The following is a 57,671-nucleotide window of genomic DNA, read 5'->3' as shown; positions in this document are numbered from 1 at the left end:
ACGCGGCGTCCGCGTACAAGCACTTCTGCTTTACCTGTCAGCATTCTGGAGAATCCGTCTGCATATCCGATCGGCAGGGTCGCTATTCGTTCGTAACCTTGCGTAAAATAACGGGTTCCGTAACTGATCCCCCAATGGGGTGGCAGTGTTTTGACCAGAACCGCTTTTGTCTTCAGCGTCAATACCGGGGACAGCTTCACCACCTGATGATTCACCTCAGCCGAAGGATACAGTCCGTACAGGCTTATTCCCACACGTACCATGTCATAGGACAATTCCGGTGTATCAATGGCAGCGGCGCTGTTCGCCGTATGTATAATCGGGATGGAACATCCCTGATCCCTGAGCGCATGAACTACGCTTTGGAACCGTCTATACTGCTCCAGTGTATAGGTTTTGTCTTCTTCATCTGCTCTGGCAAAATGGGTAAACATGCCTTCCAGCATCACCTGATTGAGCGAAGCTACTTCCTGAATGAAAGCCAATGCCTCATCGCCAGGCAACAGACCTAATCGGCCCATGCCGCTGTCGATTTTAATATGAACCTTCAGTTGGTTAGCGAATGTGCTCGCATCCAGATGTCGAATGGCGTCAAGCACTTCCCTGCTGAACAGTGTGACGGTCACATCATGTTGCCATGCAACAGCGATCCCTTCAGGCGGCGTATAACCCAGTACCAGGATTGGAATCGTAATCCCATGTTGTCGCAGTTCTAGAGCTTCGTCAAGAAAAGCCACACTTAAGTAATCCACACCCACTCGTTCCAGTTCCCTAGCCGTCTCCACCGCTCCGTGTCCATAGGCATTGGCCTTCACACAGGCGAGGAATTTCATGCCCTGTGGCAATGCCTCGCGGAAAGCTTCTACGTTAGTACACAAATGATCCAAATTGATCTCCGCTTGGGTCGGCCGATATTGTCCTTGCACGTTAAGTCACCTTCTCTAATCATCTTAATCCGGCTCACGTCAGACTCCATCGTAATGCTCCAGCATGTGACTGTCAAATGAACCGAAGTTTCGCATCCAAAAACAGATGTAAGGTGCGCCTTTTGAAGAACAAATGCGAACACAGAAGAAGACCGATAAGCGAGATTAGCAGGGCAAAATCCCACTTTTCACCCAAGCAAAATCTGCTTATATCGATTATTTACCCGGTTCCCTCTGCGTAGAAGCGCATTTTGCTTTATTGAGTGTATCGGGTAAGAAAAACAGCGCTAAATAAATACCTTTCTTACATCAAAGCAAAGCACCGGAGAACAGGTCTCCGATGCTTCTTAGCATTCCTTATGTTTATGCTACTATTCGTTCATTTGTTCAAAAATCATTTGCCTGACTCTTCCTGCATCGATGTTGCAATGCGTGCCATTTCGTTCTGAGGCAGGTCGGCACTGGTAATCCGATATTCTATGCCATCTGTCATCCATGTCAGAGTCTGCAGTGCATCTCCGCTGACCATGCCCAGTGTGAATCCCAGATCCAGTACACGGGATGGAGCAAGTGATACAGCTCGATCCTGTGGTCTGGCTTCGAATATCGTGTAATTATATGTTCCTTCATAACGAAGCATAACCGAATAGTCTCCCGCTTCTTCCAGAATCTGATCGTCCTTGAGCTGCACGCCTTCCGGCGCATAGGTCGGCTGAATCACGCCGAAGCTGTCTGCCCCTTCCGGTTCTGCAAGTGTCGGCTCTTCGCCTTCCTGACCTGTTGCAGCACCTTCTGTACCTTGCTGCTCTGTGTCACCACCTACACCCGACTGTCCATCAGTAACGGCTCCATCAGGTTCAGGCGCAGTCTGAGGATTGGCAGGTTCTTTACCGCCCTCACCTGTTTGCTCCGCAGGAGTTACACCAGAATCCGTTCCTGTTTGGCCGCCCTCTTTTGTAGCTGCTGTCATGTTACGTTGCATGTCAAAGGCGTCTTTCTCAAATGCAGCACCAAATTTGAAGGAATCAAACTTCACATCCACGACCACATTGGCATTGGAGTCGGATACCTCCACCTGTTTCGGTGCGTAATCGCTTTTGTTCAGCCAGATCTTCTGTCTGACGAGTGCGTGTGTATTATAATTGGCAGCTACATCAAAAACATAGCTCTCCTTCTCGTCGGCAAACTGACGGGTTGTATCCCCCGTAATGCTCCGAATCAATGTTTCATAGAGATATACCTGTCCTTGATTATCTGGCCAATTGCTCTGAAAACGGAAGCTTTTGTTCTGGCTCGGTGTCAAAACAAACACGCCTTCATCGTTACGCAGCACAATCTGTGTTACATCCTTTTTGGCATTCGTTAACGCAATACGATAATAGGAAGGCTTCTGATGCCATACCTCGACCTTGTACTGCTGCGGCGTATCTCCGGTATGCAGCGTCATCACGCCTGCCCCCTGGTAACTTTCCATCTCTCCTACGACTTCGTTCAGATCTTTGACCACAGCTGCCGCATCCTTCTTCCCGCAGGCGGCAAGCAAGACCGATAAGACCAATACCATGGCAAGCATCCATGATATTCGGCGCATGACATCATCCCCTTTAGCACATGTTTTCACTTCAGGATTGTGCTTGCAGCAGAACCCCTACTTGATTAGTACATGTTATGAGGGACTTGTTCGATATATGCGGACTAGTTTGACAAGCAATCGGTGAAGTCCGTTAATACGGCATTGCTACGCAAAATCAGTCTCAGGGAGGATGTTAACTTTATCCAGAAAAGGCATAGTGAATTGTAGGAGATTATTCGTTTTATTGAATATTAGGAGGAAAAGGTATGACGACAACAAAGCTTAGCACATCACTGGAAGGAATGGATGAATTCATCGACGAGCAGCTTCAATTATGGAATGGTGTCGGCACAGCGGTGGCTGTGATCCATAAGGATGAAGTCATCTGGCAAAAGGGCTACGGTTATCGTGACATGGAGTCCAAACTTGAAGTTACCCCTAATACGTTGTTTGCCATAGGTTCAAGTACCAAAGCCTTTACCGCAGCAACTGCTGCTCTGCTTGTGGATCAGGGAATACTGGACTGGGATACCCCTGTGAAGTCGTATATGAAAGACTTCAAGATGTTTGATCCGATCGCAACAGAACGTATAACTATTCGCGACATGCTGTGTCATCGTTCCGGTCTTCCAAGGCATGAGTTGGTATGGTACAACTCCCCACGTACAAGAGAAGAACTTGTTCGAACATTACAGTATCTGGAGCCGAATCAGGATTTCCGAAACAAATGGCAGTATCAGAACCTGATGTACATGACGGCAGGTTATCTGGTTGGACAGCTCAATGAAACTTCGTGGGAGCAGATGGTTCAGAAGAATCTATTTAATCCGCTGGGTATGAACTCAAGTCTGTTCTCTGTTGAAAAAATGCAACTTCAGCCTGACTATGCTTACCCTTATATGGAGAAAGATGGTCAGAATACGAGAATACCTATTCGAGCCATTGATGCCATAGGACCTGCTGGTTCCATTAACAGCAATCTAATCGATATGATTGCATGGCTTCAATTCCAGTTGCATCAAGGTCAATGGGAAGGAACGTCATTGATATCTAAGGAACAGATGAAGATTATGCATAGTCCTCAGATGCCTAGTGATTCGCCATTCATGAGCCAAGAACTGCCTATGAGTACATATGGTCTGGGTTGGATGATTGAGCCTTATCGTGGACATGCCATGATTCATCATGGTGGGGCTATTGATGGCTTTGCATCACAAGTTGCCTTTTTGCCAGAGGAACAGATTGGAATCGTGGTTCTGAGCAATACCAACGGAAGTATAATTCCGTATACGGTTGCTTTTCATATCATGGACCAACTGCTTGGATTAGAGCCCGTCAATTGGAGTTCCAAATTGAGAAAATTAATGGGGAAAGAATCAACAGAAACAGAGGCTAATCCGGAGAATCCTCTGGAAGTGCCTATTCAAGCAGACACTGCCGTTGAGGAAAATATTGAAGAACCTCACATCATACCTTGTGATCGCCCTTACACCGCTTATGCGGGTATTTACACGCATCCTGGTTATGGCGAGATGTCGATTCAAGAGACAACGGACGGGTTGCAAGCAACCTTTAACGCCATTGAAATGCCCATGGAATACACGGGGAAAGATACGTTTTCCGTCGAATTTGTGTTATTCGGTCTGAAGATCACGTATACGTTTACCCTCAATGAATCTTCAGAAGCTGCTCAATTCATCTCCATTCCTTTGTTGCTTGAACCGGGTTCAAAGCCTATTGAATTCATCAGGGTTTCGTAAATGATCTGAACCTATATAAATTGAACTAATGAATATATTTACACTGGTCACTCCGATGACAGAACAACCTTCTGATCGCTGTTATCCCCAGATTTTTTTGATTTCTTTTCATAAAGTGAAAATCCGGGGATAAAGGCGAACGCTCTGCTTCCTCAGGTTATTTCTGTCCTCTCCGTTTTGTATAAATGTTTAGTTCAATTTATATAGAAAACGCCTGATTCATTTCCGTTGTGGCAGCTAATCCTACCACAACGGAATATACACCGGATAACTCGTATCCTCTTCAGCGGCCCCAGGGCTTCTCTTCACCCACAATCTGCGCAGATCAGGCAGACCATACCCCGCAAGACGATAATCTCTCAGCGAATCATGATGGGTGTGTTCTTCCTTGAAGCTGTATGTGGGCAGAAGCAATGCCTCCTGAATCAGTCGATCTTCTAGCCGAATCAATCTATTCAACCGCTCCGCAGGTTCCTGGATCATGACCACTCGTCCACATTCCTGTTCCAGTTCATGTCTCCAGTAATCATTCATCGCAATCAGGAATAACGTGTTCTGGAAGGTGTACATCGTCACGAGACTCAGCACGACATGATCATTGAAGATTTCTCCTGTATAGATCAGATCACAATCCCCGAACCCATCTTGATAGACTGCGTGGACCGGATCTCCCGGCATAATGTTGATATGTAGGCCAATCTGTTTACATCTCTCTGCAAACCAGACCATATCCGTCTCCATCTTCTCTCCTTCTTCCACCCACAGACTTAAACTCTGCCCTTGATAAGAGCTATGACGCAATAATGCTGAGGCCCGCACCATTGAGGTCTCCACGGAAAGGTCAGGTACAGGTGTGACCGAACATTCTATTTGTTCCGATTGCTGTTTCCCTGGCTCCCCTTGATCTGAACCCACCTTTAAAGGTTGCTGTACTCGTCCTCGAATCAGACTATAGGCAGCCTGCGTGTTCGTGCTTCCGAGCGCTTGCGACAACTCCTGCGCATTCAATAGCTGTTGAACAGCCCGGCGAAAATTCACCTCATGCTGCGGCCCTTCCTTCTGCATATTAAACGTCATATACATGCCACCCTGCATCTCATGCTGCACGGCACGAGGCTCCGCATCCGGAAATATATTATGCTTGATGACGGACTCCACCCTCCCAGAATGGGGAAGTTGCCATATTTCAACGCGGTCAATATAGGCTCGGCCTCGGAAGTAGGAAGGGAATACTTCCAACACAAGCAGCTTGGAATCATGACGCGTCAACCGATAAGGTCCTGTTCCAATCGGATGGAGCGGATTCATCTCCACATCTCTCGGCAAGATCGATGCAGACATACTACTCATCAGATCCGGGAACATGAAGTTAGGCTTGTTTAACACAAAACGTACAGTCAATTCGTCCAACGTCTCTATGCGCTCAATAGATCCAAACAGAGGCCTGCACGGGTTACTATTGTCAGAGATAATACGATCAAAGGTAAACTTCACGTCCTCTGAATCCAATATTCTGCCATGATGAAAGGGTATACCTTTGTGCAGATAAAAGGTCCATTCGCTCCCCTCTGAATGACTCTCCCATGCCACAGCCAGACTCGGTTCACAGACCTGGTGTTCAGCATTATAACGAACCAAACGATCAAAAACCTCCGCAACAATAAAAACTTCTCCCCACATGGCCGTCTGCGTGGGATCCAATGTCTTAAAAGGGATATTCCGTGGAATCCGCAATGTATCCACTCGTCCTCTGTCCCCTCCATTCGAACGCAGACCAAATTGATGCTGCATTTGCTGCATCAGATGTTCTCTCATCGTAATTGGTAAGGTGGCGGCCAGTTCATAGGCGTCCTCCATCCTGTTCCCATCCAGGAGATGGTCAAATCGTTCACGCGCCACTTCAAGCAACGGGACACAAAATACCAGCATCGATTTTTTGCCTCTTCCGCGCTGCGGGTTCCACCTGACCCATCCGTTCTCCTTGAATTTGTTCATAATGAGGTTCATATTGCGCATGGTACAACATAAAAGATCGGCAAGTTCACCTACCGTTGTAAGTACTTCTTGTTCATCATGTACATGTGGAAAGTTTAATCGCAGTTGAATGTAATGTTCTGATACGTCCATATATACCCTACCTTCTGCTAAAATACGAAATCCATCCGGATGCTTCTACAGTTTTTCTTCAGGTTTTCCTCCATTATACTCAGTAACATCAACATGACCAGTGGGAAGGAAGAACAACGATTTATGAAATACGCCGATTTGCACCCGAACATCAGGATACGTATCATTACTGATTTTTTCACCGATCTGACCCAAAAGTCCATCATTCCATTCATGGCGATCTATCTGAGTATTCAGATTGGCGCAGGTTTGGCGGGGTTATTGCTGACGGTCAATATTGTGGCTTCCATGATTGTGGGATTGTGGGCAGGATATTGGTCTGACCGAATTGGACGAAAAAAATTAATGGTGATCGCACAAAGTCTCCAAGTCATGGCTCTACTCGGCTTGGCCATCGCCAATTCGCCGTGGATGGATTCGATCATCGTCACTTGCCTCATGTTTCTGCTCAGCAGTCTCAGTTCAGGGATCACCGTGCCGATTGCTAATGCCATGATTGTCGACGTGAGCAGTGAACATGAACGTCATTATGTATATGGGTTGCAATATTGGACAACAAATGTTGCTGTAACTTTTGGTGCACTGATGGGCGGGCTGTTTTTCGAATCATTTCGTTTCCTATTGTTCAGTCTGGTATGCCTTGAAAGCCTAGCTACCCTGTTTATTTTGATCTTTATGATTCGTGAAACAATGGATAAACGTGAATCAGGTTATGGCGATGCTCCCATCCAGAGGAACATATTGAAAACCTACTGGGCGGTCTTTCAGGACAAACGTTTCATGATATTTTTCACGGCTACTGTACTTGCAGTCTCCCTGGAATTTCAATTGGATAAATACATCGCTGTTCGTCTAAAAAATGAATTCACCGCCCAACTGCTCGGCTCAGATATCTCAGGTCTGCACATGTTCAGCCTGATCATGGTCATCAACACCGTAATGGTTGCCTTGGTTGCCATTCCATTCACCAGATGGATAGGTCGCTTCCAGTCCCGATCTATTATGACTGTTGGTATGCTCCTCTACACCGCAGGTTTCACCGTACTTGCTTTCAGCAACTGGGCCTGGTTACTCATCTCATCCGCTATATTGCTAACCATTGGAGAATTGATGTACGCCCCTGTTCGTCAGGTCATGCTCGCGGGCATGATTCCAGATTCGGACCGTGCTGCCTATATGGCTGCTGACGGGTTGAGTTACAACGCTGCTGCCCTTCTCGGCAGTCTCGGGTTAACCATTGGAGCCTTTCTGCCCTCCTATGCGATGGCTGGTCTGTATATCCTGATGGGGCTTGGAGCGCTCGTCTTTTTCCGAATGTTACTTCGGAGGGCAGAGGAACAGAATCAACATCTGCCGTGTGCAGATGCATCTTGATTTCACTTTTCTGGCAACTTTTCCGACAACAAAATAATCATCCTAGGGAGCCCAACTGGCTCTCTTTTTCATGTCCATGATCAACGTTTAGAAGTAAATTATCTTTAACATTTTGTATATTATAGTTTACATTTAGTCAAATATCATGTACATTAGGTTCATGGAGGTGAGCAAGTGGAAGAATTACACAATCACGTTCGGGAGTTACGAGCCAGAGACCGGCTATCCCAAGCAGAACTGGCCAAACTCATTGGTGCATCCCGTCAAACCATTGCCCTGATTGAGCGTGGAGATTACTCTCCGTCGGTCGTTCTGGCACTAAAAATAGCACATGTATTTCGTGAACCTGTCGAAAAAATCTTTGAACTGAAAGGTGGAGATTAAAATGAAAAATTCATCATCCTCGTCCATTAAAAAGCGGTTGCGTCTTCCCTTGTATGCAGCCGGTGGCGCTGTAGTTGGTTTTCTCGGCGCTAGCGGAGTCAGTAAACTCCCTTCTGACTTGAACTGGAAGCTGTCCGTGTATTATGACTATGATCTTTTATTCGCAATCCTGGCGGCTCTTGTGGTAGTTATGACGGTGTGGAACATCTTCAGTCTCTCCCGCACGCCATCTGTCCCTCCCATGGAAAATGATGCTTATGGAGATTCCGATTCACTCATCTCTCCCGCAGAGCGCTCCCTCGGAAAAGCGATGATCCTCAGCGGATTCAGCGTTATTCTTACGTTTACCTGGGCAGCACTTGCCTTGTCCTTGTATGCATCCAACCGAACCATGCCGAACTCTCCAGAACTGTTCAACCTCTTGAATTTTGTTGCTTCGTGTATCTCTATTATCATCGTTGTGGTCGTGCAAACTCTGACTGTGAAGCGATACAACCGTTATTATCCTGAGCGCACTCTGGATCTGAACTCGCGCAACATGAAGAAGGATCATTTTGAGAAGCTCGATGAAGGCGAGAAATGGATTGTCTATCGCGCAGCCTATCGTTCTTTTCAGATGATGAATGTACTTCTTGGTGTTGGAATGGTTTCTATGGTTCTATATTCGATGCTCTTTACCTTTGCTCCATTCCCGATTGTAATGCTCTCTGTGATCTGGATTGCCAACATTGGAATCTATTATCGTGAAACCTATCGTGCAAGTAATCAGTAATACATGAGTAGGTAACTATTTTGTAAATATTTTCATAAAGGAGTGTTTGCATGCATTTATCCAAACGAAAGACCCGTTTCAGGTTCACCTCCCTAACAGGAGCTTTTATGGCTGCGGTTCTGTCTCTCAGTCTGTGGGTACCCGCAGTCCAGGCGGAGACCGCGACTCCAGTAGCTGCTGAACAAGGAAAGACGAAAGCGCTGACAACCGAATCGGCTACAGCTTTTCTGGATTCTTTCTTCGATTCACCTGAGGCAAAACCCCATTATGTGGGAGCCTCCGTTGTTGTTGTGAAGGATGGCAAAGTTCTGGCGGAAAAAGGATATGGCTTCTCCGATGTGGAGAGTAAAACAGCGATCGATCCGAAAAATACGGCCTTCCGTGTAGCCTCTGTATCCAAAACGTTCACGTCAGCTGCTGTAATGCAGCTAGTGGAGCAAGGCAAGGTTGATCTGCAAGCTGATTTTCAGACCTATGTGAAAGGGCTCGAATTCGATAATCCTTTTGACAAACCTGTAACTGTGGAGAACCTGCTCACACACACGACCGGATTCGAGATCCGTGATCCCCAGCAGGAAGACATCCATACTGACTTCGACAAGTACATAGCGATGGAGGATTACGCAAAGCAACATATGCCTCCTGTCGTTCGAGAGCCTGGTAGCGCCTACATGTACGATAATTTCTCGTTTTTGCTGCTTGGCATGATTGTTGAAAATGTAAGCGGCGAACCCTTTGAATCCTACATGCAACAACATATCTTCAAACCGCTAGGAATGGATAACAGCAGTTTCATGCTGGACAAAAAGTTCCAAAAGCAGCTGGCTACTGGCTATGATGCGGCACACAATCCGCTTGATCTGTACACCATCGCTCCAACACCTATGCCTCAAGGCGGCATGTTGTCTACCGCAGAAGACATTGGGAAGTTCATGATCGCTTTCCTGAATGATGGCGTGAAGGACAACAAGCGAATTTTCAAGGAATCCACGGTGAAAAGCATGGAACAGTACCGTTCTTCCATTCATCCACTGTTACCAAACACCACGTATGGATTCGAAGCTGCATTTCAGCTTCCCGGAGCAGGAAGTAGTCCAAGTATCATTACAAAAGGAGGCGACCTGACCGGATTCAGCTCTTATCTCTTCCTTATTCCCGAGCAAAATACAGGCGTTTTCCTGACGTATAATCAGAATGGAGCACTTCGTAATCTGTTCTACCCTGCATTCATCCAGAGCTTCTTCCCGGAATATGCAGAGCCTGTACAGTTCAAGGATTACACGCCGCAATCCGCAGCTGAGCTGCAACGCTTCACCGGATTGTACGCAGATCTTCGACTTAGCACGATTGTAAGTTCCTTGAAAGGTGGCGGGGATAAGCCAGGACAACTGAGCATTAACGATGTATTCCTGGGTCAACGCAACCTGATTCAGGTGGAAGATAATCTCTTCAAAGATGAATTGACTGGTCAATTCACAGCATTCAAAGAATATGCAGATGGAACCACATACATGAAAGAACCTTACCTCAACCCTATGGGTTATGAGAAAAAAGGTCAAAAGCCTATGGGCTTCCGGGATGTTCGTGAGAACAGTCCTTATGCCGAAGCCATCTATGCCATACAATCTCTTGGATATTATGAGAATGATGGCAACAAGTCTTTCCAACCAAAAACAGGTGTGACACGAGCTGAATTTATTGAGAACACCCTTAAACTGAGTGGATTGAAGCCCAGCAAAACTACGCCTCCTGCTGGCACCGACTGGGCAGATCATGCAGCAGCCGGATATATTCAACTCGGATATGAGTTGGGTATGATTACTGGCACGGACGAACAGCAATTTAAGCCGGATCAAGTGATTATCCGACAGGAAGCAATGGTCATGATGTGGAGAATTATGCAACTACAATATCCTAGCGAACTGTTCAATGATGTGAAACTTGCGGGGCACACAGATGCATGGGCTGTACCAGCCATTCAGATGATGGCGAAGCTTGGTATCCATGGACCCGAGGTGAAGGTAATGGAGGATGGTTCTGTTGATTTCCTTTCCCGCAAACCTCTGATTCGTCAGGAAGAGGCTGCGATCATGTATGCGCTGCTTACCCAACCAACAGATCAAATCGTCGCTGAACTGATGGCAGCTCAACAACCACAAGCAGAACCTGCCGAAGGAGCTGAGCCTGCAGATGAGACATCTGAAACTGCACCGGTTCCTGTACCAGTAACGGTCCCTTCTGCAACATCAGCACAATAAAAATAAAATATCTTCATACCGATTAGATTGATCATGCTTATGATGCAAGAAAAAAACAGGCTTGTTCAGAAGGATACGATCCTTCTCGAACAAGCCTGTTTCGTTACTTTTCATAACTTATTATAGCGATCGGTTAATGAGTTATATCCGTCTCTATTCGATCAACGAAGATACATGGAGGTTCCCGTTGCGCTGATCAAACTTAGCTGCAGCGGTCTGAGCATGCTCCGCAAAGTAATCGGCCAGCTTGAGCAGGTCGCCCGGATCGCCTTCATACGGGAAGGATGCTGGCAGACGCAATCGGTATTCTGGAGATTCTTCCACCCAGCGGCGAAGCAACGATGCTGCTCTGGCATAAAACAACATTTTGGCGTAAGGATCTTCATGATCAGCAGCAAACACCAGTGTTTCCTCCAGCACATCAATGCCTTTTGCCGGGTTCGTACGTGTGAGATAATCCATCTGCTCCGCAAAACTCTGCACAAAATCGTTCTGGCCTTTAATCAGGCGATATCCCTTGGTCTGATGTTTATCTGCTTCCGCAGTCCGTCCCAACCGATATAACGGCATCAAAATTTCAGACAAAGTCAGATGCGGAATCTCTGCACAGCTCATACGCCCTTTCAGGATAGGCTGTGCCGCCTCCAACACCTTCTCATCGTCTCCTTTTAACAAGAAATATCGCATAATCTCATCCTGCTCACAGGCTTCGCAGTCACTCATAAAGTCACGATCCATCGTTCTGAATCGATCATAACTGCGTCCCGCTTCCTCCAGCTCCCCAAAATCCATAAAGATCCGGAACCGATAATACCAGTAGGAGCGTTCGCTGTAACCGTAGGACTTGAAACGCCGTCCGAAATCCTCCAACAGCTCCAGGATCTTCTCGCGTGATATTTCCGGAAAGTCGGGCATCTTGCCCAATATCCATTTGTACGACCACATTAACGTTTCTTCATCATATTCTTCGGGCTGTTGGTCGAACTTGCCCAGCTGCCAGGAAAAAGCAATCAGTGCTTTCATCGGATAACCACAGAATGTTGCTGTCTCCACAATCTCCGATCTTGCTTCATATGCCTCTTCCTCCATGCCGTTCACATCGGCAACTCTTGCCGCTTCCTCCAGCATACCGAGCTTCGCCGGACCATTGGGCAGGCCATAGGCCTCGTCCATCAGTTCTTCAAAATCCATCTCTGTCTTCATCAGGCATCTCCCTTACGATCTGTATTGGCACGCAAACCCCAATCAATAAAACGAACAATGCCCTGATTTAACACTTCAAGCTCCTGCTTGCTCATGGCATAATGCCCCATCATCAGTGCATTGACGTATAACATCTCGATGGCAATCGGTGTCATCTGGTCATCCGGTGATGTCAGTACCCGCTGAATGATCGGATTACCCACGTTCAAATACAAAGTTGAGTACCCTGCTGAACTCATGCCAGAAGACAATGAACCCAGAACAGACGAGAACAATTCCGTGCTCTCCTCGCTTGCTTTTTCAAGCGCACGAAGTGTTGAGGATTCCTGAGACAGCGTGAACAACACCGGCAGATCCGATGGCTTAAAACCTTTCACCTCAGCCCGACAACGGAAGCGCTGCAAGGCAGAATCGGCCAATCGCAACGCATCATAATACTGATTACGCTCAGCGGGTGGCACATCGGTGAAACTCATCGAGACCTGATCCGGCTGTAGCCGCTCCGTGTGTACGTTGTGCACGGTCATCGGCAGTGTTGCCATCAAATCGCTGTCATAGATATAACCACCGTTAATTACCAGCATCGATTGTGCGGAAGCTACATGATGAATCTGACGGTACTCATCAACAGAGGACGTGAAATACAATGTCTCTCCTTCATCAATTAACTCACCCAATTCACGGTGACCCCTCGTACTCTCAAATGGCAACCAGCGATGAATCATCGCGTAGAATGCTTGATCCTGCACAGCCAATGCCTTCATGGACAGAGCATGCAAGCGAATCAGCTTTTGAAGCCGTTCCGTCTGGCTCTCAGCCATGTCGGCCAGTCCCTTGCGAAGTGCGTCTCCGAGTTCGGAGCGAACTTCCTCCAGCTTTTCATTTTCATAAAAATGTTCTCGTGATGCCGTCGGTTGAAGCTCATCTGTCCAGATCAGGCATTTCACGAAGAAAGCCCACTCTGGCAAAATGTTCTCAGCCTTCTCCGAAATCAGCATTCGCTTCAGGTAAACCCGGTGAGAACGCTTGGCATTCAGATTAACCGCGTGTGGCAGTACAAAAGCAATACCCCCGGTACGGCCTGAAGCTGTCGTCAACGGAATGAAGTCCTGGAACTGCTCGCCAAGCAGACGTTCACCAAAAGCCAATACCTCCGCTCTGCGTGAACGTGCGAGTGCAGGATCCATCAGCCAGATCGGTGTCTCGCTATTCACCACATGTTGCGCGCCGTCATGATACAACGTGACCGGATACGGCAATAATGCTCCGTAATAGAACAGAGCTTCTTTCACATACTCTGGTTCAAAGTAGTGCGCCGCGTCCGGTGTGCAACGCAGATATACTTTGGTCCCCGGGGACAGCTGTGTGTCCAACTGTCGAATCGTATAGGTGCCATCCGGCTTGCCCCGCCACTCCATCGAAGGGCCGCCCTTCGCGGATTGCGTCAGCATGACAATTTCGTGACTCACCATGAAACAGGATAACAACCCGATCCCGAAACGCCCGATAAAGGACGTCTCTCCATCCAGCAGCGCTTGCTGCCCCCTCTTCGAGGATTGTCCAATCATCGCCAGGAATTCATGGATGTCAGCTTCAGTCAAGCCGATGCCGTTATCCTCCACCATCATGGTCAATTGCTCACCTGTTCCCGTCAGTTCAACACGAACTTCACCCTGATACCCTGGCTCCGCCTCCGTTCGTGCAGTAATCGCATCAGTCGCATTCTGCATCAGTTCTCGCAAGAACACTTTAGGACTGCTATATAGATGGTTGGATAAAATCTGGATCATCCCGCTCAGGTTCACTTGAAAACGATATTCATTGGATGCTGTCATGATTCACTCACCTTCCTCTACGTCCAAACACAATATGTACCCATACGATGTATTCATATGGATGTGTTAGACGAATTCATTATGTAATCGTTAGAAACAGACGTTCCCCGTGACAGGCACGCCAAAACATCGCGTCAAGCCGGCCCTGAATAACCAAGACCGGCGTTATATGCATATTTCAGGCATTCATGAGACGTAAGGCCTTATCTTCCATTACCACGTTATGAATAGCAATGAAACGGATGTTCTACCCTAAAATAAGGATACATGTTACAGGGCAGAGTGAAAACAAACCTGAGACCCGATTTCAGGCAGACTTCAGGGTAAATGTGCATCCTACATTCGGGACTATTGAAGGAGGAAAATATCTTTTTTGTCGTCCATTTGAACGATATCAGCCTACCGCACGTATAATCTCCAAACTCAGATCGGACGGTGAATATGCATGATCGAAGTACGTAACATATCCAAGCAATTCAAGGTGCATCAAGCACTGCATGATGTCAGTTTCACAGTTAAACAAGGCAGTGTCACCGGGTTGATTGGACCCAACGGTTCGGGCAAAACCACACTGATCCGTATCATGAATGGGGTCTTGGGCGCTTCCGGTGGACAGGTAACCATTAACGGATTGGATGCCGCTTGTGAGGCAGAGAAAGTACTGGCCATGTGTGGCACCCTTACCGAGCAAAGTGGATTATATGAAAATATGAGCGGGCGTGACAATCTGACTTTCTTCGCAGATGTTTTTGGCCTGAAGCATGCCAAGAAACGAATCGACGAGCTTGTAACTCTGTTCGAGTTTCAGGATTATCAGCATCGAAAAGTCGGCACCTATAGCACAGGCATGAAGAAACGCTTGGGCCTTGCACGAGTACTCTTGCATCGTCCTTCTATCCTGTTTCTGGATGAACCCACCAATGGCCTGGATCCGGATGGAATTCAGATGGTGCTACGCATTATCCGTCAGTTAAATAAGGAAGAAAAGATGACAATCCTGGTCTCATCCCATGTGCTGTCCCAGCTGTCAGCCGTCTGTGATCATTATATTTTCATGGAAAAGGGGCGCATCGTGGAGGAAGGCACGGAACAGGAGATTGTTAGCCGGTACCTGTCCACTCCGAAGCTCGAAGTAGAAGCATACATGCCCGATGGATGGCACACGGCAACCGACTTTACACCTGAAATAATCTCCGCACATCAAGCAGTATTTCAGCTTACATCGCGTGAAGACATTCCATTACTGCTAAGGCAATTAACGGAGCATGGTCAAGTCTATCAGGCCCGCATCACGGGCAGTGATCTGGAAAGTATCTATTTTGCCATAAGGGAGGCACATCACCATGAATAATCGCCAAGCCATACGTGCACTGGTACGTAAAGATATCCGGTCCGTCACAGCCAGCGTTCAGCTCTGGTTGCCCATGTTGATTGTTCCACTGATTATCGGAATCATTATGCCCTCTGCACTCCTGTGGGCGGCCTCCAGAATGGAACTTCGTTCTCTGGGCAACATCAGCTTTCTGCTCGAATCATTGGATGCGTTAACCCATGGTGGACAGATTCCTCAGCTTGCTTCCATGCCTACAGATAATCATCGTATTGTCTATTACTTGGCCATGTATATGTTCGCTCCCTTGTTTCTCATCATTCCGGTGATGGCCTCCAGTATTCTGACGGCCAATAGTTTCGCTGGAGAGAAGGAACGTAAGACGCTGGAAGGATTGTTGTTCACACCGATCAGCATGGACACTCTTTTTAAAGGCAAAGTGCTAGCTGCCCTGATCCCTTCCATTCTATTATCCTGGGTTACTTTCCTGGTCTACGGAATCATTGCCAATATTCTGATGCACCCCATGTTTGGAACGTTGATGTTTCCCAATCTGAACTGGATCATACTTGTGGTGTGGGTTGTTCCCGCTTGCAGTCTTATGGTCATTTTATTGAACGTCCTGATCTCGGCCAAGGTCCGTGGGTTCCAGGAAGCCTATCAGCTCGGCGGATTAATTGTCCTTCCCCTCATCGCCTTAGTCGCTGGACAAGCCAGTGGCATGCTGCTGATTGGTCCTTGGATGTTAGTCATGATTGGAGCAGTGCTCCTACTCATAAGTGTGGTTCTTCTTCGTCTGGTCACGTCGTGGAATAGTCGTCAGCAACTGGCGGAAAGTCAGATCTGAATGATGTGGAGTGTAGCGACGAAATTCAACAATCTACACTGTCGCTCCGCTATACAGATTGAGAAATAAATATACGCAGGTTATGATGTGGAGATATATGCTATGGGATGATTTTAGAGAGGAATGGAACAACTGTATGGAATCCAAACTACTTCAAAAATTAAAATATGCTTCACAATTAACGGCACAGGAGAAACATATTGTAGACTATATCCTGAGCAACCCCGAAGTTGTATTTGATTCTACAGCCCATGAACTGGCTCAGCAGACCTATACAAGCTCATCCACCATTGTTCGTCTATGCAAAAAGCTGGGTACCAAGGGGTACCCAGACTTTCAGTTAAAACTTGCTCTTGAATATCAACAGATACCTTCCGCGTTGCAGACGCAGGATCATGCAATTGCAGAACAAGGCAACGTGCTGGCTGCCATCGACTCCGTTCCTTACCTGTATCAGCAGGCGCTAGATGATACGCGCCGGATGTTAAATGCTCCTGTTTTGCTACGAATCGCGAACTGGGTCAAAGAATCCGGACGTATCGATATCTATGGCAGTGATATGAATTATTATCTGGCTCAGCAGGCTTGTGCCAAGTGGAATGAACTCGGCATATCTGCGATTGCTCATAATAGTCCCAACATGCATTACTTGAACACGATGAATCCCAACAGCCTGACGTTTTCTTTTGTTATCTCGCACACAGGTGAGAATCAATCCATGATTGAAGCTGCCAAAGTGCTGAGCAACAAACAGATGAAAGTCATCGCGGTCACGGGCAACAACCATTCAACCCTGTCCAGACACTGTGATGAAACGCTGCTGGCTTATGGATACAATGAACAATTAAGGCTATCCAAAATGTCTTCGATGGTCTCGGTACTCTACATTTTCGACATGTTATACATGGGGAGCATTAGCGATACGTATTAACGATTAACGCTGGTCCGCTGCAAATACAATTCCGGCATCCTTACGTGCACTCATGAGTACACTCATTACAGACTGGCTGTGTTCGAGCAGTTCGTAACACCGTTTGTGATCCCCATTTGCATGGATGTCCCTGAACGCTTCCCACTCATAATACAGCCAATTGGATTTGGTCTGCGCATTATACGCCTCAGCAGGCTCATTCCCGATCTGAAGCTTGATCTCCCGGCAACCGTTTGCTCCTCCCACAACCTGAAGATAACCTTTCTCCCCCTGAATGAGCACAAAGTTCATGCTGTTTGTGTCTTTGGCACCTACACATTCCGCAATAAACTCCGGATACTTAAGAACCACTACTCCTGACGTATCAATGCCGTTTGCATGCTGGTTCGCGGTATACGATACGGTATTCGGACTGCCAAACAGATTCATGACCAGATGCAGATTATAAATATTGATATCCATCAGCGCGCCACCAGAGAAATGTGGATTGAATACGTTCGGCGTTTCCCCTGCAAGCAGATCATTGTATTTGCGCGAGTATTGACTGTAGTTACACTGGATGAGTTTGATCGGACCAAGCTTTGGTAGTTGCTCCTGTATGACTTTAATATTGGGCAGATGAATGTTGGAGATGGCTTCAAACAGCAACAGATTCTTTTCTTTTGCAAGTGCAATCAGCGTTTCTGCTTCCTGAAGCGTGGACGTGAACGGTTTTTCGCAGACGACATGTTTGCCATGTTGAAGTGCCTGATAGGCCTGTTCGTAATGCATGCTGTTTGGTGAAGCAATATATACGAGATCTACATTTGTATCTGAAAATAGGGATTCCAGGTCCGTATAGATGGTATCGACCCCATACTTACCCGCAAGCTCCTGTGCTGTCTCTCTCTTCCGGGAGTACATCGCTGTACACGTAACATCTTCCAGTTCATTGATCGCAGATAAAATGGCATCCACAATGGACCCTGTACCAATCGTTGCTATATTCATCATATCGTTTCGCTCCTGTCGTTAGTTGTTTGTCAGTTGGCTCTCTTCGCTGCTCTGGTTGAGTGTAATGTTATCACGATCAAGTCAGGCGGAGAATGCTTTGGGACGGGATTGGCAGCATCATGCGCAATTTGATTTCAGGTTTGAATGACTATGAAATTCAATTTCATCCTCTTCTTTTTTTCATGTTTGAGAGCTAACATATCTTCCATAGTTTACCGATATAACATAAGGAATTAACGACATACATATAGAAGAACGAAGGGGACGATGAACGAATGAAAACAAGGTATACATACGTACAACGCACCATCTGTACATTGCTGTTATTTACACTCATTGCAGCAGTGACATTGGGAGGTGGAACCGCAGCCGAGGCAGCTTCACTTAACCAATCCACAGTGTATTATGAGTCCGACGGAGTTTTGTACAAAGTATCCGCGGATGGCAGCAATACAACAGAAGTATTAATTGATTTCCAAGGTGTGGACTTGCTCGCGGCAGGCTCTTATCTCTACTACACGCAGACTGCTTCTTCCACAACCTTGCTTCGGGTTCCGAATGACGGGTCCAGCGATGCGGCAGAGACATTTGCTACAGATGTACTCAGCTATTACACGGATAACGGATTTATCTATTATCTGGATGCTACAGGTACCATTTATCGCGCGAATGGCAATAGTGACGCTTCATCTGTCACCAAGATTGCTGACAAGGCTGATACCGACTTCCCATTCCTCCTGGTAACCAAAGGGCGCGCCTACTATAATGCGTTAGTTAATGGAAACACGTGGATCGTGTCCAAAACGTCCAACGGTGCTGGAGCTGTGCAGCGGATTGCCGCAGGCGCAGTGGAAGGACGTTATTTTACGAATCAAGCCAAAAACGAACTGCAACTGATGGTAAATACAGACCCCTACGAGGATTTCTATTCCACCAATGCTGTTGTCATGTATAAGGTGAAATACAACACTGGCAAAGCAACTGCGGTAAATCCCAAAGCCAAACTGGATGTGAATGCTGTATATTCCGGTGGTTGGGGAAACAATCTTTACGTGTATAACAAGGGAATCGTTCTCGACAGCAATAAGGATTACAATTATGCCAAAGGCAAAGCGTTTGCGTTAACCACTTCAGCCAAAACACTTCAACTTCATAACAAAAGCGTTCGTGAAGTAAGTGCCTTAGGTACAGACAAGGTTGTCCTTATTGATGCAGACAAAAAGGCTTATGCCAAAACGGTCTCGGGCAACAAAGTGACCAAGTCTGCCAATCTGAACCTGAACAATGTAACGTATGTTGCGAATCAATTGACCAATGGTACATCTACGGCTGCATACATCTCGGGCAACAATGGACTCTATTCGGTTAATACAGCTCTCAAGGTAACGAAACTTACCGGGGACGAATGGGATGCATTCCATATCAGAGATGATGTTTCGGGCCTCTTCTACATCAATGCCAAAGATCAATATCGCTTGTATCACGTGCAAACGGGTGGAACAGGGAAAAAAGTAATGAGTGACGTTTTCCTCGACAATATTCTATTGGTGACACCGTACTAACATATCATGTTGATTCAGGCGTATAGCCCATTCAACGGACATGTCCATAACAAAAAGGATTACCATGCAGCCATAACGGCTCTTGGTAGTCCTTTTTTGGTTGTCGAAAACTATTTTTCAAAAACATCTTCCATATGAGAATGATAATTGTTATCATTAAGAAAATAAGACAAAAGGATGGTCCGTATGACTGAACAGTTTCCCTTCATTTCTGAAACCTCATCTCTACCGCTCCTCTCCTCCATGTGCCGTGTGCGTCGTGGGGAGAATTTCCGTGTGCAAGGCAAGACGGTGTCACGGCCCATGCTATGTCTTATTTTGCAAGGAGACGGTGTTCTGGTCCTGAATGATACAGTCTATACAGCGCAAGCGGGCAGCTTGTTTGTACTGAAGCCAGGAACAACCATTGAGGCCGCTGCACGCTCGAATGTGACCGAATGTATATTACTAAGCATGGATACGGTTTGTTTGCAGCAAGTGCGCGGTGAATGGAAAATGACCTCATCACCCGCCTTCCCGCTGGATTGGGAGACAGGCAGGTTGCTGGTTCGTCATGAGCAGCAGGCTGTATTACGTTTGGAACAACTGTATGAAACCTATCGTGGTCTTCAACCGGATCACTTTATCGGCATACATAGCCAGCTGCATGAGCTGTTGCAATTTCTCTCAGAGAACAGGCTAGAAGCCAATCATGAGAAAGTGGACCCTGCCTTGGAACGCAGCATTATGTATATGCGACGTTACATGAGTGAAGGAATCAGCATGGATCAGCTTGCCAAGATTGCTGGACTCACCCCCAGCTCTTATTCACGCAGTTTCAAGAAGGCCAAAGGCATGTCACCGACCGATTACCTGAATCGTTTACGTATAAACGAAGCAAAAAAACAGCTGACAGAGGAATCCTGTATCCTCAAAGACGTCGCGGTATCTGTCGGGTATGGCAATGAATATTATTTTAGCCGCAAATTCAAACAAACCTTGGGGATTGCTCCCAGCGTATATATGAAAAGAGATCAACTTCGCGTAGCTACGGCATCCATTATGGGATTCCATGAGAACTTGGCCTCGCTTGGACTGCGCCCGGTAGCTGTGCTGGAAGGTGAAGGTATGTTTGACCGAGAATCGGATGAATATGAACAAGAACGCCGATTAACCAGACAATTCGATCAACTTCGGCAGGCGAAGCCAGACTTGATCATCGGTGACTTTTACCACAAGCCTTATTACGATCGCCTGAAAAGTATTGCACCCACCATCATCTTGGAGTCTACTGATGACTGGAAAGAGAACCATATTCGCATAGCCGAACTAGTCGGACGTGAGAAACAAGCGTTGCTGAATTTCAAAGAACTTGAGTTTCGCAAGCTTGAAGCAAGCCTGAACCTGCAAACCTATTTCGGACAAAAACGGTTGGCTCTGATGGAGATTACGAACCAGTTCATTCGCTTACAAGGGACTGGCGAGCATCCATTAAATCACTTGTTGTATGCTGAATTGGGACTTCAGCCTGCTCAGCTTGTATCTCCCGAAAGTTCCAGAAATGAGTATGTAGCGGATAGTATTCCCGTGCTGGACACGGATTACCTGTTAATCCATCGTGCTTTGCTTCAACCTGCCAGTGAAAAGGTGTTCCGACGCATGAAACAAATGGCATCGTGGAATCGATCTCCTGCTGTATTGTATGGTAACGTTCACGATATTTCGAACTGGCAACGGTTATGCTGGACCCCGGGTGGCCGGTTGCAGATTCTGAACGAACTGGACCAGATTACTCAGCAGTCTGTAGTCTTTCCTCAGGCAGGTCTGATCGGACATTAGATGTGAACATAGGTCGATACGATGGGCAAGATTATCTTTTACATCGTGTTCCTTCATTAATAATTCAGTAAGATATTGCACAGGCCAAAGGGCCCTCTCCTATAACGGAAAGGGCCCTTTGCATGTAATTATGAATGTTCCTTAATCTCTTCCTTCGGAACAAGCTTGTATATCTCTTCATTTTCCATGGTATCAATCAACCGATCCAACCATTTGTAATATGCTTCCGCTTGCAAAACTTTGTGTTTGTCTTCCATCAGAATGTGGATAAGTTCAGCGTCTGCCTGCTCATCCAGACCTTCGACTAACCGATTCAGTTCTTCAATTGATTTGCGTAGAATCTGAAGGTTACTCTCCACGGCTTTTCTCCATTTAATCGCAAAATAATCCGTAAACGTCTGATGCCAGTCGTATTCCACTTCATATAGGTCTTTTCTGGAGCCCTTGCTCCACACTTTATTTACCATTTTCAAATCCAGCAGTGTTCGTACACCTGTACTCATACTCGTTTTGCTCATTTCCATTTCCCGTCCCATATCGTCAAGGGTCATTGGTTTGTCTGCAAAAAATAGCAATCCATATAAGTGTCCCGTCGACAGCGTAACGCCGTAAAGATCCATATTACGTCCAATGGCTTCAATGACGCGCTTACGAATCTTCAGCACGGTTGCCTGCTGTTCCTCTTGTAAATGGTCCAAGCCCATGCTTGCAACCTCCATTCTGAACATTCCACAGTCTTTGGCGAAATAATTGCAACACTTTAAAAGTCCTGCTTACATGGGAAAGCACTCGGCCGGACATCATATATGCCAGAGGGCTTTCATTCACCCAATGTATGAAAATGGGAACTTTACCAGGCTACAATTGCCTATGACTATCTTTTAACCAAAAAATTCAGCTTCAATTCAGCTCATTTTCTATTGTAGGAAAAGCAATGTCAAATGTAAAGCTGCCTTATTAGCCAGAATAAGGAGAATGACGGAGTATTTGGACGAAAAACTTTGTACAGTTTTTACTGTACAAACATTATGTACTGTTTATTCGGTTGATATACTGGTTAAGTATTGTTAGACTTAAAAACGTTACCCAGAAAGACGGGAAGCGAAGCAACAATTACCGGATTTCGTGGCTGGGCGCATAAGTGTATGGGCTTATGGATGCTGAAAGCCGTTCGAAGTGCACAACACATCAGAAGGGGTGAAAACATGACCATACTTGAAGTGAAAAACGTAAGTAAATTGTTTGGACCCCAAACCGAGCAAGGTCTGCAATTACTGGAGCAAGGTTGGGGTAAAGAAAAGTTGGCCAAAGAAAAACAGATAACGGTTGGTGTCAACCGGGTCAACATGGACATTAAGGAAGGCGAGATTTTCGTTATTATGGGACTGTCCGGGAGTGGTAAGTCCACACTGGTTCGGATGTTCAATCGTCTGATTGAACCAACATCCGGAGAAATTCTGGTCCATGGTAAGGATCTACGCAAGATGAACAAAGAACAATTGCGCGAAGTGCGCCGGAAAACGATTAGCATGGTCTTCCAGAAGTTTGCGTTGTTCCCGCACCGTACCGTTCTTGATAATGTGGAGTATGGATTGGAAATACAAAAAGTAGATAAGGAAGTACGCCGGGAGAAGGCAAAAACCTCACTTGAGCTGGTTGGCCTTAAGGGCTGGGAAGACAAAATGCCAGATGAACTCAGTGGCGGGATGCAGCAACGTGTCGGCTTGGCGCGTGCACTTGCCAATGACCCGGAAGTACTGCTAATGGATGAAGCCTTCAGTGCACTTGATCCATTGATTCGCCGTGATATGCAAGATGAGTTGATCGAGCTTCAGGATAAAATGAAAAAGACCATCATTTTCATTACCCATGACTTGGACGAAGCGCTGCGCATCGGCGATCGTATTGCCCTCATGAAAGACGGCGCAGTTGTGCAGATCGGTACACCGGAAGAAATCATGATTCAACCGGCCAACTCATATGTGGCCCGCTTCGTCGAAGACGTGGATCTGTCCAAGGTCCTCACTGCCGCTCACGTCATGCGTCGCCCTGAGACAATCACACTTGACCGCGGTCCTCGGGTAGCCCTCGAACTCATGCGCGAAAATGGTGTCTCTAATCTGTTTGTCATTGACCGTTCGAAGAAGCTACTTGGTGTCATTACTGCAGAAGATGCAACCCGTGCAATGCGCGAAAATAAAGTATTAAATGACATTCTGATCACGGACGGGCCGACAGTGTCGCCTGAGACCCTGATTCATGAATTGTTTGAGATTGTAAGTTCTGCCCATGTGCCGCTCGCTGTTGTTGGTGAGAATGGCCGTCTGCAAGGTGTTATCGTCCGCGGTGCCCTGCTGGGTGCACTTAGCGGTGAAGTTGCAGTAAAGGAGGAACTTGAGAATGATTCCCAAAATACCACTAGCATCGTGGATTGAATCCATCGTTGACTGGATGAGCTCCTCGCTCTCCGGATTGTTTAATGTAATCTCTATTGTTATTCAGGCAGTAGTTGGATTCTTCTCCGGGCTGTTCATGCTGCCCCATCCACTCCTGTTCATTGCCATATTGGGTGTTCTTGCGTTCCTCGTAGGACGACTCCCACTGACACTATTTACGGTTATCGGGTTCTTGCTCGTAGATAACTTGGGATACTGGTCCCAATCGATGGACACACTCGGCCTGGTTATCACTTCAGGATTGGTTTCGATCCTGCTTGGTGTACCTGTCGGAATCTGGCTCGCATACAGTAAAACTGCGGCGCGTATCATTACACCGCTGCTTGACTTCATGCAGACGATGCCTGCATTTGTCTACTTGCTGCCTGCAGTTACATTCTTTAGTCTAGGTGTCGTTCCAGGTGTTATCGCGTCCGTTATATTTGCGATCCCGCCAACGATTCGTCTGACTCACCTGGGAATCAGACAGGTATCTAGTGAATTGGTTGAAGCAGCCGATGCATTCGGCTCAACTTCTATGCAAAAGTTGTTCAAAGTACAACTTCCACTCGCTTTGCCTACCGTGATGTCCGGTATTAACCAGACCATCATGTTGTCACTGTCCATGGTTGTTATTGCATCCATGATCGGTGCACAAGGTATTGGTGCGGAAGTCTATCGTGCCGTAACACAGCTTCAAATCGGTAAAGGTTTCGAAGCCGGTCTGGCCGTTGTTGTACTCGCGATTGTTCTGGACCGTTTTACACAAAATGTGTTTATGCCAGGTCGCAAAAAGACCTCACGCATTACAGCCAAGCAAAAAGCATGGATCACTGCTGCGGCAACATTCCTTGTGCTTGTAGCTGGTTTCTCACAATACTTCGTTGGTGGCACAACTTCGGCTGGCGGCAACAATTCAGCAGCCAATGCTGTAGGTCAAGAAGTGAAATATCAGATTATTGGTATTGATCCAGGGGCTGGTATCATGAAGTCCGCTGCAAAAGCGATCGAAGACTATAAACTGACTGACTGGACTCTAATTGAAGGCTCTGGTGCAGCCATGACGGCTACATTGGACAAAGCCATCAAAAATGAAGATCCAATCATTATTACAGGTTGGACTCCGCACTGGATGTTCAACAAATATGATCTAAAATATCTGGAAGATCCAGAGAAATCTTTCGGTGATGCTGAAGAAATTCACACCATCGCCCGTAAAGGTCTGAAAGAAGATCACCCTGTTGCGTTTGAATTCCTGTCCCGTTTCCAATGGACATCGGATGACATGGGTGAAATGATGACTGCAATCCAGGATGGCACATCCGCAGAAGAAGCAGCTAAAGCTTATGCTGAGAAACATGCCGATCAGATTGCTGAGTGGACCAAAGGTCTGACTCCAGTGAACGGTGATGCATTCAAACTCAGCTATGTGGCTTGGGATTCCGAAATCGCAAGTACAAACTTGCTAAAATATGTGATGGAAAACAAATTGGGTTATAAAGTTAACGCTCTGCAAGTCGAAGCCGGACCAATGTGGACGGGTGTTGCCTCAGGCGACGTAGATGCCTCTCCAGCAGCTTGGCTGCCATTGACACACGCAGACTACTGGGAACGTTACAAAGACCAGGTGGACGATCTGGGGGCTAATATGACAGGTGTACGTACAGGCCTCGTGGTTCCTAAGTACATGACTGAAGTCAATTCGATTGCAGATCTGGAGACAGGTGCAGCTTCTTCCACTCCATCGGCAAGTGCTAATGTGGGCGAAGAGGTTAATCACCAGATTGTTGGTATTGATCCAGGTGCAGGTCTGATGAAGGCCACAGCAAACGCCATTAAACATTATGAATTGTCTAACTGGAATCTGATTGAAGGTTCTGGAGCAGCAATGACTGCATCATTGGACAAAGCTTATAAAAATGAAGAACCCATCATCGTTACGGGTTGGACTCCGCACTGGATGTTCAATCAGTATGATCTGAAGTATTTGGATGATCCCGACTTAATTTTCGGCGATGCAGAGGAAGTTCACACGGTTGGACGTAAGGGAATCAAAGAAGATCATCCCGTTGCCTATGAGTTCTTCTCTCGTTTTAATTGGACTGCAGATCAAATGAGTGAAATCATGGTAGACATTCAAAAGGGCGTTTCGCCTGAAGAAGCTGCCAAGACTTATGCGGAAAAACATCCGGACCAAATTGAAGAATGGACCAAGGGGTTAACCCCGGTTAAAGGTGACAATTTACGTCTCGGTTATGTTGCATGGGACTCTGAAATTGCGAGTACCAACCTGATGAAGTATGTGCTTGAGACAGATCTGGGTTACACAGTCAAAGCACTGCAAGTCGAAGCTGGCCCCATGTGGGCAGGCTTGGCGGCAGGTGATATCGATGCTTCTCCAGCCGTATGGCTCCCGCTTACACATGGGGACTACTGGGAGACATATGGAGACAAGATTGAAGATATCGCTGTCAGCATGACAGGAGTCAAACAAGGTCTGGTTGTTCCAACGTACATGGATATCAACTCTGTTGAAGACTTAAAAGATAATTAAACCAGATTGAGATGGATAAACCTGAATTTGGTAAAAAGACCACCGAAATTTTTCGGTGGTCTTTTTGAGTGTAACTGTTACTTGGGAATGGGAATGTCTTCAAGCCTAATGAAAGCCCGAATTTACCTGAAGTGCCGTTAAAGTGGATTTTCTCCCTTTTAATGAAAAGCTTCGCTCTGGATAGGATAGGATCAGGAGTCAGATACTCACTCACGGTTAGAGCAGAGCAAATACAAGAGCTAACGAATCGGAGACGTCTTATTCAAGGATATGAAGTGATTCCAGAAATCTAAAGAATCTGAGACACGCTATATCAGAATAAAACAGTCGTTTGCTGTGTATTTGCAAGGAATTCCAGTAAATAACGTGTCTGATGTTCCTTACTTTGTAAAAAGAAGAGCTAAAGGCGAAATAAGGCGTCCTGAGTTCCTTAGAAAATGGTACCCCTTTCCCCAGGGTATGAAGGCTTGGGCTTCAAGACATTTTAAAATGCTAATCTCCACACCCTAACTAACTTCGAAAATCTCAAGCATAAAGCTAAACGTACTAATCGTTACCTTCTACATTAAAGGCTGTGAAACTGAATTATGTACTCAGGCTCTGTAAATTTTCCCCTTTTATATTCCTACACTTTACCAATCAGCAACAATAGTACACCAATGGCAATCATGACAACACCGAGAATACCATATACCACTCTTGCACCCTGACGTCCAATGGTTTTCACAAAAATCCCTGCTCTAAAACTCTTCATAAACCAGTCCCAATTGTTGATACCACCGAGCAAACTAAAAATTCCTGCCGCTATGGCTAATAGTGCGATTAAAACGGGCTGTTCTTGCATGTCGTCAACACTCCTTCAATATAATCCTGTCTACTATACCTTCACTTGGTGAAAATTAACAGGCATTAATTGGGCGTATCTCAAAACTCGCTGAAGTGCATCTTTCACCGCCTTTTCGCCCCCTGCTGCGTCACTTTCCCTTGACGTGCCCCGGCACGCCTGCAGAAAACTTCCTTGCTTGGAACGAACATTCGGCAAAATCTACTTCCTTCGGAGTTTTCAGACACGCCCTAGTAAAAAAAACAGCTTGCAGATGGAAGTCTGCAAGCTGTTCAAATACGTTTGTATCATGTGTTTTTTTTATTGTTTTTGCAACTCGCTTGCTGACAATAACAAGGTTACCACTTCAGCACGTGTTGCTTCAGCGAGGGGGTTAAACTTATTTTTTCCTGTTCCCTTCACCAGTCCTGCATCATATGCAGCAGCGATATATGGAACGGCCCATGCAGGTACTTTATCTGCATCCGCAAAACTCAGTGACGGATTGGACTGTACAGGGAGGCCGAGTGCTCTAACGAGCATAACTGTCATCTCTACCCGCGATACTTTGCCCGATGAACGGAACGTATCATCCGTATATCCACTAATGATACCTTGATCCACTGCCTGAGCAATAAATGATTGCGCCCATGCAGGTATCCCGGCAGCATCCTTAAACGTTAATGCCTTGTTGCTGGCTGGAAGATCAAATGCTCTTCCCAACATCACAATGAATTCGGCGCGTGTGGCTGGTGCATTCGGACGGAAATTACTATCCTGATACCCGTTCACAATTCCCCGGGAAATGGCTTGCTCGATAGCAGCAGCCGCCCAGTGATTTCCGATGTCCTTCAGGTCTACAACCGGTCTGGTTGGAATAGGACTTCCTCCATTACCAGGAACGGTTGGCGTAGTTGGGGTCGTAGGATTGGTTGGTGTAGTCGGTGTGGTTGGAGTTACGGGCGGGGTAGGTGTTGTAGACCCTCCACCGCTGTTACCACTACCCGGATTACTTCCATTATTCCCGCTACCATTACCAGGATTGCTTCCATTTCCGTTATCTATAAAGGTTAATTGTGCAAGTAATGGATCATGATCGCTCACTCGACCATCTGCTGTTTCAAAGTCAGCATTCACATGCACCACTTCAATGGCTGCGTTATCCGTCAGGTTTTTACTCACCAAAATGTGATCCAATGTCTGAGAATTTCCGTCATAAATATAGGAATAACGCTTGTTCTCAGGCAGTTTATTTACCAGATTGTCCAGTTCATTACCTTCGACAATGCTCAATGTTTTCGAGAACTGGAAGTCATTAAAGTCCCCGAGGACAGCAACATTTACATCCGGGTCCTTATTGATTAATTCATTGACAAATTTATTGACAACCGTTGCTTGCTGCGCACGCTGTACTTCACTAATGCGAATTACAGGCTGAATATTTCCAAACGGGGCTAAATCCCCACCCTTGGAATTGAAATGGTTAGCGATAACAACCACACGTTCACCATTAAATTCAAACTCTGCTGCGAGCGGTTTGCGGGAACTGGTGAACGCCTCGTCATCTGGTGCAATACGCCCCGGATTAACCGAGAGACTACCGTCTGCTTTGACTGCGATTGCTGTCGTAGCATCACCTTTGCCGAAACCACTAGCTAACGATACACGGTCTGGCTGATAGAGGAATCCCACACGAATGTTGGCACCTGGTGCCCCGCCATCCTTATTATTTTCCGGAGCAATCTCACTGTATTGATATGTGGGGCCTTTATTCGCTTTGATTGCATCAATTAGAGTCTGAAAACTCTCATCGGCCGCTGTTGTACCCGTGTCAGCATCCCCATCGTTATCCTGAACTTCCATTATTCCTAATATGTCTGGCGTTTTCAGATTATCCACGATAATTTTACCGATTTTATTGGCTCGTGTTGCATCTTTTTTGCTGAAGTTCTCTACATTAAACGTGGCAACAGTCAGCTTTTCTTGTTGCAACTCAATTGATGTTGTTGCTTGTTTCAAACCATTGGACGTGATCGGAGGCAAATCGCCTTCCAAGTTAACCTTATAATTACCACCCGAATAAGAAAGCACACCTTTAATGGATCCTCTAAATTTGTCACCCGTTGTCACAGCTTGAGGAGGTTTTTTATTAATGAACAAACGTTGAGGATTTAGAGAACTCTCAAACTTTCCTGCTCCGTCTCCACGTAAGATTAATCCTCCTGCCGGAGTCTGCAATGAATTATTTGGTTCGTTGTCTACCGTTACTGCTAATCCAGGATTGTAAGAATAAGGTCCGAGAATAGTAGCATCATCTAATTGAATACGCATGCCTTCCAAACTTTCATAAAAGTCTATGGCATCCACGTCAGGGTTAAACTGGCCCAATCCATCCGAATCAATGACTTTCGGTATTACGCGGCCACCTTTTCCAATGATTACGGATTGTGGCAATTCTACATCGGGTTGTTCCAACGTAATCTCAGAAGCTACAATTTCAGTGGTTGGCAGGTCTGTTGCACTTGCTACATACTCTTTCACCTTGCCGGCAACCTTTACCTGGTCCTTGACTTTCATTCCATGATCTTTCTTATAGATTAAAATCCCCTCAGAAGTTGCCGGATCTCCATCTTCCTGACCAGGAATGGATTGCATATAGAATGAATCTGCGTTAATTAGAGATGTAACAATTCCATCTACATTCTGTACATTCAATCCATCATAGATGGAATAATGGCCTGCCCCCTGAATTTCGTGAATACGTACACCATCCACCCGATCCACCGCAGTATATTCAAAAGAAAAAATGGTGCTTACTCTGCTATCAGCAGTGGCAACAGCTTTAATGATTTGATTTTGAGTAATCGTAATAGGCTGTGTGTATTTCATGGAATTCACAGTTGGGTCAGAACCGTCCAGTGTATAGAAAATTTGGGCACCTACATAAGGGGAAGACAACGTAACTTCCGTTCCTTTTACAATACCACCGGAAGGTGTGCTCGCTGTTACGGAGAGCAAATCCTCCAGAATATCCGACGCCGTTCGAGGAATCAACTCCAGACCGTAAGTGGAATGGTAAGTCAAGACTCCTGTCACTTTATGATACGATTTGCCAACGGAGAGAGCTGACGGGCTGTTTTTGGCATAAATCAGCATTTGCCCGCCATGTTCATCTGTCGCCGTGTAAGTGGGCGTGTTGCTTTTTGTCACTTTAATATTGTTTACTTCGACAAGCATCCCTTCATACTGCCCTCCAGTACCCTTGCTCCCTCCCGCACTCGGAGCAAAATGAGATGAGTTGAGCGGTACAGGTACAGGTAGATCCTGTGACTTTTCAACATTTCGAATAAAGCCACCCTGAAATCCAGATTTGCTTGCTTCAACCTGAACAAGGCCATTGTAAATCGTAATTGGCCCATAGGCATCAATCCGGTCTCCAACTTCTATACCAGAAGCATTACCGCGCACAACGATCCCGGCATCGTTATCCTGAATATACAGATTCGATACACTTCCGGACAATTCGCTATAGGTTACAATGCCTTGAACGCTAACGGTCGTATTCTCAGTTGCTTTTCTTGCATCTGAGATTGAAATAGGAGTTGTGTCGACAAGGGTATAATCAAAACTGGTAACATCACTATTGTCGATCCCCTCTTTGGCTGCGTAGGTTTCAATGTGAATTGCATCATTTATTGTAATGGGCACGGTATAGGGAAGATAATCAGCGTCCGTATTTTGCTTATAGTAAACGGTTGCACCGACTGTGGGTGTTTCCAATGTAACCTGCGTTCCTGCCGGAACAGCACCAGAGGATGGATTAGCTCTGACGCTTGCCACTTTAGTTTCAGGTGTCTCATCGATTAGTTGGAAGGTTGTTGAAGAGGAGTCAATGTATTTGATGCCAGGTAGTGAGAGATAAGAGGTTAGTGTCCCATTGGTTACTCTAACTTTCTTTCCAAGAAGTTCGGGGTTGCTATTCAATCCAAACGTATTTCGTACTGAAGTAATATTAGGGATTTGAACAGAAAGGATCCTATTTAAATCTGTTTCACCTGGATTGTCCGCAAGTCCAAAATTACTGCCTCCACTGAACGGAGCTATAGTTTGCAGTTTATTTTTTGAACCATCAAAATACCCAATAACATATCCTTCTACCGTCCCCGGTAATCCATCATTGTTACGAGCCATCGCTTGAGCAACAGTTAAAGGCTCATCCGCCGCGGCTGCCTTACTGCTGAACAATCCAGCCGGAATTGCACCTGTGATGAGCAGGACCATGGCCAGGAAAAACCTGAGCAACCTCTTCATTTGCAGAACATGCATTTTTTACTTACCTCCATGTTTTTAAATTATAATCATAATCATTTGTTCAGATAGCTTGTACATTAGTTCAAATATAAGATAACTGAATAACAGACTCGTGTAAACAATATTTCTTCAATATGAAAGAAAATAGAACATATACATTACAGAAAGAAACTATTTTCTATTCTTTAAAGCTAATTAGGACTAATTTCAGATCAAAATTATGTCTTTTTGATCTTTTTAAGTCATGTTTATGTGCACATTAAACTATTTACGTTAGATAAATTAACACATAAGATATGAATCGTTTATTATTTCGACATTTTTTTACAGCATATTTCTATCCCTTTTCAAGAAAAATCAGACTTAAGTCTTATAGAATTTCAAGACACAGGCATAACAATACGACGATCAGGATTGATCGCCGCATCTTTATTATGAGATTAGCCTACAATTATTTCTTCACCGTGCTGTTATATTGCGCAATCTTGTCTGTAATTTGTTTGGCTGCTGCATCCAGTGCTTCCTGTGGTGTACCTTGTCCATTCAGGACCGTTTCAATCGCTCCTTCGACAAGTTGTCTGGCTTCCGGGAATACACCCATTAATGCCCCGGATGTTGCTGTCGAATCGGCGGAAGCGTGCAATTGATCGACTGCTGTCTGGAATTGCGGGTACTTCGCCATATTATCCTTTAATACTTGCTCATTGTAGGCTGCTGTCGTAATAGGGAAGTATCCTGTCGCAACACTCCAGTTCGCTTGTACCTCTGGTGTAGCCAAGTACTTGATGAATTCCCACGCCGATTGCTGTTGCGCTTCCGATTTGTTATTCATGATGTACAAGCTCGCTCCACCCACTACAACGCCGCCTTCTTTGGCATCCGCTGGACGAGGCAGGAAACCTGTTCCCAGTTCAAACTTGCCACCGGAACCTTCTACGATTTTACGCAGGCCAGCCGTGGAATCTAGGGTCATACCGATTTGCTGAGCGGTAAATGCTGCTGTTGTATCGTCTGTGCTACGTCCCAGATTGGAGAGGGTCTTCTCATCAATCATCTTTTTCCACCACGTTAAAGTCTTCACTCCAGCTTCGGAGTTCAACAGAGACTCTGTGGCTGCTTCATTTCTTCCGTTTCCATTGTTTACATAATCTGCATTCTGGTTTGCAAAGAACTGTTCCATAAACCAGCCGTAGATCGCCATGGATGCACCTGGCTTACCGTCTTTCGCCAGTGCTTTTGCTGCTTGCTCAAACTCTTCATACGTCTTCGGCGGGTTCTCCGGGTCCAGACCTGCTGCTTTGAACATATCCTTGTTGTAATACAGGATCGGGTTGGATGTGTTAAACGGCATGGCGTTCAATTTGCCATCGATGGTGTAGTATCGGATGATGTTTGGCTCCAGTTGGGACAGGTCGAACTGATCCTTGTCAATGAACTGTTGTACTGGCGTAATCATGCCCGAATCGATCATGAACTTGCTACCGATCTCGTAGACCTGGATAATGTCTGGACCGCTGTCTGAGCCCATGGATGCTTTGAGTTTGTTCAAGCTCTCATCGTACTTCCCTTGATAGATGGGTTTCACCTGAATGTCGGGATGGCTAGCGTTAAAATCGGAAGCGAGTTGATTAATGGCTTTCTCCCCAGCGCCAGACATGGAATGCCACCACGTCAATTGTGTTGTTTCAGCTGCGGCCGCTTCTGCTTGTGCTCCACTTGCCGGGCTGCTTGTTTCAGCTTTTGTTCCGCAAGCGGAAATGACCAACATGAGTGCAGCCAGCATTAATGCGAATGTTCCTCTTTTTTTCAAACGAAATCGCTCTCCTTTTATATGGCTCGCGTACAATAAAATCTTGGGGATGACGCGGTGTGGCCGTTACGGTTACGAATCGTTCTTTTGATCGCTGTTATCCCCGGATTTTTCTCACTCCCCCTATCAAAGGGGAAAATCCGGGGATAAAGGCGAACGCTTTGCTTCTTCAGAATCGATTTCGTCCCCTCCACTACTACCGTCGTTCATTTCAACATTTTATTTGAAGCACGAGCCTCATTTTATTCGCTCCTGGTATCCAGACCTTAAGAGCTGATACATGGTTTAATTCAAAACCTCTAAATTAAAATCTTTAGATCAAAACCTTCAGAGCTTCCACTTCAATTAAATAGTTGTAAAACTTTCTCTTCCTACCCCTTTAGCGCGCCTGCGGCCATACCGCGGACAAGCTGTTTCAACCCGAAGATCAATAACAGTAAGGATGGTAGAATGACCATGGCTGTTCCGGCAAATACAAGATTCCACGCTGTGGATTCCTGGAACTCCAGCATCGAGATTCCGATCTGTGCGGTTCTCATTTCCGGTGTGTTTGTCACCAGCAACGGCCAGAGATACGAATTGTACATGCTTAAGAATGAATAGATTGCCAGTGTTCCAAGTGCCGGACGGGACAATGGCAAGACATGCGATATGAAATAGCGAATATGACCACAACCGTCGATCCTCGCCGCCTCGAACAATTCCTTGGGTAGCTGCATGAAGAACTGTCTTAGCAGGAATGTACCAAACGCCGTTGCCAGAAACGGCACGGTAAGCCCCTGGTAACTATCTAGCCAGCCCCAACTGCGAACCGTCAGGTAGTTGGGGATCATCGTCACTTCCCATGGAATCATCATCGTTGCGACAAACATGCTGAAGATGACGTTTTTGCCTTTGAACTGCATTTTCGCAAAAGCATAGGCTGCCATACTCGCTGTAATCAATTGACCAAGCGTTGTCAGTCCTGCGACAAGAAAGGTATTGCCGATAAATCGACCGATCGGAACAATATCAAATACTTCGCTAAAGTTGGACAGATCGATTGAATTTGGAATGATATGCGGCGGATAAGCACTCGCATCTTCCGGCGTCATCACGGCCATGAAAAAGGTGTACATCACCGGATACAGCACAAGCGCTGCACAGATCGTCAGTAATACATACAACAGCGTTTTGGTCCATGTCGCACTCATTGGTAATGCACTTTCCTTTCTACCCATTTGAACTGGATCAGAGTCAGCAGCATAATCACCACGAACAGAATCAGTGCCTGTGCACTACCTGTACCAAAGCGGAAATTAACGAAAGCCTCCTGATAGATGGAATAGACAAAAACATTTGTACTATCCATCGGGCCACCCCGGGTTAGAATGTTGATCTGACCGAACGATTGAAAAGCGCCAATGATCGATACGACCGTAACAAAGAATAACGTTGGTGACAGTAGCGGCATCGAGATTTTGCGAAACGTCAGCAAGGGTCCTGCGCCGTCAATCTTGGCACTCTCGTAGATCTCATCCGGGATGCCTGCCAAACCACTGGATAGAATAATGTAGTTGAATCCAAGGTTCATCCAGATCGTCATGATGGAGATCGAAATCAATGCCCAATCCGGGCTGGTGAGCCAGGGAATTGGATCGATGCCTACTTTGCCAAGCAGATAATTCAGCATGCCCAGGGTCGGATGGAACAGAAACTTCCAGATCACCGCTGACGAACCAACGGATAACACCACGGGCAGCGAGAATACAAATTGGAACACACGCATTCCCTTGAACCGGTTGTGAGTCAGTGCAGCAAGAATCAGAGCAGCCAGCATGCCCGTGGGGACTGTAAACAGGACAAATAGTAATGTCACTTTCATCCCTTGCATAAACAGTCCTGATTGGAACACCGCCTTGAAGTTATCCAGTCCTACGTAAGCCGCAATCTGTCCCGTCGGATCTGTGGAATGCAGACTCAGGTACACGGACTTAAACATCGGGTAAAACAGAAACACTGCAAACAAAAGCAGCGATGGTGCCAGGAAACCATAGGCCAGCAGATTCTCCCGCATTCGCTGCACACGCAGCGAGGCTGTCCGGCGCTCACTCGTACCGGATACGCGCCGTTTGGCGGCGGGCAAGCTGATCCGGTTATCAAGCTCACTCATCGGATTTTCTTCCCCCTTGTTTCACGCATTCAGTGTGTGTGAAATGTTAGATCAACTTCAGCACCACGTTATCTAGTGTAAGAGTCGAATGTCACAGCAAAATTCATTCTGAATCAACGTAACGTTAATCATGGATAAGGGACTTTACGGAACCAGGGATCAACTCTACGCCGGAATTAGAATTAGATTTCATGACAAAAAACCGCAGGAACTCCCCTGTTTGGAGATATCCCTGCGGTTTGATGTGTAAATGGAATATGAACGTTTGTCTATTAATAAAAGCGACTCATTTTACAATAATCTGTAAATCTTCCAAACGAGGTAAAGCGATTAACCGTTCGAGTTAACGATTAAGATGATATGGCACCGTGGTGACAATCACGTCTTTGTAATTGATCAGATAGGCTCGGATCATGAAGCTGGTCTGGTTGTGCAGTACATTTTGCCACCAATGCTTGGTGATGAATTGCGGAATCAATATGGTGATGTGATCGGTCTCAGCCGTTTTCCACTCTACTGTATCAATGAATTTCTTCAGCGGCCCCATAATGCTACGGTATCTCGATTTGATCACGACCAGACGAACACCTGGATTCCATTCTTCCCACTTCTGCTCCATCTTGCGTATGGCCTCATCATCGAAGCCAATGTACAGCGCGACCACATGATCCGACATCGTCTGGGCGTAACTGATCGTATTCATAACGACCCGGGTAATGCCCGCAACAGGAATGACTATCGTATTGCCTTTTTTGGCTGGCTTATCGACCTGAATATCAATCCGCAGCTCATCTGCAATGTTACAATAATGACGGTGAATACGCATGAACACATAAACAACGAGCGGCAAAAAGATAAAGATGACCCATGTCTGTGTGAACTTGGTGAAAATAAAGATCAGGGTAATCGATAATGTGGTCAGCATACCGACGGTATTGACCAGCAACTTCATCTGCCAGCCAGACGGCTTGACTTTGATCCAGCGAATCATCATACCGAGCTGTGACAGGGTAAATGGAATGAACACCCCTACCGCATAGAGCGGAATCAGGCTTTCCGTATTCCCTTTGAACCCGACCACCAGCAGCGCAGACATCACACTGAGGAAAATGATCCCGTTTGAGAAACCAAGGCGGTCTCCTCTGACCATAAATGCATGCGGCATGTATTTATCCTTTGCCATCATGAAGGATAACAGCGGAAAAGCCGAATAAGCTGTGTTGGCTGCGAGGAACAGGATCAGTGCCGTTACACCTTGGATGATAAAATACATCGTGCCCCTGCCAAACGTCGCTTCAGCAATCTGGGAAATGACCGTTGCTTTGGGATCAGGCTTCACTCCGTACCCATAAGCCAGTAAGGTGATACCGATGAACATGGCTCCCAATATACAACCCATAAGCAGTAATGTACCCGCGGCATTTTTCTCGGCAGGCTGCTTGAAGTTTGGGATCGCGTTACTTACCGCTTCCACACCAGTCAAGGCCGAACAACCGGAGCTGAATGCTTTTAACAACAGAAACATACTCACATGGGATAGACTTGTTCCGAATTCAGGTGCAGCTGCTTCCATCCCCCCGGCAAGAAATTTGATTCCACCCGAGATAATCAGAACCGCAATTGAAAAGATAAATAGATAGATGGGGATCGCCAGCACAGACGCTGACTCCGTCACTCCCCGCAAATTCATTATGGTTAGAAAAACAATCATAATCAGAGCAATCACAACACTGTAGTCATGCAGCATAGGAAAAGCCGACGTAATCGCATCCGTCCCTGCCGACGAACTTACCGCAACGGTCAAAATATAATCGACCAGAAGAGATCCTCCGGCAATCAGACTGGATGTTGTACCCAGGTTATCCTTGGCTACGATATAAGCGCCGCCCCCTGTTGGATAAGCAAATATCGTCTGGCGATAGGAAAAAATTAAAATGACGAGTAATCCCAGCACGGCGATAGAAATCGGAACGGAGTACCACAGGGCGGCGAATCCGGCCGCAACGAGCACCAGCAAAATCTGTTCCGTACCATAGGCAACGGACGATAGGGCATCCGAGGACAGGATGGCGAGTGCCTTCCATTTCCCCAATTTTTCTCCATCCAGTTCAGCCGATTTCATTGGCTTGCCTATTAAGATTCTCTTCATTTTGCCAAGCATGATCATAACTTCCTTCCGTCTCTCATCTGTGAAGCATTGTTATTATGCAAAATCGCAGAGCCGTTGACAATACGTCATTTCACCCGAATTTCGCCAGCGCGTGATAATGCATTCTACGATTCAATAATCGATAACAAAGCCATTCTTGTTCAGCAATTTGAACTTTTTTGAACCAAAATGACGATTGTTCGTCAAAAAAAAGGAAATGGCCTTTGGTTCATTGAACCAAAGACCACTTCCTTGATCTATCCGTTGACTATTTTATCTGCCCAGAATTCCGGGACGAGGGGTAACACCAAACGCTTGTGCCAGTGTGGTCAGCTGCTCATCCGTAATTCTCTGCCGGATCTCGTGACCAGCAACCAGCATATACACTTGGGCTGCCTTCTCGATGGTCTCAATCAGACCAAAAGCCTCATCAATCGTTGTACCTGTTCCAAAGATGCCATGTTGCGGCCAGATGACCGCGTGGTATTCTTTCATTTTCTCAGCCGTTTCGCGACCAATCTCGTTCGATCCAGGAATCATCCATGGAATAATGCCAATCCCATCCGGAAATACAACCACACACTCCGTGCACATTTGCCAGAGGGTCTTTGTCAATTTTGCTTCATCCAATTCGTGGATAAATGTCATAGCCAATACGTGAGTGGCATGGTTGTGCATGACAACCCGGTGGTTCGGGTCCAGTTTCAAACGTTCGATATGGCTCATGAAATGTGTAGGCAACTCACTTGTTGGATTCGCGCCCGACTTCAATCCCCAGAGCACTTCCAGCTCCTGTCCATCTTGCGATACACGCAGCACCCCTAGATTACTCTCCGGATCAGCGAGTACATTTTTGAAATATTTGCCCGATGCGGTCACGATAAAATACTTGCCTGCCAGCTCATGCACCGAAGATGCCGGTTTGATCTTGCGAATCACATGATGGATATCGATATATTGGGCAACTTCCTCTTCCTCCAGCAGATAGCTGACATTACCGCCATTACGCTCATCCCAGCCATTTTTCCACATATGTTGTGTAATCTCAGCCATCTCACGGACAAATGGGATATGGAAACCTGCAGCCTGCGTTGTTTCATTGCTAAGGGTCACGTTCATGATCAATCTCTCCTTATATTGAAAATCAAATGGCTTGCCACGTACATAGTAAGTTCCTTATTTCACATTCATTATACCTTTGTTTATCTTTGATAGTCAATAACAAACACAGAAATATACTTTTGATTGTTTTTGTTTAGTTTTGTTTATTTGAAAATAAAACAAAAAAATACCCCGCCGGCGCCCGGCGGGGTCAGTCACACATCTATTTAACACGAGAAGGGGTTTACAAGACTTATCTTACCTCTGCTACCTTAATAGAAGCTGAAAGCGAAATAAAAAAAGCATGAAAACATATATTCCCTTCGGACAGAAGATTCAGTTCCTCCTTTTCATTCAGTACATATATCTCTCTGTCCAAACGCTTTCGTCAATTCTAACATATGCTATTCTAGCTTTTCTCAGGAAAAGACATTCATAAAAAAAAGGAGATGAACCTATGGCAGTCCTTTCTACAGGCCCGATCGAGAACAACCTCTCCGGTGGCAGCAGACCTACACAACAAGTCACTATCAAAATGGTCAACACCGATTCCATCAATACGTCCAATGTACTCATTGAAGGTTATTTCCTGAATGGAACGAGGACCTTATATGTGCTGCAATCCGTTAATCTGACCCCCGGGCAAGTCTTCTCTCAAACCTACTATGCCAACCTAGATGGATACGAATATGTATTCACAACAGGTGGAGGCGCAGCTGCATCAACTGAAATTTCAGTGTGGGGAAAAGACAGCACTGGGCAAATCGTCACCGCACATCGTATTGTTTCGAATGAACTAACTCTATAAAAAAAGGGGAGGAAATCAGATGGCCACAATCTCATCCGGGCCCATTGAGAACAATCTGGTATCCGGATCAAGACTCACCCAATCGGTTACTGTCAAGATTGATAACGAAGATCCAGTCAACGCCTCAACTGTTCTTATCGAAGGATATGTGCTAAACGGAACGCGGACCTTGTATGTACTGGAATCCATCTCGCTTGCGCCCAATGAAGTCTTCACCAAGAGTTATTATGCAGACTTGGATGGCTTCGAATTTATTTTCACTACCAGTGGCTTGGCGGAGAGCTTAACCGACGTTTCCATGTGGGGCAAAAATGCCACAGGACAATTGGTCGCTGCCCATCGACTGGTAACTTCTGAATTGCTGGGTGCCGAAGGTGGCACTCCCGACTTCGAGTGGGGACAGACGATCTACTGGGCTGACTCCAGCGCTCCAGGACCAGGTACCGGATCACCCTTTGATCCATTCAACTCCCTACAGGCTGCTATCGACGCAGCCACGAACAGCCCTCTTGCGGTTACTTTTGGCATGAGAGCCCGGTTGATTATTCTTATTGCCGGCAATTCATCCTTCAATGAAGACATTGTTATTCCTCCTGCAAGACATGTGCAAATTCTGGGAATTGGCCCTTGGCAACTCGGAAATTCGGATCTGGCCAACTTCGCTTCTTCCATTCCCCGGAATGTCACGATCCAGACAAGTCAGGCTGCAGAAGATGTCTATCTGGTTCAAGGACCTGCATTTGATGCTCGTCCTGTTACGGTTATAGGAACGTTTAATGACGGCACGTCCGTCAGTACGCATACCAACTACACGGACGGCGCCATTATAAGCGGTGACGTCACTTTTCAGAACGTGGCTGTGGGTGACCCGTTCACGACCATTGAATTTCAACTGCTCAATGCCAGAGTCGTAGGAAATATTGTACAATCGGGTCATATGGGTAATCTGAATGCATACCTGTATCACAGTCGCATCAACACCATGGTTCATAACGGTTTGAATATTCAAAGGATGGTAGATAGTACTTCAGACAGCACCATTAATGTAAGAGGATACTCACACATTACCAATTCCACGATCAGTGGCAATGTGACCGTCACACTCGCCTTAAGTGATGTCCCTCCAACAGGCATATTTAGTAGTCAGTTTGCTACGATCACCTGGACAGGACCTTTAACGCTGGATGCCGCCTCCAACTATTATTTTGTTAACAGCGGATCTATACTTGTGGGAACCAAAACCGTATTATTCAGTATCGCCTAACACGCAATCCCTGTCCTTCATTGGTCGGGGGTTTCTTATTTTCGCAGCACATATGATGGATGCATCTTTCCTGTTGGTTCATAACGTTCATCACCTGTATACTCAAATCCCAGCTTGATCAAGATGTGACGTGACACTTCATTATCCGGATGATGCCCGGCAAACAGTGCCTTCACATTCATTTTGTCAAAGGCATAACCAATTACCGCCCGCGCCGCTTCCTGGGCATACCCTTTGCCCCAGTGATCCCGGGTTAGATGGAATCCCAGTTCATACATATCCTCTTCTGAAGAATACGGACGCAGGCCACAACAGCCCACAAACACCTCGGACTCTTTCTCAAAAAGGGGCCAATATTGCACACCCGCTTCCTTCTGCCTTTGAATCTCCTGTGTTAATCTCGCTTCTACTTCATCCTCGCTCAGAAATCCCTTGCTGCTAATCCATTTGGCAACCTCATGATCGCCCCACAATGCAAACGCCAGCGCACGATCTCCTTCGTTCCAAGTCGCACATTCCAACCGTTCCGTTTCAAATAAGATTGTTCTATTCATCATCCACTAACCTCCTGTATGCCAACACCAATCTGCGTGCAGCTTATACCTTAAATTAATCGAATGACCGTCAGGATAAACAACATTTATAATCTGTGTACATGTTCATCCCTTGTAATAACACTTATAATTGCTTAGCCAATTTCTCAAATTGATTGATGTGAGGCTTGATCTCTTTCTCTACACTTTTTATAAAAGAGCTGAATTGCTTGGAAATATACTCTTCTCCAACACCAATATGTTTATATACTTTTCCCTTTTTATATGTAAATGAGAATATATAACCACTCTTCAAATCATTCCAAATGTCTCCGGCATACCCTAAGATTTCAAATCTCAATTTCGAATCTTTGTAAAGAAACGAATATGGCGGATCATATTCCCCATTTCGTACATCATAGCCTGCAATCCACTGATCTTTTGCAAATGTCCCTGTTTGGATTCGCGATTCCAGCATATATCCAGTCAAAGCTATTTCGTTAACATGAAGTTTACCTTTACCATCTTTCTTGTCATTCTTCCAGTTCCCATCATACTTGGACTCTGTAATACTGTCCTCTCCGCGTGTTATAACTTTATATACGCCGTGTCCCGAACGTTTTCCCTGTGCCCAGCTTCCTTTGTAGGTTTTGGTTTTCCCCCAGGTCATGGTTCCATTCCCGTGAGGTTTTCCATTTTTGGTCTCTCCATAATATGTAGCCCCATTGCCATACTCCAGAGTAGTCTTTTCATTCGCCGCCTGAGCAACATGTGGTGACAGGATTGCAGACAATCCTAAGGTTATCCCCAAAATACAGATGAACATCTTTCTAAACATCAAATCTCCCTTTCTCTCGCTGTATAAGAAATTCATTCTTATAACAACCTATTAATCAAATAATAAGACTCTAGTATAATATCACTTTCAATCCAGAAGGTTCCACATAAAAAAAAGAAAAACCCCTGCCGACAAGATGTCCGACAGAGGCCGTTCCAATTCAGTTCACACCAATTACAAATCTGCTACGGCGAATTGAATTGTTCCGGAAGCTGCGCCTCCAAGGTTAGCTAACAAGGCAAACACCAGAACTCCACCTGAAGAAATGGTAAGGCTGCTGTTTACAGGAACAACGTAAGTGACTACTGGTGCATTAACACGTGTGATCACGAGAGATACCGGAAAAGGTCCAAAGTTGTTCACTGTAGCGCTGGCATTTGTGCCTCCAGCCAAATTTTCGTAGTAGGACTTGCCTACTCCGGCAGGAAGGTTGTAATTTTGTATCGGTAAAAGGATGGCCATTGAAATCACCTCCTTTTTGCTTTGATACGGTATTCTATGCTTGAAATCTATTAAAGCAACGGTGAATTACCAGGGTCATAATGTCCAATTTTGATAGACTTCATAGATTGATAGACGAATGTACGCAAAAAAGCCCCACCGGACCATCCGGTGGAGCCAATTAAGCTTACTTTAGTTTAATTACGCATACAGCATGAAAAAGTTCAGTTCATGGCCCTGCTGCTTGAGATAGTTATACAGCTGCGAACGGTGATGGAATACATGCGTTACGGTTTCAATCTGCCATTGAACCTGCAAGTGACCATGTTCCATATAAAAAGCTTTTGTTGAACGATTCAAAAAGTCGTCTTCGCTCAATCCTTTGATATAAGCTTTGTAGGATTCGAAATTGCTCCATAATGTTGCTTCAAGCTTCTCGATATCCTCAATCCCCGACAGGCTATTCTCCACCAGCCCAACCTCAGCTTCACCTTTTTCCTGCATAATGGCAAGATCCGATGCCGTGATTTGGATAAAGTGATGCACTAGCTCCACCAATGAACGCATATTCTCCTGTGGACGATACGACCAATCCTCCGAACGGATCAAGCGAATTAACGAAGCCCCCGTCCGTACGCCTGTTTCCAATTCATTTAACAAGTGATCCCGAATCTGCAATGTTCCATTCATATATGATGTCTCCCTTATCTTTTATTCTCACGACTTCAGTATAACCGAAGGTGCTGCAGATCTATTGTACAAATCGGACAACATTCTGCCATGCTCCCTGGCTGCCGTCAACGGAGTCTCTCCATAAAACTTGCGAAATTGCCGAATTAGATGGGCTTGGTCAAAAAATCCATGATTCTGGGCAAGCATTGCCCAGTCTGCCGTGTCCCCTTGATGAATATCACTCAACACACGATGAAAACGAACCACCTCACTGAATCGTTTGGGACTGATTCCGACCCACTCCGAGAACTTGCGATGCAGCTGCCGCTCACTGATCACTTCACGCATCGCCAGCTCTTGGACACTCATACGTCCCCCATCCATAAAGATGCGGTGCAGCACGTTTTTCATCACATTGTTCTCCGATGTGCTTGCCTGCACGGTAAACGGACTCAAGTACGCATTCATAACCTCTACTCGCTCTGCAAAATGATTCGTTTCGGCCATCCGTTCCTGAAGCTCGTTCAGCTTCTCCGGCCAACATTCCTGAAGGGCAATTCGCTTATCCGTAAACCACTCCAGAGGCATGCCATGGAAGACATGCGCTCCACCCGGGAAGAACCGGACACCAAAGGTGTAGTCTCCAGCAGGGGAACCATCATCGGCTGGCTCAGGTACAGCGAACGGCTGTGTATAATTGCCACAGTAAGCATAGGAGTGCTCTGAACAGACTGGGTCGTATGTAATCAGCATGTCCGTGCAACCATCCGGTAATACCCGGGCAGGTACCGTCATCATCGATCGCTCTGGACCTTCTCTCTTAGCAACATCCGCATGTGTGTTCGGAAGAGATCCTGATTCCCAATAACAGGCCACATAAGCCATCAGACCAGCAGCAGGTACTTTCTCAACATAATAACTGTTAGGGTACGTTCCATTCATCTGAATAGGTTTAAACAACGGGTGCAAACTGTGATCCACAATTCCATCCTCCGGTCACTAGAGTTGGTTACACATTATGTATTTATCTATCATACCATCAACCGCAGAAATGAAGAAAAAAAGTGCCCTACCGGAGGACAATCCGATAGGGCCAGTCACACATCTATTTAACACGAGAAGGGGTTTACAAGACTTATCTTACCTTCCCAACCTTAATGGAAACTGAAATTGGGATGAAAAGAACATCAATTTTTCTTATAGTGCGTGTTCAAAAAGACCGTTTTTGACAACCTCTTAAAGTGTCTTGATCAGTATGGACGCAATTAACACGGATGCTGTTGTGACCGTTGTGAATCCACCTACCAGCATTGGCGTTAAAATCTCATCGAGGATGGCTTTGCGTTCATTTTCATCACGTCCAACTGAACGGCTTACTTCCTCACAGATAATGTAGTCCCCCGGAAAACCGAATAGTGCAGTCAGTGCCACAGGCAGACCTTTGAGCGGGTCCCATTTGAACAGCTTGGAGCCAACAAATCCACCGATCAGCACCCCAATCACACCGATTGCGATAATGAACAACACTGGAATAATGGAACTAACCACCGCATCGAAAGTGATCGACTCCATACTTGTCATAACGACTACGATCAGACCTATCATGGCAATTCCCGATGTACTTGCTTTATCCAGAATACGAGATGGGAACAGTCCGATCAGATGTCCGAGGACCCCCAGCAACAGAGCCCAGATACTGTAGCTAAGTCCGGTTACATTACCTAGATAAATGGAGAGACTACCCATAATGAACAAGAGCAACAGCAGAATAGGTGCGGTCTGGAATCGCTGTGGAAGGAATGTTTTGGCATTCGCTTCTTTAATGTTCACATGGCCTTCCCCTGCAACCTTGTTCTCAAAAGCGCCCTGCTTCTGCAGTTTCAGCGCATATCTGCGCAACATATTGGTTGCAATCGGCATCCCCACGAGGGAATGAATACCCAGAATAACAGCCGGAATTGTAATCAGATGACCCAGATTCATCTCCTGCAACTTCGTGGTTGTGATCAGATATGAGATAATGCCACCGACAACCGGACTTGATCCCGCAACAGCCGTAGGATAACCATAGAACGGTGATACGATTAACAGGATAAGACCTGTCGCCGTGAGTGATGCGAACAATGAGATCAGTATAGCTTTATATTGGGAACGTATTAATTTCAGCGGTATTAATGTCCCCATGTGTACAATCAGCGGAGCCACCATGAGAGCCCCGAACGCCGTCAGAGCAGAGCTGGATACCACTCCTTTAGGAAATAACCCCGCCCAGTTCAGCAGCAAATATCCGATCAGAATAACAAGCAAGGAAGGAATTCGCGCTTTGGACCAGATCGAAACCAGTTCCCCTATAGCTAAAATAACAAGCAATACTGTGGCGATATATATCGGTTGACTAAACATGGTGACTTCTCCCCATTCTCTATGTTGTCAGTGCAGTTCAGTACACGTAGAACCATCGTTCTTATTTCAAGCGTTCACCTGATAAATAGACCTGTTCGATATTCTCTGTGTTTTCGAGCAGTCCAATATCCGTCAACGGATTCACATTCAGTACCAGCAGATCAGCAGCTTTGCCAGGTTCAATCGTACCGATCTCCGCTTCCATCTGCATCGCTCTCGCCGCATCTCTTGTTGCGGCTACAATCGCTTCCATCGGCGTAAATCCAACATCTTCAACAAGCAATCGAAGTTCTAGTGCATTCCCGCCATGCTCAACAGGTGCACATGTGCAGAAGTCTGTCCCTACTGCAATGGTTACGCCTGCCTTACGCGCGATAATCATGTTCTCAATATGCTCCTGATATACACTTTTGGCTTTGCGGATGCCAAATTCGGGAACACCGTATTTATGCCCTTCTTTGATGATCCGATGTACAATGGCCAGCGTTGGAACCAGAACCGCCTTTTGATCCAGCATCATGCCAATGCCTTCTTCATCAATGTAGATCCCGTGTTCAATGGTGCGTACGCCCGCTTCCAACGCATTTTTGATCCCCTGTACACCTTGAGCATGTGCAGCCACATAAGACTGTACCGCTTCCGCTTCATACACGATCGCCTTCAGCTCATCCATGCGGAATTGCGACCAGCGAGGGTCATCTTTCTCCGAAAGTACCCCGCCTGTGGAGCACACTTTAATGAAATCCGCCCCTTCACGGAACTGCGTGCGTGTTGCCTTAATGACTTCCGGAACCCCGTCACACACGGTGAAGATATTCAGTTCCGTTGGAATCATATGGATATCTGCATGTCCACCCGTCTGAGAGAGCATATGACGGGAAGTTTTAATCCGCGGCCCCTTCACCACACCTTCCTTGATCAGATCGCGAATGTATACAGCAACATGGCTACCGACATCCCTGACGGTTGTGAATCCTGCGTTGATCAGCTTCGGCAGATCCTGAAGTGCTCTCCCCATCTGGAGTTCATTGGCCTCCAGCGCCACCGCAGCCATATTTAGATTTTTGGCCCCGTGTACATGGACATGGGCATCGATTAATCCGGGCATCACCGTTTTGCCTGTTACATCAACAAGCTCGGCATGTTCCGGAATTGGAACGGTTGCTTTTGCACCCGCAGCTATGAATTTCCCGTTCTCAACCAGGACCACACTATCGGAAACAGGCTCTCCACCTTGTCCATCAATCAACAATGCACCTACAAAAGCAGTAATTTGACTCATCTGTACTCCACCTCATTTTCAGACTTGGTTGTAAGTTCAACTAAAGAATATTTACACTGACCACTCCGATGACAGAATAACCTTCCGATCGCTGTTATCCCCAGATTTTTTTTAATTCCCTTCTCCAAAGGGAAAATCCGGGGATAAAGGCGAACGCTTTGCTTCTTCACGTTATTTCTGTCCTCTCCGTTCTCGTGTAAAAAGTTAAGTTGAACTTAAATATTACGTATATCTGTTCGATTTACAGCTCTACTGTTGTACTACGATGAAATTGTATCGTGTTAAAGTTAATGACATTATATAAGTTGCAAATGTATAATGTCATTGTTGATAGCAACAGCATTCTAATATTAATTATGGTGATATACACAATACAAAATATAAATCACACAGCATAGTGAAGATCATGTTATATATGTAAGCATTCTGCCATGTGAACACAAAAGGAGTACGTTTGCTATGATTCATGAAGCGGTTCGCTCATTTATGGTTCAAGTCTTTGGGTCTGTTCCGTACGGAATTTGGATCAAGGATGAATATGATTTCCAGTGGAATAACTGGCTACGTGAAGGAGAGTTACCTGAATATACAGATCAAGAACAGATTGAGTCATCCTGGAAGATTCTCAGGTACACGTTTGTTTTTTTGTCTAACATCAACATTCGTGTGGTTATCGATACCCAGAAACAACTTACCCTGCTACAGAGTGAACGTCTGGAGTCTTTGATTCGGGAAGGACTGCTGAAGCAACAGATTGAGAAGGAACGTGCACACAATGATCGATGGTTGACCGGACTGCGGGAGCTGACCTGTTCCCTGGAGCTGAACGATTTGTTACTCAAAATCATGGAGAATGCGCTCCATGTCATCCCCTCCCTTTCCTGCGGACTGTTCATGATGGTTGATCCGGACTCTGGCAAGATGATTCCTAGAGCCAAAGTCGGTTTTCAGGATAGCGTGTATCAATATCAGGGCGAGCTGGATGAGGGCATTACGGGAAAAGTATACGAGGAAGGCATTGGCCGAATGTATAGCACACCGGATGATGCCTTTAAAGATATGGGCAATGTTAGTCAGGAGAATGCGGATATCATTGTAAGTTCACTGCCTGACGGTATTATGGCAAAAGGACTTATCGCCGTTCCCGTGACAATGAATACTCACAAAATCGGTGTAATGCTGGTATACCAATTTGAACAAAACAGACGATTTGCCCCACATGATCTGAATGTAATGCAGGGATTTGCGGATCAGGCAGCCATTGCCATCTCCAACGCCACCATGTATTCAGAACTGCTGGAGACGAACCGATATCTCGTTAGCCGCAATGAAATTCATAATCAATTCACGGCACTTTCCATTGAACATGTGAGCCTCGGACATATCATTGAGACGGTTGGGTCGATGCTGAAACTTCCCACCTATTATGTGGACATGGCGAGAAATGACTGGTACCCGCTCATCCCGGAAAGTGTCTTGCTAAGTGAGCTCGATATCTATACCGCTCTGGACAGTCAGTTTAACCCCATCACCTTGTCCGGTGGAACGGATCATAGCGATTATTACCTCTATCCCATTGTGAACGGATCTCTGGTGCTTGGCTGTTTTGCCATCCAATTAGATCATCCGTTAGGTCAGTTGGATCATGTGATTTTGGAACAAGGCGGAGCTATTGTGATGCTGGAGATGGTGAATACCTACTCACTCACCGAGATGTCCTATCGGAAAAACCATGATTTCTTTAGCGATCTCGTGCAATATAGAGAACCACAGCAGTTGGAGGCACGACTTTCCAGCTTTCAGTTGCCAGCCCATCAGTCCTTGTTCGTCGCTCAATTGCAGCTCTATGGGGAACATCCCGACATGAAAACAACTGAAAATTGGGTGCGCAAGTTGATCGGATTTATCGAAAAGGAGCTGGGCACCCGCGAACATCTATTGTTCAGTGCACATCACAAAATTACGATTCTGGCTGCGGCATCCGAGCCCAAGGTCAGACACTGGATCATCAGCAGGCTGGAAACGGCTGTGGAGAAATGGACCACCTCTAAGACTCCTGCCCTATCTATCGGCATCGGTGGACTGTATCAAGGGCTTGAGTATGTGTCCAAAAGCAATGACGAGGCTACACGCTCGTTGTCCTTTCTGCTGAAACAAAACAAAGCGGGCCTGATGCTCTACGAAGAAATCGGGATCAATCGCTTGTTTCTGAACCAGGAACCTTCCGATATCGAGAACTACATTCACGAAATTCTGTCCCCTCTTCAACAGCAAAAATCAGGAGAGCTTGAACTCACACTCAAAACCTACATTGCCGCGAATCGATCTGTGCAAGCCACAGCCGAACGTCTGCATATTCATACCAATACGTTGTACCTGCGCCTGCGCAAAATAGAGGAGATTCTAGGTGTTGATCTGAACGATTCCGAGGGTTGGATGAAGGTGTATCTGGCATGTCATTTAAGTGAAGTGTACTCTGTTGCTCCTACCGCAAGTGGAGCACTAAAATTGTAACTCCATCAATTCAGTCCGTGCAGTTTGCGAAAACGCTCTGGACTCATGCCTGTATGCCTTTTGAACATCGCACAGAAATAACTGGCATTCTCGTAACCCACCCGATCAGCCACTTCATATATTCGAAGCTCTCTCTCACTGAACATGAGTTGTTTGCTCCGATTGATCCGTTCTTGGTTCACGTAAAATACAGGTCTGGTGTGGAGTGCCCTCTGAAACAGCCTGCACAAATATTGGGGAGATACCACAGCCACATCGGCCAGTTCCTTCAGCGACAGTGAACGATCCAGATGCTCTGCGATATAACGCAGCACAGGCTTCAAGCGCTCCAGTTCATCATTATAATTGGCGGATGCGATGAGCAGTGGCTTCAGATCCAGCAGCAGGGCATATAATTGTTTGGAGCATTCCACGTCGTAATCTGCGTAATCCGTATCACCGCCATTCTCTCCTCTAACCAGAAGTTGCTCCAGGCCACGTAGCAGCGTTGCTGTCCTGAGTCTGCATACGCGTGAACCGGTTATCCCCGCATAAGATAATAACTGGCTAGCCTCTCTCCCCTGAAACGAGACCCAAGCCAGTTCCCAACGGTCACTGATGGGCATATATCGATGCGGAACATCGGGATACAGAAAGAAAACGTCACCCGGTCCGACGATATACTCGTCCTCTTGTATAATCAGTCTCCCCTGACCATGAATAATCTGGTGGATCTGATAATCCGGGAATCCCTCTGGACGCTCAGTTTCATATTGGTGTTCCCAGTAACCAACCGTGGTCATATAGATCGGCAGGCGAGCAGCTTCTTCTGTTTTACCAAAAAAAATCCGGGTATCCATCCAGTACACCACTTTCTTCATCGTTAGTTTCATATTGTGATATATATGGGCAATATTCTTTATTCTCTAAGTATCAATTCAATTCTATAATGACAATATTATAACATTTCAGAAGGAGTTGCTGTTATGCGAAAGAAACTGGTACACACCCCTCCGGCAAATGGATACCCGGAATGGAACAATAATCCCGAGACTTTTCAAGTAAACCGTCTACCCGCACATGCTTCTATGGTAGCGTTTCCATCTATAACAGAAGCATTGTCCAATGATTCCAGCGCATCGCCATGGTACGAATCACTGAATGGTCAGTGGAAGTTTGCCTTTGCGGAGACACCGGAGCAACGGATTACATCCTTTTATGAGAACAACTATGATGCCAGTGACTGGGACGAGATCGCCGTTCCTTCCAACTGGCAGCTGCAAGGTTACGATTATCCCCACTATACAAATATGACGTATCCGTGGGTCGAGCGTGAACCTGAATTGAAGCCACCATTTGCACCAACAACTTATAATCCGGTGGGTTCGTACATCCGCACGTTTACGGTTCCTACTGACTGGAAAGACCGGCCTGTCCTGCTGCACTTCGAGGGCGTTGAATCTGCCTTTTATGTATGGGTGAACGGGGAGCTGGTCGGTTATAGCGAAGATACGTTCACGCCCGCAGAATTTGATATCACTCCATATCTGACCGAAGGTGAGAACAAGCTGGCTGTGGAGGTATACCGTTGGTGTGATGCGAGCTGGCTGGAGAATCAGGATTTCTGGCGGTTAAGCGGCATCTTCCGTGGTGTATACCTGCATTCACCTTCACCGGTTCAGATCGCCGATTTCTTTGTTCGTACTGAACTGGATGACGCGTATCAGGATGCGGAGCTACTGCTGGATTTGAAATTAATTAATCATAATGCCGCGCAGACCCCTGCCGAATTGTCCGTTCAGGCGCAGCTCTATGATGCACAACAGCAGACAGTGCTGAAGCAACCACTTACTGCAGCCGTTACTTTCCAGGGCGAGGATGAACTTTCATTCCAGTTGTCAGCAGAGGTTATGAAGCCGCTACTATGGAGCGCTGAGTCCCCTAACCTGTATACACTTGTGCTGTCCATTCAGGACGAATCAGGCGAAACACTGGAAGCAGTCCGTAGCCGGATCGGATTCCGTAAGTTTGAACTGAAGGACGGCCTGATGCAAATCAATGGCAAACGCATTGTATTTAAAGGCGTCAATCGTCATGAATTTTCCCCGGATAAGGGTCGAGCCATTGGACGGGAAGACATGATCCGTGACATCGAGTTGATGAAGTCCTATAACGTTAACGCGGTGCGTACATCCCATTATCCGAATCAGTCACTCTGGTACGAACTGTGTGATGAATATGGCCTCTATGTCATTGACGAAACGAACTTGGAAACTCACGGTACCTGGGAATATGGGCAAAAGGAAATGAATGAAAACAATATTCCCGCGAGCAAGCCGGAATGGCGTAATAACGTAATAGATCGCTGTAACTCGATGTTCCAGCGGGACAAAAACCATGCGTCCGTTATTATCTGGTCTCTGGGTAATGAATCCTTCGGCGGCGATAACTTCATCGCCATGTACGATTATCTGAAACAAGTCGATCCAACCCGTCTCGTTCATTACGAAGGTACCTTCCATTATCGCCCTTCCGATTCGGCAAGTGACATTGAATCGACGATGTATATCAGCCCACAAGATGTGGAGCAATACGCGCGCATGAAGGGTCCGAAGAAACCTTATATTATCTGCGAATACAGCCATGCCATGGGTAATTCTTGTGGAGGTTTGCATCTGTATTGGGATTTGTTCGATAAATATGATGTGTTGCAGGGTGCATTCATCTGGGACTGGGTCGATCAGTCCATTCGTACCACTACGGCAGACGGTGTAGAATATTTTGCTTATGGCGGCGATTTCGGTGAATCTCCTCATGATGGCAATTTCTGCGGGAACGGACTGATTCTGGCGGATAAGACAGTTACACCGAAGCTGGAAGAAGTGAAGAAATGTTATCAGAACGTTCGTATGGAAACCGTTGATATCAAAGACGGCCTGCTTCGTATCAAAAACCAGTTCCTGTTCACGGATCTGAGCGAATATTCGCTCGTATGGACAGTAACACACGATGGTGTATCCGTAGAGAACGGCACGTTGGATATCGCAGTACCTCCTGGCGAATCGGTTGAAGTCCGTATCCCGTACACGCCATCATCCGATTTGTTCAAGGAAGCGGTGCTGACTGTATCTCTGGTCACCAAAGTGGCAACCAAATGGGCAGGAATAGGTCATGAGATTGCCTGGGATCAATTCGTGGTATCTCCGCGATTGCGGCCAATCCAAGCGGTACACCAAGAGCAAGGCAATGCGCCGCAGGTACAGGATCTGCAAGATGAATTGAAAGTGACTACAGGCCAAGTCACGTTGAGCTTCAATCCAGCTACTGGCGCATTAACATCCTATCAAATCAACAATCAGGAGCAATTGCTCGCACCTGTCCGGCCGAATTTTTGGAGAGCCATGACAGACAATGATATGGGGAACCGCCTGAATGAGCGTTCTGCCTTCTGGAGAGATGCTCACGCTACCAGCAGATTAATTCGCTTCGAGCACCATGTAGACGAGCAAGTCATTCTCGTAACGACCGATTATACGTGGGATCAACATCCGGGATGTACGCTGTCCATCACATACCGAATTGATGCGGATGGTGTATTGGAAATCAGTCAAACCCTTATTCCAGGCGTAGGCTTACCTGATCTACCGGAATTCGGTATGCTGCTGCAACTGAATAACCGCTTGGATACAATCTCTTGGTACGGCAGAGGCCCGCATGACAATTATGCTGACCGTCTAACCAGTGCACGTCTCGGCTATTACACAGGTGCGGTTCGAGATCAATTTGTTCCATATCTGAAACCACAAGAGTGTGGTAACAAAACGGATGTACGCTTTGCTGAAGTTAAGTCAGCGGATGGTCAGCTTGGCCTTCATGTTGAAGCCACCATACCCTTTGAAATTAATGCGTTGCCGTGGACACCGGAGGAACTGGAAGCAAACGACCATGTGTACAAATTACCTCAGAGCACACAGACTGTCGCCCGCATCAATTACAAACAAATGGGTGTTGGCGGAGATGACAGCTGGGGCGCACGTACCCATGCCGAATACACCTTGCCAGCCAACCGCGCGTACCACTTCACCTTTACGGTAAGACCTGTATAACATTAAGCAAGCACTGCTGGCAGCATGCCGGCAGTGCTTTTTTTTGTTGGGGCAGTGAATAGTGGGAGTTTGAACTTTGTCATGGGAACATTATAATGAATGAGGTGCAAGAAAGATTTGTACCAGCTATTACTCTATTACGAGGTGAGACTTTGCAATATCTGTTTACTACTCTCTTCATTTTTGGCTTGATCGCTTTCTTGGGATTTGTTGTTGGGATGATCTTATCTATTCGCAAAGGTGATAGGTTGCCGATCAGATATATTTTTCTTACGACGGCCTGTTTTGCAATTGCTTCAATAGGTTTGTATGGGATGCTGACTTTATCTTCGAACTCTACTCAGCCTGAAATAGATCAGCCCCCTTCACCCCAGATTAAACTTTCTGGCCTCCACATGACTACCGATGAATTTAAAAACAAGTTTAATGGCGCCGTAGGCAAATACCGACTGAATGGGTTGAGTATTACCCGCTTGAGTATACAAGACTCTTCCGAGCAGGGCACTGGCACTTTCGAGTATGTATTCAATGACAAGTTGCTTTTGGTTGGTGCAGTGAATGCAGATGAGAGCATACAGGAAGTCAGGTTGTACGGAACTGGTGATACGCGTAAACCAACAGGTGGAATTTTTATGACTGCTATCGCCACACTCATTCTCACAACCAATAGTGAGTACACGTATAACGATGCACAAGATGTCATCCAGGATATCGGTCTATTGGATCGTGATGTGAATCAGTCTGATTTTGATGGAGCGACGGTTCGCAACGGATTAGAATATCGCTTCAGCGTACAGGATTCTGAGCACTCTACTTTTGAAATAACTGTTGCGAAATAAGATGCGATTGTGCAAAAAGGCCGCTCCATGAAGGAACGGCCTTTCGTGTAAAATGTACTATTGAAATGATTCAGTAATTGCCACCAAACCAATGATGAACACCTCCCGCATGCGAGAGTTACTCAAAAGTTACAATCTCGCTTTGATTGTTCCAACTCATTTTAAAAGTAATTGGGTCTTTCGTTTTCTCCGCCTCAGTAGCCGTTCCCGACATACTGAATGGTACCCCTTGTTCTTCAAGCGCTTTCCCCTGTTGTTCTATATTATTGCCGGTAAGGTCAAACACAAAATCTTTTATACGCTTTTCATCACCTATATAAGTAATACTATAGCTCCCTGTTGATCTCTGTAGAGAAACATCCCAGTTATCGCTCTTTCCGTGTAACCTATCATCCGCACCACAAGCTGACAAAATAGATACAATTAATATAATACAAAGAATCAATGGCAATTTAAATAATTTCATAAAATCCCTCCTTTTAGTAATATACCCAAAAATGTGAGTTATGATATTCGCTAATCATTCCTGATATCTAATCTATATAAGTTGAACTAAAGTTATTTACACAGACACTACGATGACAGAATAACCTTCCAATCGCTGTTATCCCCAGATTTTTTTGATTCCTTTTCCGAAGGGGAAAATCCGGGGATAAAGGCGAACGCTTTGCTTTTTCAGGTTTTTTCTGTCCTCTCCGTTATCGTGTAAATGATTAGTTCAATTTATATAGTTTAATGTGACTTACCTTTGATATGACTAACGATTCTCTGAGCATCGTACTTGACCCATCCCAACAATGCTGAACCTCGTGATGTTTGCCAAGGTAGCCCTACAAAGTACAGTCCAGCAACCGGTGATACGCCTCTCTCGTGTATAATTACACCTTGGGCATCAATAGCAGTATTGATATCGATCCAACTATCGTTTCGCTTAAACCCAGTCGCCCAGATAATATTGTCTATTCGTGTTTCACTACCATCCTCATATAGGATGCGGTCATCTATTGCATTAACGGCACGTGGGCGCATGTTAACTTTTCCCTGGGTCATCAATTCCTTTAACTCATAGCCATATACGTACTCAGGCTGATTTCTCAACCATTTTCCAACCATACGATCTGCACTTGCACGTAATATTCCGAGCTTTTCAAAATACCAGAATATACTTCGTTTCATAATATGCAAAGGCCTAAAGGTTATATTTCGAGCTATGGATATGTATACGATTTGTTGTTCATCTGATGTTAACTCTGCAGCAATTTGGGCACCTGAATTTCCTCCGCCTACAACTACTGTTGTTCCAGGAAGCAATTGAGAGATTTTTTTATATTCTGATGAGTGAAACTGAATCACATGCTCGGATAATGCTTTCGCAAAATGAGGAACATTCTTGGTCTGGAAAGGTCCCGTCGCAACGATAATATTGCGCGCTTCAATCATTCCATCATTGGTTTCAGCATAGTACACCTCATCTTGCTTCGAGAGACGGGAGATTACACAGTTTAACTTTATAGGAAGCTGCATTTGCTTGGCGTAACCTTCAAAATAATCTGCAATTTCGTCTTTGCTTGGCAGGCCATTTTCATTTCCACTAAGCGGCATTCCCGGTAACCCATCATACATTCGTGGGGTAAAAAGACGCAATGAATCGTACCGTTTACGCCAAGATTCCCCGACAAGTGAGGCAGCGTCAACGATTAAAAAGGTTAACCCTGACTGCTGAAGATAGTAACCTGTTGCCAAGCCTGCTTGCCCAGCACCGATAACCAATACATCGTACATATGTATCATCCCCAATATCGTTTTATGTATTAATATATGAGCACTTGTTCATATGTTTATTTTACTTAACAACTATCTGTTTAGCAATAGAAGAAAACATCACTACTTCCTTTTTACAAGATTAGCCATTAAAAAGACTCCCTCACGGGAGCCTTTAATCATTTCAGGGCAAGTTTCTTATAACTTCTCATGTATGCTACGTGCTAAGTACGATAGGTTGGTTGAATTCTACCTGGTGTATCTATCGATGTCATCGTTCGCAGACTGATGCTCTCTTCTATGGTAATCTTCATGCTGCCGAACGTCATTCTTTAACTTTGCTAAGAATCCCCACCCCATAAAGGCAAGTATAAGCACAGTAATCAGTGCATAAGCAAAGCTATATAGATTCATAAAGAAGTTGATAAAAATTGCAGCGAGCATCAAGCCCAGAATCCATAATGTCCACTTTGTACCCTTTCTCAAATCATTTCCTCCTCAAGTCGTTACTGATAAGCTCTCTATGTATCACAGTACATACGAAACCATAGGAACGAGGTTTCAATCACAGGGCTTCAAATCTACATTTAGAGCGAATTACCGAATCTTTAATTAACATCAGTTCCAAGAGAAACATCCAATATGCCCGACATCCCTTGCGCAGAAGAGGTACTTACATAATACGAGCCCGTCGACAATGCTTTGTCACTATAATATGTATGCTCTTTCCCATCTGCTGGAACACTGCCAGACGTTATCGCGGTTCCACTAGTAGATCCTTCATTGATCGTAAACGTGAAGTGTTTCGAACCCGTGTTTTTAAAACTCACTTTCACATAACTAAACCCTGTTGGAATATCAAACTGATGCGTATTTGTAGTGCCTGCGAAATCCTCATTATTAATTACTGTGAATGTAGTTAATGGAGTATCACTAGCTTCATTTACTTTTACAAATTTTCGTTCGGAATCAGAAGTGAAATTATAGATTAAGATGATAACAGCAGCAGACACTAAACCTGCCAATATCATTTTTCTAATATGTTTCATGATATATGCCCTCCATATCTCTTGATACTAACTTTGATTATAAAAATACTCAACAATACAAAAACCACTCCTTAATTAAGAAGTGGTTTTTGTATTGTTTATAATTTGTAACAGTGACTGCTTCACAAATTCTTGTCACATCGTAACGAGAATT

Annotated in this window: 42 protein-coding genes (1 of these 42 cut by a window edge); 17 read left to right on the top strand and 25 right to left on the bottom strand. The window is 45.8% G+C overall.

The features are described 5' to 3' along the window. Positions 1–926: the 5' portion of an alanine racemase gene (alr, locus tag MHI48_RS07095; protein WP_127551307.1), read on the bottom strand. 262 nt of this gene lie to the left of the window's left edge; only the first 926 of its 1,188 coding nucleotides appear in the window; it begins with the start codon at positions 924–926; the stop codon falls past the left edge of the window. Positions 927–1,320: 394 nt separating this feature from the next. Then, a complete protein-coding gene (locus MHI48_RS07090) occupies positions 1,321–2,517 on the bottom strand; it encodes a DUF4367 domain-containing protein (RefSeq protein WP_405143566.1) in 1,197 nt (398 codons plus the stop codon). 248 nt (positions 2,518–2,765) lie between these two features. On the opposite strand from MHI48_RS07090, the gene MHI48_RS07085 reads away from it, so the two are divergent. Then, the gene (locus MHI48_RS07085) at positions 2,766–4,259 is read left to right on the top strand and encodes a serine hydrolase (RefSeq protein ID WP_405143564.1); all 1,494 of its coding nucleotides are present in this window, start codon (positions 2,766–2,768) and stop codon (positions 4,257–4,259) included. Between the two features lie 243 nt (positions 4,260–4,502). Here the strand turns inward: MHI48_RS07085 and MHI48_RS07080 are convergent, their stop codons facing one another. Next, positions 4,503–6,386 (bottom strand): ABC transporter substrate-binding protein, encoded by a 1,884-nt coding sequence (locus tag MHI48_RS07080; RefSeq protein WP_405143562.1) that lies wholly within the window; start codon positions 6,384–6,386, stop codon positions 4,503–4,505. 93 nt (positions 6,387–6,479) lie between these two features. Here MHI48_RS07080 and MHI48_RS07075 point away from each other — a divergent pair, with 93 nt between their 5' ends. From MHI48_RS07075 to MHI48_RS07060, 4 genes are all read left to right on the top strand, one after another. Further along, a complete protein-coding gene (locus MHI48_RS07075) occupies positions 6,480–7,760 on the top strand; it encodes an MDR family MFS transporter (RefSeq protein ID WP_405143560.1) in 1,281 nt (426 codons plus the stop codon). A gap of 174 nt (positions 7,761–7,934) precedes the next feature. Continuing rightward, the gene (locus MHI48_RS07070) at positions 7,935–8,144 is read left to right on the top strand and encodes a helix-turn-helix transcriptional regulator (protein ID WP_017690042.1); all 210 of its coding nucleotides are present in this window, start codon (positions 7,935–7,937) and stop codon (positions 8,142–8,144) included. 1 nt (position 8,145) lies between these two features. Next, positions 8,146–8,916, top strand: coding sequence for a DUF3169 family protein (locus tag MHI48_RS07065; RefSeq protein ID WP_405143558.1), 771 nt, complete (start codon positions 8,146–8,148; stop codon positions 8,914–8,916). Between the two features lie 50 nt (positions 8,917–8,966). Further along, complete coding sequence (locus tag MHI48_RS07060; RefSeq protein ID WP_101314106.1) at positions 8,967–11,174, top strand: serine hydrolase; 2,208 nt, start codon at positions 8,967–8,969, stop codon at positions 11,172–11,174. A gap of 153 nt (positions 11,175–11,327) precedes the next feature. Here MHI48_RS07060 and MHI48_RS07055 read toward each other — a convergent pair whose 3' ends face one another. Further along, the gene (locus tag MHI48_RS07055) at positions 11,328–12,377 is read right to left on the bottom strand and encodes a hypothetical protein (RefSeq protein WP_047842010.1); all 1,050 of its coding nucleotides are present in this window, start codon (positions 12,375–12,377) and stop codon (positions 11,328–11,330) included. Next, on the bottom strand, positions 12,377–14,212 hold the full coding sequence (locus MHI48_RS07050; protein WP_405143556.1) for an HSP90 family protein: 1,836 nt from the start codon (positions 14,210–14,212) through the stop codon (positions 12,377–12,379). Before MHI48_RS07050 ends, MHI48_RS07055 begins: the two co-directional genes overlap by 1 nt. 445 nt (positions 14,213–14,657) lie before the next feature. Here MHI48_RS07050 and MHI48_RS07045 point away from each other — a divergent pair, with 445 nt between their 5' ends. The 3 genes from MHI48_RS07045 to MHI48_RS07035 all read left to right on the top strand — a co-directional run bounded on the left by MHI48_RS07045 (position 14,658) and on the right by MHI48_RS07035 (position 17,320). Then, positions 14,658–15,563 carry an ABC transporter ATP-binding protein gene (locus MHI48_RS07045; RefSeq protein ID WP_405143554.1) on the top strand — a complete coding sequence of 302 codons (906 nt, stop codon included), beginning with the start codon at positions 14,658–14,660 and terminating at the stop codon, positions 15,561–15,563. Continuing rightward, a complete protein-coding gene (locus tag MHI48_RS07040; RefSeq protein ID WP_405143552.1) occupies positions 15,556–16,389 on the top strand; it encodes an ABC transporter permease subunit in 834 nt (277 codons plus the stop codon). The genes MHI48_RS07045 and MHI48_RS07040 overlap by 8 nt, the downstream gene beginning before the upstream one ends. Before the next feature lie 136 nt (positions 16,390–16,525). Further along, positions 16,526–17,320 (top strand): MurR/RpiR family transcriptional regulator, encoded by a 795-nt coding sequence (locus tag MHI48_RS07035; protein ID WP_405143550.1) that lies wholly within the window; start codon positions 16,526–16,528, stop codon positions 17,318–17,320. Between the two features lie 3 nt (positions 17,321–17,323). Here the strand turns inward: MHI48_RS07035 and MHI48_RS07030 are convergent, their stop codons facing one another. After that, positions 17,324–18,310: a Gfo/Idh/MocA family protein gene (locus MHI48_RS07030; protein ID WP_405144608.1), complete on the bottom strand. Its 987-nt coding sequence runs from the start codon at positions 18,308–18,310 to the stop codon at positions 17,324–17,326. Between the two features lie 278 nt (positions 18,311–18,588). On the opposite strand from MHI48_RS07030, the gene MHI48_RS07025 reads away from it, so the two are divergent. Continuing rightward, positions 18,589–19,875 (top strand): DUF5050 domain-containing protein, encoded by a 1,287-nt coding sequence (locus tag MHI48_RS07025; RefSeq protein ID WP_405143548.1) that lies wholly within the window; start codon positions 18,589–18,591, stop codon positions 19,873–19,875. A 186-nt stretch (positions 19,876–20,061) separates the two neighbouring features. After that, the gene (locus MHI48_RS07020) at positions 20,062–21,693 is read left to right on the top strand and encodes a helix-turn-helix domain-containing protein (protein ID WP_405143546.1); all 1,632 of its coding nucleotides are present in this window, start codon (positions 20,062–20,064) and stop codon (positions 21,691–21,693) included. A gap of 128 nt (positions 21,694–21,821) precedes the next feature. On the opposite strand, the gene MHI48_RS07015 is transcribed toward MHI48_RS07020, so the two are convergent. After that, positions 21,822–22,397 (bottom strand): GbsR/MarR family transcriptional regulator, encoded by a 576-nt coding sequence (locus MHI48_RS07015; protein WP_036611216.1) that lies wholly within the window; start codon positions 22,395–22,397, stop codon positions 21,822–21,824. Between the two features lie 501 nt (positions 22,398–22,898). Here MHI48_RS07015 and MHI48_RS07010 point away from each other — a divergent pair. Together MHI48_RS07010 and MHI48_RS07005 are read left to right on the top strand one after the other, a co-directional pair. Further along, on the top strand, positions 22,899–24,128 hold the full coding sequence (locus MHI48_RS07010; RefSeq protein WP_036611218.1) for a glycine betaine/L-proline ABC transporter ATP-binding protein: 1,230 nt from the start codon (positions 22,899–22,901) through the stop codon (positions 24,126–24,128). Further along, positions 24,094–26,682: a glycine betaine ABC transporter substrate-binding protein gene (locus tag MHI48_RS07005; protein WP_405143543.1), complete on the top strand. Its 2,589-nt coding sequence runs from the start codon at positions 24,094–24,096 to the stop codon at positions 26,680–26,682. The genes MHI48_RS07010 and MHI48_RS07005 overlap by 35 nt, the downstream gene beginning before the upstream one ends. Positions 26,683–27,307: 625 nt before the next feature. Here the strand turns inward: MHI48_RS07005 and MHI48_RS07000 are convergent. From MHI48_RS07000 to rhaD, 7 genes are all read right to left on the bottom strand, one after another. Beyond that, complete coding sequence (locus MHI48_RS07000; protein ID WP_076327279.1) at positions 27,308–27,526, bottom strand: immunity 17 family protein; 219 nt, start codon at positions 27,524–27,526, stop codon at positions 27,308–27,310. Between the two features lie 300 nt (positions 27,527–27,826). Continuing rightward, a complete protein-coding gene (locus tag MHI48_RS06995) occupies positions 27,827–31,831 on the bottom strand; it encodes an S-layer homology domain-containing protein (protein WP_405143540.1) in 4,005 nt (1,334 codons plus the stop codon). Positions 31,832–32,267: 436 nt separating this feature from the next. Then, positions 32,268–33,626, bottom strand: a complete 1,359-nt coding sequence (locus MHI48_RS06990) for an ABC transporter substrate-binding protein (protein ID WP_340032171.1) — start codon at positions 33,624–33,626, stop codon at positions 32,268–32,270. A gap of 371 nt (positions 33,627–33,997) precedes the next feature. Then, entirely contained in the window at positions 33,998–34,819 is an 822-nt protein-coding gene (locus MHI48_RS06985) for a carbohydrate ABC transporter permease (protein ID WP_036669010.1), read from the bottom strand. Further along, positions 34,816–35,778 carry a carbohydrate ABC transporter permease gene (locus MHI48_RS06980; RefSeq protein WP_074093958.1) on the bottom strand — a complete coding sequence of 321 codons (963 nt, stop codon included), beginning with the start codon at positions 35,776–35,778 and terminating at the stop codon, positions 34,816–34,818. Before MHI48_RS06980 ends, MHI48_RS06985 begins: the two co-directional genes overlap by 4 nt. Before the next feature lie 343 nt (positions 35,779–36,121). Further along, a complete protein-coding gene (locus MHI48_RS06975) occupies positions 36,122–37,939 on the bottom strand; it encodes an APC family permease (RefSeq protein ID WP_036669004.1) in 1,818 nt (605 codons plus the stop codon). A gap of 261 nt (positions 37,940–38,200) precedes the next feature. Further along, positions 38,201–39,046 carry a rhamnulose-1-phosphate aldolase gene (rhaD, locus tag MHI48_RS06970; RefSeq protein WP_405143537.1) on the bottom strand — a complete coding sequence of 282 codons (846 nt, stop codon included), beginning with the start codon at positions 39,044–39,046 and terminating at the stop codon, positions 38,201–38,203. A 439-nt stretch (positions 39,047–39,485) separates the two neighbouring features. Between rhaD and MHI48_RS06965 the strand changes: the two genes are divergently transcribed. Together MHI48_RS06965 and MHI48_RS06960 are read left to right on the top strand one after the other, a co-directional pair. Further along, a complete protein-coding gene (locus MHI48_RS06965) occupies positions 39,486–39,836 on the top strand; it encodes a hypothetical protein (RefSeq protein WP_036668998.1) in 351 nt (116 codons plus the stop codon). A 19-nt stretch (positions 39,837–39,855) separates the two neighbouring features. After that, on the top strand, positions 39,856–41,100 hold the full coding sequence (locus MHI48_RS06960) for a hypothetical protein (protein ID WP_076319090.1): 1,245 nt from the start codon (positions 39,856–39,858) through the stop codon (positions 41,098–41,100). Positions 41,101–41,135: 35 nt separating this feature from the next. Here the strand turns inward: MHI48_RS06960 and MHI48_RS06955 are convergent, their stop codons facing one another. The 7 genes from MHI48_RS06955 to MHI48_RS06925 form a co-directional block, all read right to left on the bottom strand. Further along, positions 41,136–41,657: a GNAT family N-acetyltransferase gene (locus MHI48_RS06955; protein ID WP_081745950.1), complete on the bottom strand. Its 522-nt coding sequence runs from the start codon at positions 41,655–41,657 to the stop codon at positions 41,136–41,138. A 121-nt stretch (positions 41,658–41,778) separates the two neighbouring features. Further along, complete coding sequence (locus MHI48_RS06950; RefSeq protein ID WP_036668996.1) at positions 41,779–42,471, bottom strand: hypothetical protein; 693 nt, start codon at positions 42,469–42,471, stop codon at positions 41,779–41,781. 174 nt (positions 42,472–42,645) lie between these two features. Continuing rightward, positions 42,646–42,933: a hypothetical protein gene (locus tag MHI48_RS06945; RefSeq protein WP_036668993.1), complete on the bottom strand. Its 288-nt coding sequence runs from the start codon at positions 42,931–42,933 to the stop codon at positions 42,646–42,648. Between the two features lie 180 nt (positions 42,934–43,113). Then, positions 43,114–43,602: a DinB family protein gene (locus MHI48_RS06940; RefSeq protein ID WP_036668991.1), complete on the bottom strand. Its 489-nt coding sequence runs from the start codon at positions 43,600–43,602 to the stop codon at positions 43,114–43,116. 27 nt (positions 43,603–43,629) lie between these two features. Then, positions 43,630–44,565 carry a helix-turn-helix domain-containing protein gene (locus MHI48_RS06935; protein ID WP_405143533.1) on the bottom strand — a complete coding sequence of 312 codons (936 nt, stop codon included), beginning with the start codon at positions 44,563–44,565 and terminating at the stop codon, positions 43,630–43,632. 255 nt (positions 44,566–44,820) lie between these two features. Beyond that, a complete protein-coding gene (locus MHI48_RS06930) occupies positions 44,821–45,987 on the bottom strand; it encodes a hypothetical protein (RefSeq protein WP_036668987.1) in 1,167 nt (388 codons plus the stop codon). A 61-nt stretch (positions 45,988–46,048) separates the two neighbouring features. Next, a complete protein-coding gene (locus MHI48_RS06925) occupies positions 46,049–47,269 on the bottom strand; it encodes an amidohydrolase family protein (protein ID WP_076319088.1) in 1,221 nt (406 codons plus the stop codon). A gap of 459 nt (positions 47,270–47,728) precedes the next feature. Here MHI48_RS06925 and MHI48_RS06920 point away from each other — a divergent pair, with 459 nt between their 5' ends. Continuing rightward, positions 47,729–49,783, top strand: coding sequence for a helix-turn-helix domain-containing protein (locus MHI48_RS06920; protein ID WP_076251489.1), 2,055 nt, complete (start codon positions 47,729–47,731; stop codon positions 49,781–49,783). A 5-nt stretch (positions 49,784–49,788) separates the two neighbouring features. Here MHI48_RS06920 and MHI48_RS06915 read toward each other — a convergent pair whose 3' ends face one another. Beyond that, complete coding sequence (locus MHI48_RS06915; RefSeq protein WP_235431527.1) at positions 49,789–50,643, bottom strand: AraC family transcriptional regulator; 855 nt, start codon at positions 50,641–50,643, stop codon at positions 49,789–49,791. 105 nt (positions 50,644–50,748) lie between these two features. On the opposite strand from MHI48_RS06915, the gene MHI48_RS06910 reads away from it, so the two are divergent. Beyond that, positions 50,749–53,868, top strand: coding sequence for a glycoside hydrolase family 2 TIM barrel-domain containing protein (locus MHI48_RS06910; protein WP_405143529.1), 3,120 nt, complete (start codon positions 50,749–50,751; stop codon positions 53,866–53,868). 95 nt (positions 53,869–53,963) lie between these two features. Then, a complete protein-coding gene (locus MHI48_RS06905; protein WP_405143527.1) occupies positions 53,964–54,707 on the top strand; it encodes a hypothetical protein in 744 nt (247 codons plus the stop codon). A gap of 118 nt (positions 54,708–54,825) precedes the next feature. Here the strand turns inward: MHI48_RS06905 and MHI48_RS06900 are convergent, their stop codons facing one another. From MHI48_RS06900 to MHI48_RS06890, 3 genes are all read right to left on the bottom strand, one after another. After that, on the bottom strand, positions 54,826–55,173 hold the full coding sequence (locus MHI48_RS06900) for a hypothetical protein (RefSeq protein ID WP_405143526.1): 348 nt from the start codon (positions 55,171–55,173) through the stop codon (positions 54,826–54,828). 266 nt (positions 55,174–55,439) lie between these two features. Next, on the bottom strand, positions 55,440–56,489 hold the full coding sequence (locus tag MHI48_RS06895) for a flavin-containing monooxygenase (protein ID WP_405143524.1): 1,050 nt from the start codon (positions 56,487–56,489) through the stop codon (positions 55,440–55,442). A gap of 587 nt (positions 56,490–57,076) precedes the next feature. Continuing rightward, positions 57,077–57,517: a hypothetical protein gene (locus MHI48_RS06890; RefSeq protein WP_405143522.1), complete on the bottom strand. Its 441-nt coding sequence runs from the start codon at positions 57,515–57,517 to the stop codon at positions 57,077–57,079. Positions 57,518–57,671 lie beyond the last annotated feature (154 nt).

Source organism: Paenibacillus sp. FSL H7-0942, assembly GCF_045040715.1.
GTDB classification, from domain to species: Bacteria; Bacillota; Bacilli; order Paenibacillales; family Paenibacillaceae; genus Paenibacillus; species Paenibacillus amylolyticus.
This window is presented reverse-complemented; position numbering and strand designations above follow the sequence as displayed.

Coding starts and splice junctions, on each gene's coding strand:
- MHI48_RS06975 (WP_036669004.1), bottom strand. CDS start 37,939: ATGCTTGGCAAAATGAAGAGAATCTTAATAGGCAAGCCAATGAAATCG.
- MHI48_RS06890 (WP_405143522.1), bottom strand. CDS start 57,517: ATGAAACATATTAGAAAAATGATATTGGCAGGTTTAGTGTCTGCTGCT.
- MHI48_RS07035 (WP_405143550.1), top strand. CDS start 16,526: ATGGAATCCAAACTACTTCAAAAATTAAAATATGCTTCACAATTAACG.
- MHI48_RS07030 (WP_405144608.1), bottom strand. CDS start 18,310: ATGAATATAGCAACGATTGGTACAGGGTCCATTGTGGATGCCATTTTA.
- MHI48_RS07080 (WP_405143562.1), bottom strand. CDS start 6,386: ATGGACGTATCAGAACATTACATTCAACTGCGATTAAACTTTCCACAT.
- MHI48_RS06945 (WP_036668993.1), bottom strand. CDS start 42,933: ATGGCCATCCTTTTACCGATACAAAATTACAACCTTCCTGCCGGAGTA.
- MHI48_RS07045 (WP_405143554.1), top strand. CDS start 14,658: ATGATCGAAGTACGTAACATATCCAAGCAATTCAAGGTGCATCAAGCA.
- MHI48_RS07010 (WP_036611218.1), top strand. CDS start 22,899: ATGACCATACTTGAAGTGAAAAACGTAAGTAAATTGTTTGGACCCCAA.
- MHI48_RS07075 (WP_405143560.1), top strand. CDS start 6,480: ATGACCAGTGGGAAGGAAGAACAACGATTTATGAAATACGCCGATTTG.
- MHI48_RS06920 (WP_076251489.1), top strand. CDS start 47,729: ATGATTCATGAAGCGGTTCGCTCATTTATGGTTCAAGTCTTTGGGTCT.
- rhaD (WP_405143537.1), bottom strand. CDS start 39,046: ATGAACGTGACCCTTAGCAATGAAACAACGCAGGCTGCAGGTTTCCAT.
- MHI48_RS06950 (WP_036668996.1), bottom strand. CDS start 42,471: ATGTTTAGAAAGATGTTCATCTGTATTTTGGGGATAACCTTAGGATTG.
- MHI48_RS06985 (WP_036669010.1), bottom strand. CDS start 34,819: ATGAGTGCGACATGGACCAAAACGCTGTTGTATGTATTACTGACGATC.
- MHI48_RS06995 (WP_405143540.1), bottom strand. CDS start 31,831: ATGCATGTTCTGCAAATGAAGAGGTTGCTCAGGTTTTTCCTGGCCATG.
- MHI48_RS07040 (WP_405143552.1), top strand. CDS start 15,556: ATGAATAATCGCCAAGCCATACGTGCACTGGTACGTAAAGATATCCGG.
- MHI48_RS07055 (WP_047842010.1), bottom strand. CDS start 12,377: ATGAAGACAGAGATGGATTTTGAAGAACTGATGGACGAGGCCTATGGC.
- MHI48_RS07005 (WP_405143543.1), top strand. CDS start 24,094: ATGATTCCCAAAATACCACTAGCATCGTGGATTGAATCCATCGTTGAC.
- MHI48_RS06915 (WP_235431527.1), bottom strand. CDS start 50,643: ATGAAGAAAGTGGTGTACTGGATGGATACCCGGATTTTTTTTGGTAAA.
- MHI48_RS07060 (WP_101314106.1), top strand. CDS start 8,967: ATGCATTTATCCAAACGAAAGACCCGTTTCAGGTTCACCTCCCTAACA.
- MHI48_RS06930 (WP_036668987.1), bottom strand. CDS start 45,987: ATGTTTAGTCAACCGATATATATCGCCACAGTATTGCTTGTTATTTTA.
- MHI48_RS06905 (WP_405143527.1), top strand. CDS start 53,964: ATGAATGAGGTGCAAGAAAGATTTGTACCAGCTATTACTCTATTACGA.
- MHI48_RS07000 (WP_076327279.1), bottom strand. CDS start 27,526: ATGCAAGAACAGCCCGTTTTAATCGCACTATTAGCCATAGCGGCAGGA.
- MHI48_RS06900 (WP_405143526.1), bottom strand. CDS start 55,173: ATGAAATTATTTAAATTGCCATTGATTCTTTGTATTATATTAATTGTA.
- MHI48_RS07090 (WP_405143566.1), bottom strand. CDS start 2,517: ATGCGCCGAATATCATGGATGCTTGCCATGGTATTGGTCTTATCGGTC.
- MHI48_RS07065 (WP_405143558.1), top strand. CDS start 8,146: ATGAAAAATTCATCATCCTCGTCCATTAAAAAGCGGTTGCGTCTTCCC.
- MHI48_RS06965 (WP_036668998.1), top strand. CDS start 39,486: ATGGCAGTCCTTTCTACAGGCCCGATCGAGAACAACCTCTCCGGTGGC.
- MHI48_RS06960 (WP_076319090.1), top strand. CDS start 39,856: ATGGCCACAATCTCATCCGGGCCCATTGAGAACAATCTGGTATCCGGA.
- MHI48_RS06980 (WP_074093958.1), bottom strand. CDS start 35,778: ATGAGTGAGCTTGATAACCGGATCAGCTTGCCCGCCGCCAAACGGCGC.
- MHI48_RS07020 (WP_405143546.1), top strand. CDS start 20,062: ATGACTGAACAGTTTCCCTTCATTTCTGAAACCTCATCTCTACCGCTC.
- MHI48_RS07050 (WP_405143556.1), bottom strand. CDS start 14,212: ATGACAGCATCCAATGAATATCGTTTTCAAGTGAACCTGAGCGGGATG.
- MHI48_RS06955 (WP_081745950.1), bottom strand. CDS start 41,657: ATGATGAATAGAACAATCTTATTTGAAACGGAACGGTTGGAATGTGCG.
- MHI48_RS07015 (WP_036611216.1), bottom strand. CDS start 22,397: ATGGGCTTGGACCATTTACAAGAGGAACAGCAGGCAACCGTGCTGAAG.
- MHI48_RS06925 (WP_076319088.1), bottom strand. CDS start 47,269: ATGAGTCAAATTACTGCTTTTGTAGGTGCATTGTTGATTGATGGACAA.
- MHI48_RS06910 (WP_405143529.1), top strand. CDS start 50,749: ATGCGAAAGAAACTGGTACACACCCCTCCGGCAAATGGATACCCGGAA.
- MHI48_RS07025 (WP_405143548.1), top strand. CDS start 18,589: ATGAAAACAAGGTATACATACGTACAACGCACCATCTGTACATTGCTG.
- MHI48_RS07085 (WP_405143564.1), top strand. CDS start 2,766: ATGACGACAACAAAGCTTAGCACATCACTGGAAGGAATGGATGAATTC.
- MHI48_RS06895 (WP_405143524.1), bottom strand. CDS start 56,489: ATGTACGATGTATTGGTTATCGGTGCTGGGCAAGCAGGCTTGGCAACA.
- MHI48_RS06940 (WP_036668991.1), bottom strand. CDS start 43,602: ATGAATGGAACATTGCAGATTCGGGATCACTTGTTAAATGAATTGGAA.